This is a genomic window from Mycobacteriales bacterium (assembly GCA_035995165.1).
GTDB lineage: Bacteria > Actinomycetota > Actinomycetes > Mycobacteriales > CADCTP01 > CADCTP01.
This window is the reverse complement of the sequence record DASYKU010000005.1, coordinates 57,672-113,699: the sequence shown is the minus strand read 5'-3', so window position 1 is coordinate 113,699 and position 56,028 is coordinate 57,672. Positions and strand designations below refer to the sequence as shown.

The window sequence follows — 56,028 nt, the reverse complement described above, 5'->3', positions numbered from 1 at the left end:
TAGCGGCCGATCGGCCGCCCGTCGGGCAGCGCGATGTCGAAGTGGAACGGGATGAAGAACGGGATGTCCCCCACGTACGGCAGCGCGCTCCAGATCCGGCGCAGCACCGCGATGAACACGTTGGACTCCTGCGCGGTGGCGATCGGCTGACCGCCGGGGGCCAGGATCGTCCAGGACGAGCGCAGCAGGGACTTGCCGAAGTTCTTCTTGAACGTCCCGATGACCTGACCGCTCGGGATCAGCACGTCGGTCATGCCGCGGAACTCGAAGACCTTGCGCGCCTGCAGCCGCATCAGCGGCACCGACCGGGTCTCGTCGGTGAAGAAGTCGATCTGCTCCCGGATCTTCAGCCGCTTCTGCTGCACGTACGCCAGCGGGTGGCCGGCCGACTTCCCGTCCTGCCCGAGCGTCGAGATCTGGTACTTGTTCGCGATCGGGGCGAACTTCTGCTGGACGAACAGGTAGTCCAACCCGGCGATGACCGCGAGCGGGTCGGGCGGGCCGTGGCCGGGCTGCGGGGGTCCATCTCCAGGCTGCACGGCGACGACCCTAGCCCGCCCGTCGCACCGCCAGCCGGTAGGTCACCGCGGTGACCGCGTAGCCACCGGCGACGACGCCGAGCATGAAGTACGACTTGCCGCTGATCGGCAGCGCGAACGCCCCCGCCACCGCCGCGGCCACGAACGTGACGTTGAACAGCGTGTCGTAGAGGGAGAAGACCCGACCGCGGTAGTCGTCCTCGACCTGCTCCTGCACGAGCGTGTCCACGCTGATCTTGGACGCTTGGGCGACGATGCCGAGCAACAGCGCGGCCGGCAGCAGCGTCTGCATCGTGTACGGCACCCCGAGCGCGATCTCGGTGACCGCGGCCGCCGCGAACAGCCCGGTGACCCAGACGTGCTTGCCGAACCGGCGGACCGCGGCCGGGGTGACCGAGGCCGCGATCAGCGTGCCGGCCGCGGTCGCCGCGAACACCTGCCCGAGCCCGGCCAGCCCGGCCTGGAAGACGCCGTCGTCGGTGAAGTAGTTCCGGTAGAGCAGCAGCGTGGAGATCGTCGAGATGCCGTAGAAGAAGCGGTGCGCCCCGATCGCGGTCAGCGCGGAGACGACCTCGCGGCGCTGGGCCACGTGCCGGCCGCCGGCCACCAGCCCGCGGGCGACGTCCCGCAGCGTCTCCCGCCGGGACCGCTCCACGTCGTCCGGGCCGAGCTGGTCGGGCGCGAACTTCCGGGCCAGGAACGCGGACGTGCCGTAGCCGAGGACCGAGGCCAGCGCGATCACCGCGTACCCGCCGTCGCCGTCGCCGACCAGCTGCTGCAGCAGCAGCGCGATCCCGCCGCCCAGCACGGCGATCACCGAGCCGCTGGTGGTGGACAGCGCGTTGCCGGTCACCAGCCGCTCCGGCTCGACCACGTGCGGCTGGGCCGCCGACTGCGCGGCCAGGAAGAACCGGTTCACCGAGGTGACCAGCAGGGCGGTCGCGTAGAGCAGGACGCCGGTGGTCGCGGTCGCGATCTCCAGCGCGACCAGGCCGACCAGCACGCAGCGCACGACGTTGGACACCATGAGCACCCGCTGCCGCCGCCACCGGTCCAGCAGCACGCCCGCGAACGGCCCCACGAACGAGTACGGCAGCAGCAGCGCGGCGAACGCGCCCGCGATGTCGGCCGGGTCGGCCGCGCTCTCCGGGCTGAACAGCACGACGCCGGCCAGGCTGGCCTGGAACACCCCGTCGGCGCACTGGCTGGCCAGCCGGGTGCCGTAGAGCCGGCGGAAGTCCGGCCGGCGCAGCACCGCCCGCAACGCGTGGCCGCGCCCCTGCGCCGGGGCGTCCGCCGCCGCCGGGACCGTGGCACGCATCCCCACAACCTACGGCCCGTCTCTGTGTCCGGCGGCCCGAGCCGGTGGGACGCCGACGGCCTCCGTACGGCAGGATCGACCCCGATGTGCGCGCTGCGACCCGACGCCGGTGTGGAACCCGGTGTCCTGCTCGTGGCCTCGCCCGTGCTGGGTGACCCCCACTTCCGCCGTACGGTCGTGTACGTCCTGGATCACCGGCCGGACGGCAGCGTCGGCGTCGTGCTCAACCGGCCCAGCGACGTCACCCTGCTCGACGTGCTGCCGCAGTGGTTCGACCTGGCCTCGTCGCCGCGGACGCTGTTCGTCGGCGGACCCGTCGAGACCAACGCGGCGCTCTGCCTGGCCGAGGTGCGGGCCGGGGCGAGCCCGCGGGGCTGGACCGAGGTGTCCGCTCCGGTCGGGCTGACCGACCTGGACACCGACCCGGGCGCGGTCGAGCGGGACCTGCACCAGGTCCGGGTCTTCGCCGGGTACGCCGGCTGGGGCGCGGGCCAGCTCGCCGGCGAGATCGCCGACGGCGCCTGGCTGGTCGTGGCCGGGCACTCCTCGGACGTGTTCGCCGACCCCGGCGGCGATCTCTGGCGGGACGTGCTGCGGCGGCAGGGCGGGTCGGTCGCGCTGCTCGCGACCTATCCGGACGACCCGCGGCTCAACTGAGCGGTCCGGGGGACTCCGCGTCGAGCTCGGCCAGCAGCGGCCGGGCCCGGGCCAGCAGCTCCAGCCCGGTCTCGGTGATGCGGACGGAACGGGTGCTGCGCTCGACCAGCTGACACCCGAGCCGGCGCTCCATCCGGCTGATCCGGGCCGACAGCGCGGGCTGGGCGACCCCGAGCCGCTGGGCGGCCCGCGTGTAGTTGAGCTCCTCGGCCAGCGTCGCGAGCGCGCGCAACTGGTTCACCTCGAGGTGCATTCGATAGTTCGTAGCAGGTTCACCGGCCAGGCTGAAGGCCTGACGACCCAATTCCCCGTAGATAGGGCTCAGGCCACCGTGTACCAGGGCCGGATGTCGAGCGCGATCAGCCCGCCGCGGACGGCCGGGCCCTGGTCGGCCCCGATGACGGCGACGTGATCATGTACGGGCGAGACGTCGGCCACGCGCGGAGCCCCGATTCGTACGGAGGGATTTACGATCCGCACATGTCGGCGCCGACGGATCCGCTCCCGCTCGCTGCCCAGTTCCCGGCGACGACCCGCGAGCAGTGGGTCGAGCTGGTGGCCGGGGTGCTGCGCAGGTCGGGCCTGCCCGAAGGCGCCGACCCGGTCGAGGCGCTGACCGGCACCACGTACGACGACATCCCGGTCCGGCCGCTCTACACCGCTGCGGACCGGCCGGTCGCGGACCCGGGCCGGCCGGGCGCCGCGCCGTACGTGCGGGGGTCGACCGCGGACGGCCCGACCCTGACCGGCTGGGACGTCCGGCCGCGGCACGCGAACCCGGATCCGGCCGCCCTGCGGGCCGCGCTGCTCAACGACCTGGAGACCGGGGCGACCTCGAGCTGGCTCGTGCTCGGCGACGCCGGCCTGCCGGTGGCCGATCTCGCCGCCGCGCTGGAGGGCGTCTACGTCGAGCTCGCCCCGGTCGCGCTGGACGCCGGCGCGCAGACCCGGGCCGCGGCCGACGCCTTCCTCGCGCTGGTCGCCGACCGCGGGCTGGACCCGGCCGAGGTCCGGGGCAGCCTCGGCGCCGACCCGATCGGGCTGCGGGCCCGGACCGGCGCGGACGCCGACCTCGGCCTGCTCGGCGAGCTGGCCGGGCGGGGTGGCGCCGGGCTGCGGGTCGCGACCGTGGACGGGACCGTCGCCCACGACGCCGGCGCGAGCGACGCGACCGAGCTGGCCGTCGCGACCGCGACCGGGGTGGCGTACCTGCGGGCGCTGACCGACGCCGGCCTGGCGGTGGAGCCGGCGCTGGACGCGATCGAGTTCCGGTTCGCGGTCAGCGCCGACCAGTTCGCCTCGATCGCCAAGCTGCGGGCGGCCCGGCGGATCTGGGGCCGGGTCGCGGAGCTCAGCGGGGCGGCGCCGGACCGGCGCGGCCAGCGGCAGCACGCGGTCACCTCGGCCGCGATGATGACCCGCCACGACCCCTGGGTGAACATGCTCCGGACCACGATCGCCTGCTTCGCGGCCGCGGTCGGCGGGGCCGACGCGATCACGGTGCTGCCGTTCGACGCGGCGCTCGGGCTGCCGGACGACCTGGCCCGGCGGGTCGCCCGCAACACCCAGGCGATCCTGCACGACGAGTCCAGCCTCGGCCGCGTCCTCGACGCCGCCGGCGGCTCCTGGTACGTCGAGGCGTTCACCGACGAGCTGGCCGACAAGGCCTGGGACACGTTCACCGCGATCGAGCGGGCCGGCGGGGCGCTCGCCGCGCTGGACGACGGCACGATCGGGGACCTCGTCGCCGCGACCCGGGCCCGGCGGGCGGACGACGTCGCGCACCGGCGGGCCCCGCTCACCGGCGTGACCGAGTACGCGTTGCCCGACGAGCCGGCCGTCCCCCGCCGCCCCGCGCCCCCGCCGCTGACCGGCGGACCGCTGGCGCCGGGGCACTGGGCCGCCGAGTACGAGGACCTGCGGGACGCGGTCGAGGCGGTCGAGCCCCGGCCGGCCGTCTACCTGGCCACGCTCGGCCCGATGACCTCGAACGCGGCCCGGCTCGGCTTCGCCCGCGGGCTCTTCCAGGCCGGCGGCCTGCACGTCGTCGCCGGCCCGCCGGAGGAGTTCCTCCGGGCCGGGACCGCCGTCGTCTGCCTGTGCGGGACCGACGCCGCGTACGCGGCCGAGGCTGCGGCGGTGATCGAGACGCTGCGGGAGGACGGTGCCCGGCACGTCTGGCTGGCCGGCCGGGGCGAGCTCGGGGCGGATGGGTACCTCTACACCGGGTGCGACGCGCTCGCCGCGCTCCGGACGACCGCCGACCTGCTGGGGGTGGCACGGTGATTCCCGACTTCTCGGCGGCGACGCTGCGCGGCGAGACCCCGGCGGGGCCCGCGGCCAAGCCCGAGGCGGCGACCTGGGAGACGCCCGAGGGCATCCCGGTCCCGCCGCTCTACACCGCCGCCGACCTCGACGGCCTCGACTTCCTGGGCACGTACCCGGGGATCGCGCCCTACCTGCGCGGTCCGTACCCGACCATGTACGTGAACCAGCCCTGGACGATCCGGCAGTACGCGGGGTTCTCCACCGCGGCCGAGTCCAACGCGTTCTACCGGCGGAACCTGGCGATGGGGCAGAAGGGGCTGTCCATCGCGTTCGACCTGCCGACGCACCGCGGCTACGACAGCGACAACCCCCGGGTGGTCGGCGACGTCGGGATGGCCGGCGTCGCGATCGACTCCATCTACGACATGCGCCAGCTCTTCGACGGCATCCCGCTGGACCGGATGTCGGTCTCGATGACCATGAACGGCGCCGTGCTGCCGATCCTCGCGCTCTACGTCGTCGCGGCCGAGGAGCAGGGGGTGAAGCCGGAGCAGCTCACCGGGACCATCCAGAACGACATCCTCAAGGAGTTCATGGTCCGCAACACCTACATCTACCCGCCGCAGCCGTCGATGCGGATCATCAGCGACATCTTCGAGTTCACCTCGCAGCGGATGCCGAAGTTCAACTCGATCTCCATCTCCGGCTACCACATCCAGGAGGCCGGGGCGACGGCCGACCTGGAGCTGGCGTACACGCTCGCGGACGGGGTCGAGTACCTGCGGGCCGGCATCGCGGCCGGGCTCGACGTGGACCGGTTCGCACCCCGGCTGTCGTTCTTCTGGGCGATCGGCATGAACTTCTTCATGGAGGTCGCCAAGCTGCGGGCGGCCCGGCTGCTCTGGGCCCGGCTGGTCGCGGACTTCGAGCCCAAGAACCCGAAGTCGCTCTCGCTCCGTACGCACTCGCAGACCTCGGGCTGGTCGCTGACCGCGCAGGACGTCTTCAACAACGTCGTACGGACCTGTGTCGAGGCGATGGCGGCGACCCAGGGCCACACCCAGTCGCTGCACACGAACGCGCTGGACGAGGCCCTCGCGCTGCCGTCCGACGTCTCCGCCCGGATCGCCCGCAACACCCAGCTGGTGCTGCTGCAGGAGTCCGGCACGACCCGGGTGATCGACCCCTGGGGCGGCTCGTACTACGTGGAGAAGCTGACCGCGGACCTCGCCGCCCGGGCCTGGGAGCACATCACCGAGGTCGAGAAGGCCGGCGGGATGGCCAAGGCCAACGACCTCGGGTTACCGAAGCTGCGGATCGAGGAGGCCGCGGCCCGGACGCAGGCCCGGATCGACTCCGGCCGGCAGCCGGTGATCGGGGTCAACAAGTACCGGCTGGCCCAGGAGGACCTGCTCGACGTCCTGAAGATCGACAACTCCGCGGTCCGGGCCGAGCAGGCGGAGAAGCTGCGGCGGCTGCGGGAGTCGCGGGACGCCGACGCGGTCCGGCGGGCACTCGCCGCGCTCACCGATGCGGCCGCCGGGACGGGCAACCTGCTGGAGCTGTCCATCGACGCGGCCCGGGCGCAGGCGACCGTCGGGGAGATCTCCGACGCGCTCGAGGCGGTCTACGGTCGGCACAGCGCGACGATCCGGACGATCTCCGGCGTCTACCGGGAGGAGGCCGGAGCCGTGGACCTGATCGAGCAGGCCCGGGCGGCGACCGCAGCCTTCGAGGAGGAGCAGGGCCGGCGGCCCCGCATCCTGATGGCCAAGATGGGCCAGGACGGGCACGACCGCGGGCAGAAGGTGCTGGCCACCGCGTTCGCCGACCTCGGCTTCGACGTCGACGTCGGCCCGCTGTTCCAGACCCCGGCCGAGGTCGCGCGGCAGGCGGTCGAGGCCGACGTGCACATCGTCGGGGTGAACTCGCTGGCCGCCGGGCACCTCACGCTGGTTCCCTCGCTCCGGGACGAGCTCGCCTCGCAAGGGCGCGAGGACATCATGATCGTGGTCGGCGGCGTGATCCCGCCGCAGGACTTCGACGCGCTGCGGGCGGCCGGGGCGGCGGCGATCTTCCCGCCCGGGACGGTCATCGCCGAGGCCGCGCTGGACCTGCTCCGTACGCTCTGCGACCAGCTCTCCCGTGCCGGCAGCTGACCTCGCGACGGGAGTCCGTGAGGGGCACCGGGCCGCGATCGCCCGGGCCATCACGCTGGTCGAGTCGCGCCGGGCGGACCACCGGGCCCGGGCCCAGGAGCTGCTGGTCGCGCTGCTGCCGGACACCGGCGGGGCCCAGCGGGTCGGCGTCACCGGCGTGCCCGGGGTCGGCAAGTCCACGTTCATCGACCAGCTCGGCGTCAACCTGGTCGAGGCCGGGCATCGGGTCGCGGTGCTCGCCGTCGACCCGTCCTCGGGCCGTACGGGTGGGTCGATCCTCGGGGACAAGACCCGGATGACCCGGCTGGCGGCGTCCGAGGACGCGTTCGTCCGGCCGTCGCCGGCGGCCGGCACGCTCGGCGGGGTCGCCCGGGCCACCCGGGAGACGATGCTGGTGATGGAGGCGGCCGGCTACGACGTCGTGCTGGTCGAGACCGTCGGCGTCGGCCAGAGCGAGTACGTCGTGGCCGAGATGGTCGACACCTTTCTCTTCCTCACCCTGGCCCGCACCGGCGACCAGCTGCAGGGCATGAAGCGCGGCATCCTCGAGCTGGCCGACGTGATCGCGGTCAACAAGGCCGACGGCGAGCACGCGCTGGACTCGCGCAAGGCGGCCCGGGAGCTGTCCGGGGCGTTGCGGATGCTGCGCGGATCCGAGGGCGACTGGCAGGCGCCGGTGGTGACCTGCTCGGCGCTGCAGAACGAGGGCCTGGACAACGTCTGGCGGCACGTCCAGCGGCACCGCGAGCAGCTGGTGTCGCGCGGGGAGCTGGCGGCCAAGCGCCGTCGCCAGCTCGTCGACTGGACCCGCGCGATGGTCCGGGACCGGCTGCTCTCCCGCCTCGACACGATCAAGCCCGTCGTCACCGCCGCCGAGTCCGCCGTCCTCGCCGGCACCCTCACCCCCGACCAGGCCGCGACCAAGATCCTCGACGCGCTGGAACGATGATCGGGCTCTCTACCGATCTCTACGATGATCGCTAGACGGGCGTAGACGACCCGATCGATCAGGGATGCTGGGTCCGCAGGAACTGGCCGAAGTGCGGGACCGTGAACGCGACCAGCCCGCGCTCGGCCGAGTAGACCAGGCCCTTCTTCAGCAGCGAGTCCCGCGCCGGGGACAGGCTGGAGGCCTTGCGTTCCAGGGAGTCGGCGACCGCGGAGGTGGCGACGGGGCCGTCACCGAGGGCGGCCATCGCGCGCATGTAGTCCCGCTCCGCGGGCGTAGCCCGCTCGTACCGGCTGCCGAAGAAGCCGACCGCCAGTTCGGCGTCCGCGTCCGGGGCGGCGACCTTGACGTCCTCGGCCGTGATCGGCGAGGTCGGGGCCGCGTCCCACGTCACCTTCCCGTACGCCTGGACGAAGTACGGATACCCGCCGGAGACCGCATAGAGCGCGTCCAGCGCCTGCGGGGTGAACTCGACGTCCTCCCGTTCGGCCGGCGCGAGCAGGGCCAGGTCGGCCGCCACCCGCTCCAGCCGGTCGATGCGCAGGTAGTGGAACAGCCGCTCCGAGTACGACTTCGAGGCCGACAGCACCGAGGGCAGGTGCGGCAGGCCGGCGCCGACGACGATGAGCGGCGCCCCGGTCTGGGACAGCTCGTGGCAGGCCGCGCAGAGTGCCGACACGTCTGCGGCCGGGATGTCCTGCATCTCGTCGATGAACAGCGCGATGCCCACGCCCAGGTCGGTGGCGATCGAGGCGGCGTCGGCGAACAGCTCGACCAGGTCGATCTCCAGGTCGCCGGTGTCGGCCCGCCCCATCGCGGCCGGTACGTCGATGCCGGGCTGCCAGCGCGGTCCGGTCTTCGCCGTCCGGGCCCGCGCGGGCGCGTCCGGCTCCCGCAACGAGAACGCCTTGAGCACGCCGAGCACCTGATCCACCCGCTCGGGATCCCGGTGCCGGCCGGCGATCTCCCGCAGCGCCATGTGCAGCGCGGCCGCGACCGGCCGCCGGATCGACTGGTCCGGCCGGGCCTCGATCTTGCCGGTTCCCCACATCCGCCCGATCGCCTGCGAGCGCAGCGCGTTGAGCAGCACGGTCTTGCCGACGCCGCGCAGGCCGGTGAGCACCAGGCTGCGCTCCGGGCGGCCCCGCGCGACCCGCTCCAGCACCACGTCGAACCGGCCCAGCTCCCGGTCCCGGCCGGCCAGCTCGGGCGGTCGCTGCCCGGCTCCGGGCGCGTACGGGTTCCGGACGGGATCCATGCGATCGGACTGTATGCGCCCCTCTAGCAAAGATCGTAGAACCCCGTAGAAACCCCGATCGGCGTGTCGTCCGGGCCCACCGTGAGCTCCTGCTGACCACGGCGATCAACGTCGAGGAGATCGTCCGCGGCCTGCGGCCGGACGAGCAGGACGCGGCCGACCTGCTGCTCACCGGCCTGCGCATCCTGCCGATCCGCCGGCAGGAGGCCGAGCGGGCCGGCCGCTGGCGCCGGGAGTTCGCGTCCCGTGGCCGCGCCCTCCACCAGGCCGACTGCCTCATCGCGGCCGCGGCGTCCGGCGCCGGCGGGCGGCTCGCGACGGCGAACGTCAAGGACTTCCCCATGTCCGAGCTCAGCGTCGAGGAGTGGCCGGTCGGGGGGTGAGGCCGGCAGAAGTTGCCGGGGGCCGGGGTCCGGCGGGGTGGTTAGGGTCGAGGGGAGGCGAGGAGGGCTGATGGTGGCGTGCCGATCGGTGGTGGTGCTGGGGTCGACCGGGTCGATCGGGACGCAGGCGCTGGACGTGATCCGGCGTAACCCGGACCGGTTCCGCGTGGTCGGCCTGGCCGCGGGCGGCCGGGACCCGCAGGCGCTGGCCGCGCAGGTGGCCGAGTTCCGGCCCGAGGTCGTCGCGGTCGGCCGGCCCGAGGCCGTCGCCGCGGTGCGGGAGTTGGTGGGTGACGTCCTGACCGGTCCGGAGGGCCTGGAGGAGATCGCCGCCCACCCGTGCGACGTCGTCCTCAACGGCCTGGACGGCGCCCTCGGCCTGCCCGCGACGCTGGCCGCGCTCACCTCCGGGCGCATGCTCGCGCTGGCCAACAAGGAGTCGCTCATCGTCGGCGGCCCGCTGGTGAAGCGGGCGGCCAAGCCCGGCCAGATCGTGCCGGTCGACTCCGAGCACTCGGCCCTGGCCCAGGCGCTGCGCGGCGGCACCCGCGAGGAGGTCCGCCGGCTGGTGATCACCGCGACCGGCGGCCCGTTCCGCGGCCGCGACCGGGCCTCGCTCGCCGACGTCACCCCCGAGCAGGCGCTGGCCCACCCGCGCTGGTCGATGGGCCCGGTCGTGTCCACGAACTCGGCCACGCTGGTGAACAAGGGCCTGGAGGTGATCGAGGCGCACCTGCTCTTCGACGTGCCGTTCGACGCGATCGAGGTCATGGTGCACCCGCAGGCGATCATCCACTCGATGGTCGAGTTCACCGATGGCTCGACGATCGCCCAGACCGGGCTGCCGGACATGCGGCTGCCGATCGCGCTCGGGATGGCCTGGCCGGACCGGGTGCCCGACGCCGTACCGGGGCTGGACTGGACCCAGGCCCACACCTGGGAGCTGTTCCCGCTGGACGAGCAGGCGTTCCCGGCCGTCGGCCTGGCCGCGCACGTCGGCCGGACCGGCGGCAGCGCGCCGGCCGTGTTCAACGCCGCGAACGAGGTCTGCGTGCACGCGTTCCTGGCCGGCCGGCTGCCGTTCCTGGCGATCGTGGACACCGTGCAGCGGGTCGTCGATGAGCAGGTCGACACCGCCGCCGCGTCGGTCGAGGAGATCCTCGCCGCCGACGCGTGGGCCCGCACCCGGGCCCGGGAGCTCAACGGCCTGGCGATTGACATTCGATAGAGAGCACGCGATCGTCGATGCATGTCGAGCGTTCGCCGGGTCGTAGTTCCGCTCCGCGTCTTCCTCGTCGTGCTGTTCGGGGTGCTGATCGTGCTGGAGACCCTTCCGCTGCCGGGGCAGTTCGCGGACCTGGCGCGGGAGTGGCCCGACGACGCGTACCTGCGCTGGCCGCTGACGGCCGTCTTGGTGCTCGGGCTGCTGATGGTGGTGTTGCGGGCGCTGCTGCGGCAGGCCACCACGCTGCGGACCGACCTGGAAGCGGTGAGCTGATGCCGATCGTCGTCCGGATCGACGTCGAGCTGGCCAAGCGCAAGATGAGCGTCGGGGAGTTCGCCGAGAAGATCGGTCTCACGCCGGCCAACGTGGCCGTGCTGAAGAACGGCCGGGCCAAGGCGGTGCGGTTCAGCACCCTGGAGGCCATGTGCCGGGTGCTCGGCTGCCAGCCCGGCGACCTGCTGGAGTGGGTCGAGGGCTAGGGCTCTCTACCGGCGTCTAGCGAAGATCGAAGACATGGATAGAGATCCCGATGGGGAGGATCGAAGCCATGAGCATTCCGATTGTTCCGCTCGGCAGCCAGGGTCTCCAGGTCTCGAAGGAGGGCCTGGGATGCATGGGCATGAGCGCGTTCTACGGCTCGGACGACGAGCAGGAGTCGGTCGCCACCCTCGAGCGCGCGCTCGAGCTCGGGGTCACCTTCTGGGACACCGCCCAGATGTACGGCTGGGGCGCCAACGAGGAGCTGATCGGCCGGGTCATCAAGGGCCGGCGCGATGAGGTGACGATCGCGACGAAGTTCGGCGTGATCCCCGACCCGGACCACCCGGACGACCGCAGCAAGCGGGTCAACGACGGCAGCCCGGACAACGTCCGGCGCTCGGTCGACGGCGCCCTGCAGCGGCTCGGCACCGACCACATCGACCTCTTCTACCAGCACCGCCCGGACGCGGACACGCCGATCGAGGACACCGTCGGCGCGCTGGGCGAGCAGATCCAGGCCGGCAAGATCCGCTACTACGGCCTGTCCGAGGTGACCCCGGACCTGGTCCGCCGGGCCCACGCGACGCACCCGCTCACCGCGGTCCAGAGTGAGTACTCGTTGTGGACGCGGGAGAACGTCGAGGAGCTGCTGCCGGTGCAGCGCGAGCTCGGCGTCGGCGCGGTGGCGTACTCGCCCTTGGGCCGGGGGTTCCTGACCGGGCGGTTCAGCTCGCCCGCGGACTTCCAGCAGGGCGACTTCCGCAGCGTGAACCCGCGCTTCGCGCAGGACGCGTTCGACTCCAACATGACGATCGTCGACGTGGTCAAGGAGATCGCGGCGGGCCAGGGCGTCACGCCGGCGCAGGTCGCGCTGGCCTGGGTCTACAGCCGCGGTGACGACGTGGTGGCGATCCCGGGCACCCGCCGGGCGTCCCGGCTGGAGGAGAACGCCGGCGCGCTCGACGTCACCCTCACCCAGGACGAGCTCGACCGGCTGGAGCCGCTGAGCCAGCTGGTCGTCGGCGCCCGCTACTGAGCCATCCCGTCGGGGCGCCGACCCGGTCGGCGCCCCGGCGGGCACCAGGATCGGGCAGCGGCACAGAGCGGGACCGATCAGGGCCAGAATGCGCCCGTGGCCTCGGACTCGCGCGTGCTCGGTCAGGAGCTCACCCGGGAGCTGCTGGACGTGACGCTGGAGGAGTTCCGGCTCACCGAGTCCCGCTTCGAGTCCGACTCCCGGCTCGGCCGGGAGCTGCTCTACCTGCTGTCCAACACCGGCTGGATCCGCCGGACCACCGAGATCGTGGACGTGTCCCGGGTGGCCGCGGTGGAGAGCAGGGTCGTCGTCGACGTCGACCCGAGCTACATCGCGCACGAGGCGCTGCGGACCCTCGACGGCCCGATCTGGCTGCCGCTGCTGGCCCTGCCGCGCCCGGTCGACGCGGATCCGGACCGCTCCGACCGGCCGGTGAGCATCGACGTCACCGACCGGGCCGGCGACCGGGTGGCCGAGGTCCCGCAGGCCGAGGTCGGCCGCCAGCTCGCCGCCGCGCTGGCCGAGACGCTGGTGACCCGGCTGCAGCGGCGCGGGCCGGCCGAGTCGGGCCAGGCGACCCGGGACCTGCAGGTGCTGCTGGCGGCGGTGCTGGCCCGGCTGCTGCCGCGGCCGGCCCGGGACGAGCCGGCCGCCACCGGCGTCCCGTCCGGCGCGGCCGCCCGCGGCAACCGGCTGCAGCTGGCCCAGCGCCGGCTGCGGGAGCGGCTGGAGGCCGAGCTGGCCGCCGCCGAGGCCGAGGAGGCCCGCCAGGTCCTGCCGGACGCCGACCTGGCCGCGGTCGACGAGGACGCCCGTTCGACGCTGAACTCCCGCGAGGCCGAGATCGTCCGGGCCCTGCGCGGCTGCCGGCTGGTGGTGGCGCCGGTCGAGCCGGACGGCGCGCCGACCTCGTTCACCGTCGCGATGCCGGCCCGCACCCTCACCCGCACCCCACCCGGCCGGTACGCCTCGGTGGCCCGGATCCAGGTCGCCCTGCTGGTCCCGAGCACGCACGCCGACCGCGTGATCGAGGTCGTCGTCCCGGACGGCGTCCGGAGCCTGGACGACCCGGAGGCGCGCATCGAGGTGCTCGCGCCGCAGCAGTTCGACCAGCTGACGCTGCTGCTCGACCGGATGCTGCGGGCGCAGAACCCGCCGCACGGCTGGGTCCGCAAGCAACTGGCCGAGCTGGCCGTGGTCAAGCTGCACGCGGCCATCCACTGCCTGCGCCACCACTACTGGACCGGCGACAACGCCGGCACCGAACGGCTGCTGGCGGCGCTGCGGAGCCTGCGCGAGCCGCTGGACCACGAGGCCCACGGCCGCCCGGCCGAGCTGGCCGGACCCTGGACCGCCGCCCGCGCGCTGCTGCCGGAGCGGCTGCTGCGCCGGCTCGACCGCAGCACCACCGACCCGGGCTCGGTCCGGTTCCGGGCCACCGCGATCGAGGAGTTCACGCTCCGCTCCGAGCCGACCGGGGCGTACGTGGAACTGGTGGTCGGCTCGGGTGACTCGCCCACGCTCGGCACCGCCCGGGCCGTGAACGGGATCAACATCCTGGTGCTCGCCGGCGTCGCCGTCCTGCTGGCGATCGCGCACTCGGCCACCGATTCCCGCGCGGACGTCCTGGCCACGCTGCTGACGATCTTCCCGACGCTGCAGGCGAGCCGGCTGGAGCAGCCCGACTCGACCCGGCTGGCCGGGCTGCTGACCATGCGGCACTTCCGGGTCGGCCTGCTCACCGCCGTACCGGGGCTGGCGCTGGCCGGGGTGCTGGCGTTCGCGCCGGAGGGCCGCCGGCTGCTCGGCGCCGCGATCGCCGCGGTCGTGCTGCAGCTGGCCTGCCACGTCTGGATCCGCTGGCTCGGTGACGAGGCGGTGCTGACGGGGTCGCCGGACGGGCTGCCGGACCGGCTGCCGGCCCGGCTGCTCGGCCGGGTGCTGTCGCGGCGGCGCCGGCCCCGGGTCACGCTGGCCACCGACCCGGCCGCCGACCACCGCGCCTTCGACGTGCTGCGGGCGGCCTGGTGCCGCTCGCTCACCGGCGAGGTGCTGCTGCTCGGCCGCAGCGCCTACCCGTACGTGGCGGTGGACCGGGACGAGCCCGGCGCCCTGGTCGACCTGCTCACCGGCGCGCAGGGCGAGCTGCTGGCGGACCCGCCGACCCGGCTGCGGAAGGTGCTGCGGGATCTGCGGCCGCCGGCGCCCCGGGAGCCGGCCGAGCACGAGCGCAGCGCGGTCAACCTGCTCGGCGTGCTGCGTGGCACCGCGGTCGGCCGGTCGGTGACGTTCCTGGTCTTCCGGGACCCGCCGAAGCCGGACTGGCTGGCCGCGGCCGGCGCCCGGGACGCCGCCGGGCACCTGCTGCGGGAGATCCGGCCGATGCCGGCCGACCGGTCCCGGCTGGCCCCGATGGAGCCGCCGGACTGGGTGCTGGACGTGATGATCGGCATCGCCGAGGAGTCCGAGGTCACCGAGCATCCGCTCTACCGGATCGCCCGGGCCGCCCAGAGCGCCAACTTCACGCTGCTCAACGTGCAGCTGCCGGCCCCGCCGCCGCTGCAGGACGCGCAGGAGCGGCGCTGGCTGCGGCTGCGGGTCGGGGTGCCGTACCGGCGCGGGGACTCGCTGCGCAAGCTGGTCCGGTTCCTGGCCGCGCTGGACTCCCTGAAGCAGGCCGGGGTGCTGGTGCACCTGCGCGAGGTGCCGCAGATGGAGTCGCTGGACGCGACCCAGACCGCGCCCGAGGACTCCTTCGACGAGCTGCCCGGCGCGCGGGTGCCGACCACCGGCAAGACCAGCACCGGCCGGCTCGTCACCGACCTCGACGTCCGGGTGCCGGCCGGACCGGCGGACTCCTGGCGGCTGGTCGCGGTCTGCGCCCAGCCCCGCTCCGGGCTGCTGGCCGAGGTGCTGTCCGCGCTGCACGAGCACGCCGGCGTGCGGGGACTGGCCGGGGCGATCTCCGGGGTCTTCGACGGGACGATGGTGGTCTTCCTGCTCTGCCGGGCGGCGGAGGCGGCACCGGACCCGGACGCGGTCGCGGTGGTGGAGCAGGCGACCCGGGCGTACCGGACCGTGGTCCGGCTGCTGGACGGGGTCCGGCCCGCGGTGGTCCCGGCCGAGGCGCCGCGGCCCCTGCTGCGGGTGCAGATCCGGGCCCCGGACCGGCCCGGCGTCATGCAGGACCTGCTCCGCGAGCTCGGCTCCCGGCTGTCCACAGTGGACGGACACGTCGACGTCCTGTACGCGCTGACCCCGGTCGTCGACGGCCAGGCCCTCTCCGGCCGGCTGCTGCTGCGGTTGCCGCACGACCGCCGCGGCGAGGACCGCTGGACCGCGGTGGACTGGCAGGACATGGGCCGGCTGGTCGCACAGGCGGTGGCGCGGGCCTCCGGCGGGCCGAGCGCGGCCGACGCCGAGCGCACGAGCCGGCTCTCCGACGACACCGTCGTCACCCTCGACCTCGTCCGCCGCCCCGCCGCCGCGCCCCGCCTCGTCCCCACCCGCTGACCGAGTACGCAGCGGGGCCGGCTCCCCCGCAGGAGAGCCGGCCCCGACGGAGCTCAGCGGGTCAGCGCTCGACCTCGCCCTTGATGAACGCCTCGACCGAGGCGCGGGCGATGTCGTCGGGACGCTGCTCCGGCGGCGACTTCATGAAGTACGACGCCGCGGACAGGATCGGCCCGCCGATGCCGCGGTCCATGGCGATCTTCGCCGCCCGGACCGCGTCGATGATGACGCCGGCCGAGTTGGGCGAGTCCCAGACCTCGAGCTTGTACTCCAGGTTCAGCGGCACGTCGCCGAACGCGCGCCCCTCCAGCCGCACGTACGCCCACTTGCGGTCGTCCAGCCAGGCCACGTAGTCCGACGGTCCGATGTGGACGTTGTTCTTGCCCATGTCGTGGTCGACGTTGGAGGTCACGGCCTGGGTCTTGGAGATCTTCTTCGACTCCAGCCGCTCGCGCTCCAGCATGTTCATGAAGTCCATGTTGCCGCCGACGTTCAGCTGCATCGTGCGGTCCAGGACGACGCCACGGTCCTCGAACAGCTTGGCCAGCACGCGGTGCGTGATGGTCGCGCCGACCTGCGACTTGATGTCGTCGCCGATGATCGGCACACCCGCGTCGGTGAACTTCTGCGCCCACTCCGGGGTGCCGGCGATGAAGACCGGCAGCGCGTTGACGAACCCGACCTTCGCGTCGATCGCGGCCTGCGCGTAGAACCTCGCGGCGTCCTCGGACCCGACCGGCAGGTAGCAGACCAGCACGTCGGCCCGGGACTCGCGCAGCGTGGCGACGACGTCGACCGGCTCCTCGTCGGACTCCTCGACGATCTGCCGGTAGTACTTGCCCAGCCCGTCCAAGGTGTGCCCGCGCCTGACGGTGACGTCCAGCGGCGGCACGTCGGCGATCTTGATGGTGTTGTTCTCACTGGCGAAGATCGCCTCGGACAGGTCGCGTCCGACCTTCTTGGCGTCCACGTCGAACGCGGCCACGAACTCGATGTCGCGGACGTGGTAGTCGCCGAACTTCACGTGCATCAGCCCGGGCACCGGCTCGGACGGATCGGCGTCCCGGTAGTACTGCACGCCCTGTACCAGCGAGGCGGCGCAGTTGCCCACGCCGACGATGGCCACACGGACCGACATCATGGAGTCTCCTTCTCATTCTTCTTCTGCGGGGGTGCGGCCGCTTGTTCCTGCCGCTCGGTGTCGATCAGCTCGTTGAGCCAGCGGACCTCGCGCTCCACCGCGTCGAGTCCGTGCTCCTGGAGCTGGAGGGTGTATCGGTCGAGCTTTTCCCGGGTGCGGGCCAGACCCGCCCGCAGACCGTCCCGGTGTTCCTCCACCCGGCGGCGGCGGCCCTCGAGGATCCGCAGCCGGACCTCGGCGTCGGTCTGGGCGAAGAAGGCGAAGTGCACCCCGAAGCCCTCGTCGTCGTACGCCGCCGGCCCCGCCTCGGCGAGCAGCTGTGCCAGCCGCTCCTTGCCGTCCGCGGTCAGCCGGTAGACCACCTTGCCGCGCCGGCCGGTCAGGGCCGGTGCGGTCTTGGCCGGATCGGGCTCACCTTCGGTGATCCAGCCCCGCTCGCGCATCCGGCGCAGAGACGGGTACAGCGAGCCGTAGGAGAACGCGCGGAACGCGCCCAGCACGGCCTTGAGCCGAGTTCTCAGCTCGTAGCCGTGCATGGGGGCCTCGTTCAGCAGGCCCAGCACGGCGAACTCCAGCATCTCTCGGTCGCCCCCCGTTCCGCTGCAGTCCTCTCACCGCGATGTATCGCGCCGATACATCAGCACGATAGGCCGCGGCGTCCCCGGCCGCAACGTGGACCGGCTGTGGTGGTCCGCCGCGCCCGACCTCCGCAGGCCTGGAGATCACTCGCATGGACGCTGCGCCCCGGCGCCCTCCGCGTAGGCTGTCCCGGTGCGAACGAGGCGACAGGTGGTGGACTACGCGCTCCAGCGGCGCGCAGTCCTCGCCGACCTCTACTCCGGTCGCAGTACGACCCTGGACGTCTGTGACGCCCATCCGTACCTGCTTCGGGCCGCTCGTTACCACGGGGATCCGACCGAACAGTCCTGTCCCGTGTGCCGCAAGGAACCGCTGACCAACGTCCACTACGTGTACGGCGACGAGCTGCGCGCGGCCAGCGGACAGGCCAAGTCGGTCACCGAGCTGCACCGGATGGGTATGGACCACCGCGAGTTCAAGGTCTACGTGGTCGAGGTGTGCCGATCCTGCGGATGGAATCATCTCGCCATGTCCTTCGTCCTCGGGCGCGACGGCCTCCCTGGTCAGGACGGTTCGGAGCGCCGTGAGGCCGCCCGGGAGTGAACCCACGCCTCGGATATCTGCGGGCCGCGTCGAACGAGATCGCGCGCCCGTGCGTCTGTTCGTGGGGGCTCACGACCGTGACCCTGCCGTCGAGCATCGGAGAGCTGCACAGGTGACGCACGACGACCGCCGTCCCGAGGACGACCGCTACCGCGACCCGTACGGGCGCGACGTGCCGGCGCCACGTCGGGCGCGGTACGACGAGCCGTCCCCCGGCCACGCCCGCCGGTACGACGAGCCGGACGCCCGGCCCGGCTCCGGCTACCTGGCCGGACCGAGCCGGCAGGGTTCCGGCGACCCCGGCCGCTACGGCGCCGACCGCGGTGGGCCTCCCCCGCAGCACGGCGCCGGTCCCGCCGGCCGCGGCGCCCCCCGGCACGGAGCCGACCGCGCCGCCCCGCGGCACGGGGCCGACCGCGGCGGCCCGCCGAGCCAGTACGGCGCGGGTCCCTCCGACCGCGACCGGCAGTACGGCAACCCGGCCGGTCCCCGGCCCGGTGCCGGCCCGGCCGGTCCTGATCCTCGTTACGCCCCGCCCGGTCGCGGCTACCCGGGTGGTCCCGAGCGCGGCCCTGGCGACGACGACTACGACGGCGACCGCGCCAGCGGTCTCTACGGCGGCGGCTACGGCGGCCGGCCCGGCTCGGCCGCGGCGGCCCGGCGCGCCCTGCAGGACAGCGACCCGCTGCTGGCCGGCCCGGGCGGGCCCGGCGGTCCCGGCGGCCCGGGCGGTCCCGGCGGCCGCGGCCCCGGTGGCCCGGGCGGCTCCGGCGACGGCCCGCGCAAGCGGCGCAGACCGCGGCTCCGCAAGGTCATGAAGATCGGCGGCCTCGCCGTCGCCGTCCTCATCCTGCTCGGCATCGCCACGGTCGGCCTGATCTACGTGCGCACCGACGTACCGGATCCGAACGCGCTGCCGACGAACCAGATCGCCACGATCTACTACGGCGACGGCAAGACCGTGCTGGCCAAGGTCGGCTCGCAGAACCGCAGCGACGTCAAGCTCAGCCAGGTCCCCGAGTCGGTGCGCTACTCGGTGCTGGCCGCGGAGAACCGCAGCTTCTACACCGACCCCGGCATCTCGCCGACCGGCATCACCCGCGCCGCGCTGAACAACGTCAAGGGCGGCGACCTGCAGGGCGGTTCCACGATCACCCAGCAGTACGTGAAGAACGCCTTCACCAACGGCGACCGGACCTTCTCCCGGAAGTTCAAGGAGCTGTTCGTCACCGTCAAGCTCGACAAGCAGTACTCGAAGGACCAGATCCTCGAGTGGTACCTGAACACGATCTACTTCGGCCGCGGCGCGTACGGGATCCAGGCCGCCGCGCAGACGTACTTCGGCAAGTCGGTGACCCGGCTCAGCGTGGCCGAGGGCGCCGTGCTCGCGTCCAGCATCCGCTCGCCCGCGCTCTACGACCCGCAGGTGCATCCGGACGCGGCCAAGGCCCGCTGGAAGTTCGTGCTCGACGGCATGGTCACGATGGGCAAGCTGACCGCCGCCGACGAGGCCAGGGCCAAGTACCCGGCGATCCGCAAGAAGACCACCAGCACCTCCGACGACGTGAAGAAGACCTGGGCCGGCCACATCGAGGACCAGGTCATGGACGAGCTCGACAACGCCGGCTTCAGTCAGGCCCGGCTCAACCAGGAGGGTCTGCGGGTCATCACCACGATCGACCCGAAGGCCCAGGCCGCCGCCGTCGGCGCGGTCAACGACAACTTCGCCGACCAGAAGTCGCCCGACCCGGCCAAGCAGCTGCGGTCGGCGCTGGTCGCGGTCGAGCCCTCGACGGGCAAGGTGCTGGCCTACTACGGCGGCTCGAACGGTCTCGGCCAGGACTACGCGCAGTCCTGGCGGCAGGCCGGCTCGGCCTTCAAGCCGTACGTGCTGGCGACGGCGCTGCAGCAGACGCTGGACCCGGAGACCCCGGACGACAAGAAGATCAGCGTCTTCAAGAGCTACGACGGGTCCTCGCCGCAGAAGTTCGCCGGCACCACGGTGGCCAACTCCGAAGGCGCCCAGTGCAGCCCGTGCTCGGTGATGGACGCGATGCGCCGCTCGATCAACACCGTGTTCTACAAGATGGGCATCGACGCCGGCCCGTCCAACGTCGCCGAGACCGCCCACAAGATGGGGATCCCGGTCAAGCGCACCGACAACGGCCAGCCGACCCTGCAGGAGAAGAACGGCAACACCGTGGCCGGCATCTCGATCGGCCAGTACGAGGTGCGCACGATCGACCAGGCCCAGGGCTTCGGCGTCTTCGCCACCGGCGGCACGCTGCACCCGGCCCACTTCGTCTCCAAGGTGGTCAACTCCGCCGGCCGGACCGTCTACTCGCACGACGACGAGGCCAAGCAGGTGATCGACTCCAAGGTCGCCAACGACGTGACGTACGCGATGAAGCCGGTCGCGGCGGCCTCGCTCGACCCGCTGGACAACCGGGACTCGGCCTCGAAGACCGGCACCCAGCAGTACCTGGACTCCGGCGGCAACTCCGACGCCTGGATGGTCGGCTTCACCCCGAAGGTGAGCACCGCGGTCTGGGTCGGCACCGACAAGCCGCAGGCGATGACCACGGTCCAGGGCAACCAGGTGTACGGGCGGACGCTGCCGGGCGCGACCTGGCAGGAGTTCATGAACCACTACCTCTCGGGCAGTCCCGGCGACGAGCTGACCGACCAGGTCGAGGTCAACCCGCAGCTGCACCCGTCCTCGACCTCGGCCGCGCCGCCGGCGACGAGCTCGCCGACCCCGAGGCCGACGAAGGCGAAGCGGAGCCCGAAGCCGACCCCGTCACCGACCCCCACCCCGACGCCGAGCTCGACCGAGCCGACGCCGACCCCGAGCGGCTCGGGTGAGCCGCAGCCGCCGGGCGCCCCGACCCCGACCCGCACCCGGCCCGGTCGGCCGTTCCCACCCGGCATCACCCCGTGAGCGTTCGCCCGTGACGTTGGAGCCGCCGCCGGCGCGGCCCGCGCCGGTGGTGCGCGGGCCGCTGGACCCGGCGGCGGACGGGCGGCGGCCGTTCCTGCCGTCCCGGGACGACCCGGTGGTCCGGGTGGCCAGCGGCGCGATCGGCGGTCCCTGGGGGCGGCACGGCGCGCTCGGGCTGCACCGGTTCTGGACCCCGCTGCGGGTGCTGCTCGCGCTGACGCTGCTCACGCTCGCGTTCGCCTGGCTGCAGAAGTCCCCCTGCCAGGACGGGGCCTGGACCGAGGGCAAGCAGTACACGCACCTCTGCTACTCCGACGTGATCCCGCTCTACTTCACCGAGCACCTCAACGACGGCGCCGTCCCGTACGTGGACCAGGCGGTCGAGTACCCGGTGCTGACCGGCGCGTTCATGGGTGTCTCGGCGGCGCTGGCGAGGACGCTGCCGTTCGACGTGCCGGCGGTGGAGGCGTACTTCAACGCCACCGCGCTGCTGCTGTCGCTGTGCATGCTGGTGGTCACCTGGAGCACGTTCCGGCTGGCCGGGCGGCGGCGCTGGGACGCGGCCATCGTGGCGTTGTCGCCGCTGGTGATCGTGCACGCGTTCACCAACTGGGACCTGTTCGCGGTCGCGCTGGCCGGCGCCGGGCTGGTGGCCTGGCAGGGCCGGCGGGCCGGGCTGGCCGGCGTGCTGCTCGGGCTCGGCACCGCGGCCAAGCTCTACCCGGCGCTGTTCTTCATCCCGCTGCTCGCGCTGTGCTGGCGGTCCCGGCAGCTGCCCGCGTTCGGCAAGGCCGTGCTCGGCGCGGTGATCGCCTGGTCGGTGGTGAACCTGCCGATCGCGGGGCTCTATCCGGACTCGTGGTTGCGGTTCCTGAAGCTCAACCGGGAGCGCCCGGCCGACTTCGACTCGCTCTGGTACGGCTTCACCCAGGTCGTCGGCAACAAGAACCCGGCCCCGCAGGTCAACGGCATCGCCGGGGTGACGGTCGTGCTCGCGATGGCGGCGGTCATCGTGTTCGCGCTGAAGGCGCCGCGCCGGCCCCGGCTGCCGCAGCTGCTGTTCCTCGTGGTGGCCGCGTTCCTGCTGACGAACAAGGTCTGGAGCCCGCAGTACTCGCTCTGGCTGCTGCCGCTGGCCGTGCTGGCCCGGCCGTCCTGGCGGGCGCTGCTGGCCTGGCAGGTGACCGAGTGCCTGGTCTGGATCCCGCGGCTGCTCTGGTTCCTCGGCACCGGGTCCAAGGGCGTCGACTACGCCTGGTTCTTCGGCGCGGTGCTGCTGCGGGACGCGGCCGTGCTGGCGCTGGCCGGGCTGGTGATCCGGGACGTGCTGCGGCCGGCGGAGGACATCGTGCGGCGGCCGGAGCGGCCCGGCGGCGCGGTCGACGACGACCCGGCCGGCGGCGTGCTGGACTGGGCCGAGGACCGGGGCCCGCTGGTCTCGGCCGCGGCCCGCCGGCGGGACGCGCTGGAGGGTCCCGACCTGATCGACGGCGACGACAGCAGGAACACCACGTAGAGCAGGGCCAGCAGCACGGCCTTGCCCCAGACCCCGAGCACCGCGGCCTGCTTGGCCAGCCCGTAGTCGCCGCCCCGGGTGATGTCGTAGTACCAGCGGAACAGCCCGACGTAGAGCAGCACGTCGAGGACCAGGTAGCTCGCCCACCAGCCCCAGCGCACCCGCAGCAGCACGAAGAACGGCAGCAGCCAGAGCACGTACTGCGGCGAGTAGACCTTGTTGAACAGCAGGAACGAGCACAGCATCGCCGCGCTGACCTGCAGCCAGGGGTAGCCGCCGGTGCGCCGGCCCAGCACCCAGCCGGCGACGACCGCGACCAGCCAGGACACCGCGATCAGCCCGGTGCTCCAGCGGTCCACTGTGGACGGTGACAGGTCCGGCAGGCCCCAGAACCAGATCGAGTTCGTGGTGAGGTCGGCGACCCGCCTGGCCTGGAACGCGTACGTCGCCCACCAGCCGTCCGGGTTGGCCAGCAGGAACGGCAGGTTGATCAGCAGCCACACCCCGGCGGTGGCGCCGGCCACCTTGGCCGCGCCGCGGGTGTCGCGGACGTAGACCCGCTCCAGCAGCAGCGGCACCGCGAAGAAGCCGGGGTAGATCTTGGTCGCCGCGCCCAGCCCGAGCAGCGCGGCGGCCAGCCCGGGCCGGCCCCGGGACCAGGCCAGCACCGCGCCGACCACGCAGGCGGTGGCGAGGAAGTCCCAGTTGTGCACGCTGTACAGGACCAGCGCCGGGGCCGCGGCCCAGATGAACGCCCGCCGGCCGGACAGCCGGGCCAGCATCCCCGCCGTCAGCAGCCCGAACGGTGCCAGCAGGATCGCGGTCGCCCGCAGGTAGTCCGCGTCGTTGGAGGCGAACAGCCCGGCGAACCACATGAACACGCCGGTGACGATCGGATACTCGACCGCGCCGCCGACCAGGTTGCCCTGCGGCTGGTTCGGATCCGGCACCAGCTTCCCCTGCAGGTACGGGAAGGTGTGCTCGCGCACGCCCCGGCCGACCCAGAGCTGCTGGACGTCGGAGTAGCAGAGCCTGTCGTACTTGTGCAGGCCGAGGTTCTGCGAGATGCCGAACTGGTCGAAGACCGGCCCGGTGCAGGGCGTCTTGCCGAGGTAGCCCAGCAGGATGCCGAGGCCGGTCGTGCCCAGGACCAGGAGCAGCACCAGATCCGGCCGCCGCCGGACCGGCTGGGTCCACTCGTCGAACAGGCCGCCGGGCACAAGCGCCGGGCGGCCGGTTCTCCTTGCTCCCCGCTCGCGCTGCGAGCCCGCGCGCCCGCTCACGGGCTCACCCCTTCAGCCGCTCCCGCAGGAACGCGATGTCCGCGCCCTGCCCCTCGGCCAGGCCGGGCGTCTCCACCAGCACCGGAGCACCGGCGGCGGCGCAGACCGCGACCACCGCATCCGGGTCGATGTGCCCGTCGGTGAGGTTCGCGTGCCGATCGGCGCCGGAGTCGAACGTGTCCCGGGAGCCGTTCGCGTGCACCAGGTCGATCCGGCCGGTGATCGCCTTGACCTTGTCCACCAGGTCGACGAGCTCCTCGCCGCCCGCGTGCGCGTGGCAGGTGTCGAGGCAGAAGCCGGGCTCGAACTCGCCGACCGCGTCCCAGAGCCGGGCGATCCGCTCCAGCCGGCGGGCCATCGCGTTGTCCCCGCCGGCGGTGTTCTCGATGAGGATCGGCAGGTCGAACTTCGCCCGCTCGAACACCTTGCGCCAGTTGTCGAAGCCGACCTGCGGGTCGTCGCCGTCGTTCAGGTGGCCGCCGTGCACGATCAGGCCCTTGGCGCCGAGCGCGGCCGCGGCCTCCGCGTGCTGGTCGAGGATCTTCCGGCTCGGGATGCGGATCTTGTTGTTCCTGGTCGCCACGTTCACCAGGTACGGCGCGTGCACGTAGAGCCCGATGCCGGCGTCCTTGAGCGGGTCGGTGTCGGTGCTGCGGTCCGGCGGCTTCTTCCAGCCCTGCGGGTCGCCCAGGAAGATCTGGACGATCTGTGCATCGCGGGCGCGGGCCTCCGCGAGCGGCTCGCCTTCGTGCAGATGGGCACCGATCACGACCATGCGCGGAAGCCTACGGCGGGGATCCGACAGTTCGCCGGTCGCGTCATGCACCGCGGGCCGCGCCGTCCCCTCTGAAGCTCCGTCCCGGCCCGCGCGGTCTGCCGGACCCCGACCCGGCTTCTCCCCCGTCGCGGGCCGGGACGGAGCCCCCTCACCCGGACCACGACCCGCCCCACGGGGGAGGGTCGGGTCAGGTCCCCGCCGGGACGGAGCCCACTGCCGATGGTGCGGGCGTCGCTCTCTGCCGGAGCTTTCGGCGTCCGGGTCCCGGATGGCGTACCCTCGTGCGGTCCGGCACCCCGGGTGCCGGCATCCCTCCTGCCGCGGAAAGTCCGCGGCCGCTGAGTCCACAGGAGGCTTCTGACTCGTGCGTCACTACGAGCTCATGATCATCCTCAATCCTGATCTCGAGGAGCGGACCGTCTCGCCGCTGCTGGAGAACTACCTCAACGTCGTGCGCACCGCCGGCGGCTCCGTCGAGAAGGTCGACGTCTGGGGCCGCCGCCGCCTGTCGTACGAGATCCTGAAGAAGGTCGAGGGCATCTACGCCGTCGTCGACCTGACGTCCGAGCCGGCCGCCATTCAGGAGCTGGACCGCCAGCTCAACCTGAACGACGAGGTGCTGCGCACCAAGGTGCTGCGGCCCGAGCTCCGATAGCCGACCCGTGACCGTCTTCCCCAGACCCTGACGACGGAGGACAGATGGCAGGCGACACGATCCTGACCGTGGTCGGCAACCTCACCGCCGACCCGGAGCTGCGCTTCACCCCGAGCGGGGCCGCGGTGGCGAACTTCACCGTGGCCAGCACCCCGCGCGTGATGGACCGGCAGACCAACGAGTGGAAAGACGGCGAAGCGCTGTTCATGCGCTGCAACGTCTGGCGCCAGGCGGCCGAGAACGTCGCCGAGACGCTCACCCGCGGAGCCCGGGTCATCGTGACCGGCCGGCTCAAGCAGCGGTCGTACGAGACCAAGGAAGGCGAGAAGCGCACCGTGGTGGAGCTGGAGGTCGACGAGATCGGCCCCTCCCTGCGGTACGCGACGGCCAAGGTCAACAAGGTCTCCCGCGGCAGCGGTGGCGGGGACTTCGGCGGCGGTGGCGGCAACTTCGGCGGCGGTGGCGGCAACTTCGGCGGCGGCGGCGGTGGCGGCGGTGGCGGTGGTAACCGCGGGGGCGGCGGCAACGACGACCCCTGGGGCTCCGCGGCACCGGCCGGTGCCGGCACCGGCGGCGGCGGCGGTTCGTCGTACGACGAGCCCCCCTTCTAGAACTTCTTCCTCGAACCACCTATGACGGAGCACTGAGACATGGCGAAGGCGCCACTGCGCAAGCCCAAGAAGAAGGTCTGCGCGTTCTGCAAGGACAAGACCACGTACATCGACTACAAGGACACCGCGCTGCTGCGGAAGTTCATCTCCGACCGGGGCAAGATCCGCGCCCGTCGGGTGACCGGCAACTGCAGCCAGCACCAGCGGGACGTCGCGGTCGCGGTCAAGAACAGCCGCGAGATGGCGCTGCTGCCGTACACGAGCACGGCGCGCTAGGGGGCCGGGATGAAGCTCATCATCACCCAGGAGGTCGCCGGGCTCGGCTCGCCCGGTGACATCGTCGAGGTCAAGGACGGCTACGGCCGCAACTTCCTGGTCCCGCGCGGGTACGCGATCGCGTGGACCAAGGGCGGCGAGAAGCAGGTCGCGACGATCAAGCGGGCCCGCGACTCGCGCACGGTCCGCGACCTCGGGCACGCGCAGGAGATCAAGCGCGAGCTGGAGAAGCTGTCCGTGCGGCTGCCGGCCCGGGCCGGTTCCGGCGGCCGGCTGTTCGGCTCGGTCACCGCGGCCGACGTGGTCAGCGCGGTGACGAAGGCGGGCGGTCCGCAGCTGGACCGCCGCCGGCTGCAGCTGGCCGGGGGCATCAAGGCGCTCGGCAAGCACCAGGTGCCGGTCGTGCTGCACCCGGAGGTCACCGCGACGATCCCGCTCGAGGTCGTCGAGGGCTGACGTACGCATCGTGAAGGCCCGGTCCCTGACGGGACCGGGCCTTCACGCTGTCCGGGCCGGGTCGTCGCGCCGGCCTCCAGCCGGGCGCGCCCCTGGCCGGGCGGCCCTTCCGGCCGGGCCCTTCGGCCGGGCGGGGCCTTCCGGCTCGCGCGGGGCTTCCGGCTCGCGCGGGGCCCTTCGGCCGGGCGCGCCTCCCGGCCGGGCGGGCCCTCCGGCTCGCGCGGGCCCTCCGGCTCGCGCGACCGCGGTCCGGGCGCGGGTCAGTGGTAGGGCTTGTGGGGGATGGCGGCATCGTTGAGCTGCTGGTCCATGTCCACCCAGATCGCGCCGTCCTCGATCTTGCAGGCGTACACCGGGATCGGCGCGACCGCCGGCACCCCGCGCGGCTCGCCCGTACGCAGGTCGAAGCAGGAGTTGTGGGCCGGGCAGATGAGGGTGTCGTCCTCCTGCAGGTAGCCCTCGTTGAGCGGCTGCTGCTGGTGCGTGCAGGTGTTGTGGACGGCGACCGCCTCGTCCTCGTACAGGCGGACGACGCAGACCGGTTCCGTCAGCTGGACGAGCATCATGTCGCCCTCCTCCAGCTGGTCCAGGTCAGCTACTGCTTCCCACGCCATCTGCCCCTCCTCTGGTCTTGGCCGTCCTGGGTCGAGGCTGGGAGCCCCGGACCTCGACCCATCCGTTGCGCACCCGCGCCGGCAGTACGGGCTGGGGGTGGTGGGCCGGCCCGCGCACGATGTGCCCGTCCCGCAGGTCGAACACGGACTCGTGCAGCGCGCAGGTGACCAGGCAGCCGGCGACGGAACCGCGGCTGAGCAGGGCGCCGGCGTGGCTGCAGAGGTCGTCCAGGGCGTACACGTCCGGGCCGGTGCGGTGCAGCAGGATCTTGCGGCCCTCGACCTCGACCCCGGTGGTGGCGCCGTCGGGGAGCTCCGCGTCGGCGATGGCGCGGACCCAGCGGTTCGGCCCCGCAGTGGCCGCGACCCGGTTGACCATGATCGCGCGGCCCTGGACGAGATGCCCACCCACGAAGCCGGCCGCCGCGGTCGCGCCCATGCTGGTCAGCCCGAGCACCTGGGCCGGCCGCCGCCGCCCGGCCAGCCGCGCGGCCAGCGAGGCCGCCTGCAGCGCGACCCCGGCCACGTTGAGCAGCCCGTGGAAGAGCCCGACCCGGCGGTCCTCGCCGTCGCTGACCGACCAGTCCGTGACCCCGGTGGCGACCGTGCCGACCGCGGCGGCGAGCCCGGCGGCGCTCAGCGTCGCGGCCGGGTCCAGCCGGGCGCCCGGGGCCCGGACGTCCTGGCCGAGCAGGTCGAGCACGACCGCGCCGGACCAGAAGCCGATCGGCAGGTCGCTGAGCGCGGTGTGCACGGAGTGCCCGGCCCAGCGGCCGCCGTGCATCAGCTCGACGGCGACGTTCCCGCGGTGCCGGTCGTAGAGCGGGAGGACCGCGCCGGCGACGCGCTCATCGAGCGTGCGCAGCCAGGGCCAGCGGCCGACCGCCGTGAACAGCTCCTGATGCCAGGTCGTGAGCCGCGACGGGCGCTCCGTACCCGACATCGAAGCCTCGCTCCCTGCCGCCGCATCGCAACCAACGCACGTTCTCACGACGACCGGAGATCAACCGTCTCATCGTGCGACGCCTCCCGCTCAGCGGATGGTGGCGAGGTGGTCGGCGAAGCTGCGGGTGCCGGAGCGGAACTCGCCGGCCGGGATCAGCGCGCGGACGCCATCGTCCGGCCGCTCTCGCCGAACGGCCCGGAACGGAAGCACGAACCGGCGCCGGCTCTGGCGCCGCAGCACCTGCCGGGCCATGTCGAGGACCTGCAGGTCCTCCGGGCCGGCGAGCTCGGTCGCGTACCCCGGCCGGGCCGGCCTCGAGGCGTGCTCCTACCGGCGCGGGGCGGGATACCTCAGCGGACGACCATCTCAGCGGACGACCATCTCAGCGGACGACCACCTCAGGGGACGACCACCTCAGGGGACGACCACCTCAGGGGACGACGCGGAAGTGGGTGGTGAGGTGGCCGTCCTGCAGGACGTGCAGGGCGACGGCGGGCGGGAGCTCGTAGTCGAGGTCGCCGGCGCGTTCGGCCGGGAGCCGGAGGGTCGACACGACACCGGGCGCGACCAGGCAGGGACGGCCGGCGAAGGTGGTCGCGGCGGCGGTGTGGGCGTGCCCGGTGAGGACCGCGATCACCTGCGGGTGCCGGTCCAGCACGGCGGCCAGCCCGGCCGGCTCGGTGAGCAGGATCTCGTCGATCATCGGCTGCCGCATCGGGGCCGGCGGGTGGTGGAAGCAGACCAGCGCCGGGCCGCCGCCGGCCAGGGTCGCGTCCAGCCACGCCAGCGTCGGTTCGTCCAGGCGCCCGTCGGGCCGCCCGGGCCGGGACGAGTCGCACATCGCGACGAGCACGCCGCCCACGTCGTGGGCCTCGTTCACCGCACCCCCGCGCGGCGGCCGCCCCAGCAGCACCGACTCGTACGGCTCCCGCACGTCGTGGTTGCCCGGGCAGGTGAGCACCCGGTGCGGTGAGGCGAGCAGCTCGGCCGCCTCCTCGTACTCGGCCGGGCGGCCGTGGTCGGCGAGGTCGCCGCTGACCAGGACCGCGGCCACCCCGGTCAGCCGGTTCACGTACGCCATCACCCGAGCGGCCCGCTGTCGCCGCCGCGGGCTGCCGTCCAGGTGCAGGTCACTGACCTGGACCAGCAGCATCAGCCGGCCATGTCCACGAACCGGGAGTAGTGCCCCTGGAAGGCGACGGTCACCGTGCTGGTCGGGCCGTTGCGGTGCTTGGCCAGGATCAGGTCGGCCTCGCCCGCGCGCGGTGACTCCCGCTCGTACGCGTCCTCGCGGTGCAGCAGGACGACCATGTCCGCGTCCTGCTCCAGGGAGCCCGACTCACGCAGATCCGAGAGCATCGGCTTCTTGTCGGTCCGCTGCTCCGGGCCACGGTTGAGCTGGCTGAGCGCGACCACCGGCACGTCCAGCTCCTTGGCCAGCAGCTTCAGCGACCGGGAGAACTCCGAGACCTCGACCTGACGGGACTCGACGCGCTTGCCGCTGGTCATCAGCTGCAGGTAGTCGATGATGATCAGCCGCAGGCCGTGCCGCTGCTTCAGCCGGCGGGCCTTGGCCCGGATCTCCATCATGGTCAGGTTGGGCGAGTCGTCGATGTAGAGCGGGGCGTCGGCGACCTCGCCCATCCGGCGGGCCAGCCGGGCCCAGTCGTCGTCGCTCATGTTGCCCGAGCGCATGTGCCCGAGCGCGACCTTGGCCTCGGCCGACAGCAACCGCATGGTGATCTCGGACTTGCTCATCTCCAGCGAGAAGATCGCCGACGTCAACCCGTTCTTGATCGAACACGACCGCGCAAAATCCAACGCCAGCGTCGACTTACCGATCGCCGGGCGCGCGGCGATGATGATCATCTGACCGGGGTGCAGGCCGTTGGTGATCTGGTCGAGCTCGGAGAAGCCGGTCGGGACGCCGATGCCCGCGCCGCCCCGCGAGGAGATCGCGTCGATCTCGTCCATCGTGCCCTGCAGCAGCTGCTCCAGCCGGACGTAGTCCTCGCTGGTCCGCCGGTCGGTCACGTCGTAGATCTCGGCCTGGGCCCGGTCGACGACCTCGTCGACGTCGCCGCCCTGGCCGCCGGCCGCGCCGTACCCGAGCTGGACGATGCGGGTGCCGGCCTCGACCAGCCGGCGCAGGGTGGACCGCTCGGCCACGATCTCCGCGTAGAACCCGGCGTTGGCGGCGGTCGGCACCGAGGAGATCAGCGTGTGCAGATACGGACTCCCGCCGACGCGCATGAGCTGGCCGGAGCGGGTCAGCTCGGCCGACACGGTCACCGGGTCGGCGGGCTCGCCGCGGCCGTAGAGGTCGAGGATCGTGTCGTAGACGATCTGGTGGGCCGGGCGGTAGAAGTCGTTGCCGCGCACGACCTCGACCACGTCGGCGATGGCGTCCTTGGACAGCAGCATGCCGCCGAGCACGGACTGCTCCGCCTGCAGGTCCTGCGGCGGCTGCCGGTCGAAGTCGGGCTGCTGTTGCTGCTGCGGTGGCCGGCTCACCCCGATGTCGTCCGTGACCGCCACCTGCGCCCGCCCTTCCCCGCACTCGAACTTGTGTTCGAATCATAGCGCCTGGGTCCACAGACTAGGGCTGCTCGTCCGGACCGTTCGACCGTGCTTGTGGATCACCCTGTGGGCAACCGGTGGACAACCCCGCTCACCCTCGGGACGGTCCTGGGGACAGCCTGTGGGTATCCACCACCCGACCCACAACCACGCCCCTGACCTGCACCGCCCTACCCACACCCTGTGGACGAAAGAAAGTCGGTGCCGGTGAGCGGTAAGAAGGTGGGGTGGAGGGGATCGAGATCGTGCGGTGGCAGTTCGGGTTGGCGTGGTCGCTGGCGGAGGTACGGCTGGCCGGGTTGAGCGACGCGGAGTGCGCGTGGGAGCCGGCGCCGGGGGCGTGGACCGTGCGGGCCGGGGCCGACGGGGTCTGGCGGCCGGACTGGGTCGAGCCCGAGCCGGAGCCGCCGCCGGCCACCACGATCGGCTGGCTGAGCTGGCACCTGACCTGGTGGTGGACGACGCTGCTGGCGCACACGGGCGGGGAGCCGGCGCCGGCTCGCGAGGACGTGGCCTGGCCCGGCGACGCCGAACGGACCGTGGCCGGGCTGACCGACCTGCGCGAGCGCTGGACCGCGGTGCTCGGCACGGCCGACCCGGACCGGCCGATCGGCTGGCCCTGGCCGCGACCGCGCCCGTTCGCGATCGCGGCGGCCTGGGCCAACCAGGAGCTGATGAAGAACGTCGCCGAGATCGGGCAGCTGCGCGACCTCTACGGCGCGCTCAACCCCGCACCCGGTCGGTGAGCGAGGTCAGCAGCGCCGCCGCCTCCTGGGCCCCGTCCACGGTCACCACGAACCGGCGCCCGTCGCCGCGGGTCACCTGCAGCGCGTCGCCGCTGTGGAAGACGACCCCGGGCCGGCCGCGGCGGCCGATCCGCCAGCCCCAGCCGCCGTAGTCGCCCAGCGCCGACACCTGGATCACGTCGACCGCGGCGATCTCGTCCAGCGGGATCGTCACCGCCGGGAACCCCAACGGGGCCCGTACGGTCAGGCCGCGCCGGTCCACCCAGACCCGGGCGGCCAGCGACGAGCCCACGACGAGCCCGGCCAGCGCGACCACCACCAGGAAGGCCGGCGCGATCCCGAGCGCCGCCATGACCACCAGCGGCACCAGCGCCAGCATCGGGATCGCGACCACCACCGGCGGCGCGCCCGACCAGGCCGACCAGACCACCCGCTCGTCCGGGGCCAGCGGGAGCCGCGGACCGTCGACCCGGGCCGCGACCGGAGCCACTGCCGGCGCGCCCGGCACGGCCAGCGCCGCGGCCGCCCCGAGCAGCACGCCGACCAGCAGCGCGAACACCAGCACCAGCCCGATCCCGGGCGCGTCGGCCGCGTCGGCGAGCCCGCGCTGCCGCCAGAGCGAGCCGAGCATGGCCGCGGTCACGAACACCGACGTGCCGGTCGACAGCCCGGCCGCGCCCCGCAGGGCGATCGGCTCGCGGCGGCCGTACCACCCGCCGAGCGTGCCCAGGAGCAGGCCGGCCACCGGTCCGATCAGCACCGGCACCACCGCCCGGGACCGGGCCGTGAACCCGTCCGGGCTCGAGGTCGACCAGTGCGTCGCCACCGGGTCCGGCAGGTCCCCGCGGATCGCCAGGAACAGCAGCACGCCCAGCACCCCGACCAGCACGGGCGCCCCGACAATGATCAAGGCCGTACGCCTCATGACATCTCCTCCCGCACCATCGCCGCCGCCTCGGCCGCCGACAGGCCGGCCCGGCGCGCCTCGACGATGAACGCCCGCAGCGCCGCGGCCGGCCCGGCGATCCGCGGCGCGGCGTCGGTGACCACCGCACCGCGTCCGCGGCGCAGCTCCACCACGCCCTCGTCGCGCAACTCCTGATAGCCGCGCAGCACCGTGTGCAGGTTGACCCCGAGCGCCGCGGCCAGCTCGCGGGCACCGGGGAGCCGCTCGCCCGGCCGGACCCGGCCGGCCGCGACCTCGCGCCGCACCGCACCGGCGATCTGGGCGTAGATCGGATCCGGCGACGCCGGGTCCACTCGTACCAGCACGTCTTCACCATATTGTTCTAGAGCTTCTATGACAAGTCGCAGGCTCCGTCACGGCTCGCGCTAGCATTCGTCCCAGCGGAAGCGCGTGCTTCCCGGTCCGACCCGCGGGAGACGGGACGGCGCGCGGCCGGACGAGGGAGAGGGCGACCTGAGCAGGAGAACGTGCTGGCAGGTGGCGTGGTGAGCCTCCTGCCCGTGATGGGCACGGCCGCGCCGACCGAGAGCCTGCGCGTGCTGCTGGTCGAGGACGATGACGGCGACGCCTTCCTGGTGCAGGAGCTCCTGGCCGAGGCCGTCAGCCCGGTTGAGCTGCTGCGGGCCCGGACGCTGGCCGAGGCGGAGGCCGCGGTCGGCCGGGTCGACTGCGTGCTGCTCGATCTCGGCCTGCCGGATGCCTCCGGCCTGGAAGGCCTGCGCCGGCTGACCGCGCACGCCGACGGCGTCGCCCTGCTGGTGCTCACCGGCCTCGCCGACGAGCAGCGCGGAGCCGAGGCGGTCGCCGCCGGCGCCCAGGACTACCTGGTCAAGGGGCAGGTCGACGGCCAGCTGCTGACCCGCGCGATCCGGTACGCGATCGGCCGGTCCCGGATCGAGGCCACCGAACGCGCGCTGCACGAGCAGCAGCTGCACGCCGAGGAGAACACCCGGCTGGAGCGCGGCCTGCTGCCGAGCCCGCTCATCGCCGGCGCCGGGGTCATGTTCGCGGCCCGCTACCAGGCCGGCGGCCGCCGGCTGCTGCTCGGCGGCGACTTCTACGACGCGGTCCGCGACCCCGACGGCACCCTGCACGTGATGATCGGTGACGTCAGCGGGCACGGGCCGGACGAGGCCGCGCTGGGAGTCCGGCTCCGGATCGCCTGGCGCGCGCTGGTGCTCGCGGCCCGGCCGGCGGACGAGATCCTGGCGACCCTGCAGCAGGTGCTCGTGCACGAGCGGCACCGCGAGCACATCTTCGCGACCGTCTGCGCGCTCACCATCTCCGCGGACCGCCGTACGGCCCGGATCCATCTGGTCGGTCACCCGGCCCCGCTGCTGATCGGCCGGACCGTGCGGCTGCTGGCCGAGGTCGGGGTGATCCCGCCGCTCGGGGTGGTGACCCGGACGTCCTGGCCGTCGACCGAGGTCGAGCTGCCGCCGGACTGGGCCCTGCTGCTGCACACCGACGGGCTCATCGACGGCCGGGTCGGGCTCGGCCCGGAACGGCTGGACGGCGAGGGCCTGGTCGAGCTGGTGCAGCGCCAGGTCCAGGACCGGCCGGACTGGCGGGCGACGCCGGAGCCGTTCCTCGACACCGTGATCCAGCAGGCCGAGCGGCTCAACGGCGGCGACCTGGTCGACGACGTGGCCGTCGTGCTGGTCGGCGCGCTGCCGGTGCCGGAGCCCGCCGATGACTGACCTGGCCGAGCGCACCGAGCAGCCCGCCGCCGTCGACCGGCTGCGCCTGAAGCCGGTCCGCGGCCCGCAGCAGGGCTGGTCGCTGCGCCGCTCGCTGACCGTGCTGGCCGCGGTGGCGACCGTGGTGGCGCTGGTGATGGTCGGGGCCGGCGCGGTCGCGCTGGCCACCCTGTCCGACGCCCGGCACCGGGTGGTGGACGTCATCGACCCGGCCTTCCGGGAGGCCGAGCAGCTGCAGCTCGCGCTGGTCGACCAGGAGACCGGCATCCGCGGCTACGCGCTGGCCAAGGACGACGCCTACCTCCGGCCCTGGACCGACGGCGGCAACAACGAGATCGCCGCCGTCCGGGCGCTGGCGGCGGTCGCCGACGACCCCGACCTGGCGTTCCGATCCGACCTGAACGCGGTCGAGGCCGCCTCCGCCGCCTGGAAGCAGCAGTACGCGAACCCGATCATCACCGCGGTCAGGACCGGCGCGTCCACCGACAACCTGACCCCGCAGCTCGGCAAGCGGCTCTTCGACGCGATCCGGGGCAGCGTGTTCGCGTTGCAGCGCGATCTGGATCGGGCGTCGGCGGACGCCAAGAGCGACCTCGACGACGCCGCGAGCCGGCTGCAGATCGTGGGTGTCCTGCTCGCGATCGGGCTGGTCGCGCTGTTGCTCGTGCTCGCGGTCGGGTTGCGCCGGGTGGTCGAGGGGCCGCTGTCGGCGCTGGCCGGGGACGTCCGCCGGGTCGCCGACGGCGACTTCGACGCCGAGGTCCGGGGCACCGGCCCGCGCGAGATGGTCGAGCTGGGCGCGGACGTGGACGCGATGCGCCAGCAGATCGTGTCGGAGCTGGCCGCCGTCCGGGAGGCGACTGACAAGCTCAACCGCCAGACCCAGGACCTGGAGCGGTCCAACACCGAGCTGGAGCAGTTCGCGTACGTCGCCTCGCACGACCTGCAGGAGCCGCTGCGCAAGGTGGCCAGCTTCACCCAGCTGCTGGAGCGCCGCTACAAGGGGCAGCTGGACGAGCGGGCCGACCAGTACATCGCGTTCGCGGTCGACGGGGCCAAGCGGATGCAGGTCCTCATCAACGACCTGCTCTCGTTCTCCCGGGTCGGCCGGCTCGCTCGCGAGCACGTCGAGGTCGGCGCCGACGAGCTGGTCGCGCAGGCGCTGGCCAACCTGTCGGTGGCGATCGAGGAGAGCGGCGCGACCGTCACCGCCCCGCCGGACCTGGCTCGGGCCCGGGTGCTCGTCGACCAGTCGCTGGTCGTCGGCGTCTTCCAGAACCTCATCGGCAACGCGATCAAGTTCCGCGGCGACGCGCCGCCGGAGGTCGCGATCGGGCTCGGCGACGACGGCGAGCTCTGGGAGTTCTCGATCGCGGACAACGGCATCGGCATCGAGGCCGAGTACGCCGAGCGGATCTTCGTGATCTTCCAGCGGCTGCACCCGAAGGACGCCTATCCCGGCACCGGCATCGGCCTGGCCATGTGCCGCAAGATCGTCGAGTACTCCGGCGGCCGGATCTGGCTGGACACCTCGGTACCGGCCGGGACGACCTTCCACTTCACCCTGCCGAAACTGACACCCACACCTGCGGAGCAGACGTGATGACCGAGATCTCCAGGGACCCCACGGCAGCCCTGCCGGAGGTCATCGACGTGCTGCTGGTCGAGGACGACCCGGGCGACGTGCTCATGACGCGGGAGGCGTTCGAGGAGCACAAGCTGCGCAACACGCTGCACGTCGTGACCGACGGGGTCCAGGCGGTGGCGTTCCTGCGCCGCCAGGGCGAGTTCGCCGACGCGCCCCGGCCCGGGCTGATCCTGCTCGACCTCAACCTGCCCAAGAAGGACGGGCGGGAGGTGCTGCGCGAGATCAAGGCGGACGAGGAGCTGCGCTCGATCCCGGTCGTCGTGCTCACGACCTCGGAGGCCGAGGAGGACGTGCTGCGCTCGTACGACCTGCACGCCAACGCGTACGTGACCAAGCCGGTCGATTTCGAGCGGTTCATCCGCGTGGTCCAGCAGATCGACGACTTCTTCGTCACGGTCGTCAAGCTCCCGCGCTAGACACCACCGCCCCGGGCCGTGGCGGCGCCGGGGGGTCGGGGGTTGAGAGACCTAGGGGGTCTCGGAGGTCAGGGGGGAGTTGCCCGGGGCCTGGGTCGGGGCCGGCTGGGTCGCCGACGGGACCGGCGTGGTCGCGGCCGGGACCGGCGCGGTCGAGGTCGCCGACGGCGCCGACGTCGGGCTGCTGGTCGGGCTCTGCGTCGCCGAGGAGCCCGGGTCCCCGGTGGGCGTCGCGGACGGCGTCGGCGACGGCGTGGTCCCGGACGAACCGGAGTCGCCGCCGGTGGCCCGGCCGAGCGTCGTCCCCCCGCCGGTCTCCTTGCCGACCAGCCCGGCCAGCGGCTTGCCGGCCGCCGACTCGATCCCGGTGATGAGCACCAGTGCGACCGCGAACGCGATCGCCGCCCCGGCCCCGAGCACGACCCAGCGCGGGCGCACCGGCCGGCGCGGTGTGCCGCCGGTGCTGTCCGGTGTCGCCGCGGCCGCCTCCGCCGGGGTCGCCCCCGACAGCACGGCCGCATCGGGCGCCCCGAACAGCTGCGTCCCGTACGGATCGATGTCGGATTCGCTCTCGACGGGCCGGGTGTCGGTGGGCCGTGGCATCCGCTGGATCTGGGTGTCACGCAGCCGCGCGGTCGTCTGGCGGAGCCGGTCCGCACTGCGGCCCGCGGAGGATCGCAGCACGGACGTGCTCACCGTCCCGACCACGCTGGCCAGCGCGGCGCCGGTCAGCGTGCCCGCCGTCCCGAGGTAGGACGAGGCGAACGCGGTGATCACCGCAGCGCCCGCACCGACCCCGACCTCGAGCGGTCTGAGCTCTTTCTTCTTCGTCGTGGTGTCGTTACTCATCGCCTCTGGTGCACGCATGGGAGCGCACCGGTGTTCCCGACGGTCGCTGTGAGTACTCGCACAGACCCGTCGAGCGGCGTGTTACCTGGACTTCCGCTTCGCGATCCGGCGTGCGGTGTGACGAAGCTGTACGACCCGAGCGATCCCGATCAGCGCCACCAGCAGCGCCCCGAGCACCGCGGCCAGCAGCAGCGCGACGCCGAGCGGCAGGCTCGGGTTGGCCCCGAAGATGTTGATCTTGACTCTGCTGCCGTTCTGCAGAATGAAGATCAACAGCAGCAGCAGCACGACGACGGCCGCGATCGAGGCGACCCAGATCCCGCTGACCCGGGTCCGCTGCGGCACCTTCTCCGGCGCGACGGTCGCGGGCTCCTCCCGGTACGGCTCCCCGGCCGGCGCGCCGTCGTAGCCGTCCGGCCCGGCGTAAGGATCGGCGGGCGGGGTCGTCCCGGGACGGTCGTCCTCCGGGCGGGCGTACGAGGGGCCGGTCATGGTGTGTCACTACCCGCGCCCGGGCGGGCTGATGCGACCTGCTCAGAGGTACTGGCGGGCGGCGTCCAGGGCGGCGGCGAGGTAGCTGGCGCCGAACAGGACGGCGTGCACCAGCAGCGGATGGACCTGGTGCAGCCGGCGCCGGTCCTGCCAGCCGGCCGCCGGCGGGTCGGCCTCGGCGTACGCGGCCAGCAGGCGGGGCACCCAGGACTCGCCGAACAGCGTCAGCATGGCCAGGTCGGTCTCCCGGTGGCCGCCGTGCGCGGCCGGGTCGACCAGCCAGCCCCGGCCGCCGGACCAGACCACGTTGCCGCTCCAGAGGTCGCCGTGGATGCGGGCCGGCGGCTCGGCCGGACCCGGCCAGCTCGGGCAGCCGAGCGGCCAGCCGCTCGAAGACCGCGACCTCGGCCGGGGTCAGCCGGCCCTCGTCCCGCAGCTGCCGGACGTAGGGCAGCACCCGGTGACGGGCGTAGAACTCGGACCAGGTCGCCTCCGGCCGGTTGTCGAGCTCGGCCGCGCCGATCCAGCCGTCGCGCTCCGCACCGAAAGTGGGCGCTCCGGCAGCGTGCATCGTGGCCAGTTCGCGCCCGAGCTGGTCGACGGCGTCGCCGTGGGCGGTCCCGTCCGGCAGCCACGGCAGCACGAGCAGCCAGGCCCCGCGGGCCAGCACCGGCGGCACCGGCGGACCCGCGGGCACGGCGGCGAGCCACGCCAGCCCGGTCGCCTCCGCGGCGTAGAAACCGTCCGGAGCGTCGGTCCGGACCTTGGCGAACACCTCGCGCCTGTCGGCCAGCCGCAGGCGCCAGCGTTCCCCGGTAGTCGCTCGCCCGTACGGCGTAGCGTCGGTGACGGCGGTCCGGAGCAACGCTGCCACCCGTCCGGATGGATCCACGGACGGGATGGTGCCTGACGAATCCCGGCAGCGCCCGCTTATCGGCGGATTGGTCCCCCGTTTGCCAGCGCCGCCTCGATCTCGGTCAGCAACCCGGCGCAGGCCGCCTCGACCAGGTCGAGCACGTGCTCGAAGCCCTGCTCGCCGCCGTAGTACGGATCGGGCACGTCGAGCCCGGCCGGATCGGCCGCCGCGCCCGGGTCGTACGAGCGGAGCAGCCGGATCTTGGCCCGGTCCTCGTCCGAGTCCGCCAGCGCGCGCAGCCCCTGCTCGTGCCCGGCGTCCAGCGCGACGACCAGGTCCCGCTGGGCGAAGTCGGCCCGCCGGAACTGCTTGGCCTCGTGCACCCAGGCCGGGTAGCCGCGGGCCCGCAGCGCGGCCGCCGACCGGCGGTCGGCCCGCTCGCCCACGTGCCAGTCGCCCAGCCCGGCGCTGTCGACCTCGACCTCCTTCTCCAGCCCGGCGTCGGCGAGCCGGCGGCGCAGCACCGCCTCCGCGGTCGGGGACCGGCAGATGTTGCCCGAGCAGACGAAGCAGACGCGGTACGGCACCCCGCGACAATAGGCAGCCCGGCGCACCGGCACCGGTCACCAGCGGGCGGCAGCCCCGGCAGCGGATTCGCGGGGACGTTCCGGACAACCGGGAGCCGGTCCGCCGGTCCGTACGGCGGAGCGGGCGCCGGAGGACGGACCTCCGGCTCGGACCGGCCCGGACCGGCTCGCGTGGCCGGATGCCCCGGGTCGGCCGAGAGCGGAGGGAGCGCACACAGGATGCGGGTGCTCGCCGTCGACTTCGGCACCTCGAACACGGTCGCCGCCTTCGCCGTCGACGGCGGGGCGCCGCGGCTGCTGGCGATCGACGGTTCCCCGCTGGTCCCGTCCTCGGTGTTCCGCACCGACGACGGCACGCGCGCGGTCGGCCGCGACGCCGACGGGCAGGCCCGGCGGGGGCGGCGGCACGCCGACGCCGGTGAGAAGCTGTCCGCCCTCGACTCCTGGCGGAGCAGCCGCTGGGGCAGCTCCTAGGTCCGGTCCCGCAGCCGGGCGTACGCGAGCACGGCCTCCCGGGTCGTCGCCACGCCGAGCGCGTCCCGCGCCTCGGCCACCGGTTGGCCGTACGGAGGGACAGGAAGCGCAGCCGAGCTCGGCCGCGGCCCGGTCCAGGTCGGCGTCGGCCGCCAGCACCAGGTACGGCGGCTCCATCAGGCGCCGGCCGGGGCCAGGGCGGCTGCCCGGACCGCGGCCTCCGTCCGGGTCCGGGCGCCGAGCTTGCCCATCCCCGACTTCACGTGCGTCTCCGCGGTGTGCCGGGTGATCCCGAGCAGCTCGGCGATCCGCCGGGTCGACAGGCCCTCGCCGACCAGCGCGAGCACCTCCCGTTCCCGCGGCGACAGCTCGCCGGCCCGTTCGGTCGGCCGCCGGGTGATCCCGTGCGCGCGCAGGCCCCGGCGGACCCGGCCCAGCAGGGTGGCCAGCCCGGCCGTCTCGGCCAGCTGCTCGGCCGCGAGCAGCGGTTCCAGCGTCCCGGCCAGCGCGCCGGCGCCGAGCAGGCAGCGGACCTGCTCGCGCACCATCAGCCCGGCCCAGGCGTCGGCCGCGGCGACCAGCGACGTGCCGCCCGCGTCCCAGGCCGCGACGGTGACCGCGACCGGCCCGACCCCGGTCCGGCCGAGCGCGCCCGAGCGCGGCATCGGCTCGTCGGCGTCCGGCCCGGAGGCCAGGTCGTGCCGGGCCCAGCGGGCGGTGAGCAGGGCGAGGCGGGCCGGCATGTCCCGGCCGGGCAGCGCGTCGGCCGCGTCCCGGGCCCCGGCCGCGTTCCCGTCCAGCCAGGCCGCCTCGGCCGTCACCCACCGGACCAGCCGGTCCTGCGCCGCCGGTCCGGATCGTGCCAGCAGCGCCCGCGCGGTCGGCAGCCCGCCCGCGTCGGCGTGCGCCAGCGCCACCGTGGCCAGCAGCAGCGCCCGGGCGTCCGGCGGCGCGGTCCGGTCGAGCAGCGCGCCGCCGGCACGGAGGACCTCGTCCAGCGCCCCGTCCACGTGCAGCGCCGCCCACAGCGCCTCGGCCCGGAACTGCAGCTCGGCGCTGTACGCCCCGTCCGCCGCCGCGGCCGCGGCCAGCTCGGAGGCCAGGTCGCCGGCCTCGGCCGGCCGGGCCACATCTCGCAGCCCGGCCACCAGGGCGGCCCCGGCGAGCCGCTCGGCGACCTTGTCGCCGGCCGCCGCGGCCGCCTCCATCGCGGTCCGGGCGGCCCCGTCCCAGCCTTCCCGCCCGGCCGCCCGCAGCGCGGCGGCGTACGCGGCCAGCAGTGCGGGCGGTACGTCCGGCCCGGCCGCGGCCAGCGCGAAGTCGGCCAGCGCGCAGGCCACCTCGGGGTCGGTCCCGATCGCGGCCCGGATCGAGGCGACCGCGTACCCGGCGGCCAGCGGCGCCGGCACCGCGGCCAGGTCGCCGCCGACCGTACGCAGCTCGGCGTCGGCCTCCTCGCACCGGTCGAGGTCGATCAGCGCCCCGGCCCGCAGCATCGCCACCGCCACCCGGGTCGCCGCCCCGTCGGTCCGGTACGACGCGAGCAGCCGCAGCACCTCCGCGGCCAGCCCGGCCGACGCGCAGGCGGCCGCGGCCGGCAGGGTCAGCCCGGGATCGACGCTCTCGGCCAGCAGCAGCGCGCTCGCCCGCTCCCCCGCGGTCCCGGCCTGCTCCGCCGCCCGCTCGGCCCGGGCCGCCGCGGCCGTCCAGGACCCGGCCGCGATCAGGTGCCGGGCCGCCTCGATCCCGTCCGGCAGCACCGCGCCGAGCCGGGCGTGCATCGCGGTCCGCTCGGCCGCGGGCAGGACGCCCGCCGCCACCTCGGCCACGTACGGCTCCCGCACCGCGATGCCGTCCGGCGACCCGACCGCCAGCCCACCTGCCAGCAGCGCGCCGACGCCCGGTCCGAGCAGCGCCGCCGGCGCCGGCCGGCCGAGCAGCCCGAGCGCGGCCAGCGCGGTCCGCGCGTCCACCGGCAGCTCCGCCACCAGCGTCGCGGCCGCGTACGCCAGCGGCGAGCCCGTCGCGCCCAGGTCCGGCGTGCTCGCCAGCAGGGTCAGGGCCAGCGGGTTCCCGCCGCTGCGGGCGATCACCGCCGGGTCGGCGCAGAGCGCGGCCGCGGCCTCGGCCGGCAGCGGCGGCAGGTCGATCCAGCTCGTCGCCAGCGCCCGCAGCCGGTCCGACACCGGCGCCGGCATCCGCAGCGTCACGACCACCCGGGCCACCGGCGCGACCGCCGCCAGCACTGCCAGCGTGTACGCGTCGGCCCACTGCACGTCGTCGACCAGGAGCACGCGGTCCCGCAGCCGGGCCCGGACGGCTTCGGCCGCCAGCGGGACGTCGCCGATCGGCACCGGCGCCCGCAGCGCCCTGGTCAGCGGCAGGCCGGGCAGGTGCCGCAGCGTCGCCAGCGCGCCCGTGGCCAGCAGCGGCAGCCCGGTCGCGTGCACCAGCGCGGTCTTCCCGATCCCCGGGGGGCCCGCGACGACCGCCAACCCCGCAGCGGTCAGGGCGGCCCGCAGTGCCGCAGTCTCCGTCTCCCGTCCGACCAACACGCAGCGAAGGATAGGCAACTCAAGATCGTGGGGTTGACACGATCTGGGGAGGAGGGCGCGACCGGGCTCCCCTAGGGTCGCCCGGAACGAGGAGGTGTGGGGGTGGGCGGTCCGCTCGGCGACGCGGTCGGTGCGGTGTGCGCCGAGCTGCGTCCCGCGCTGTCCCCGGCCGCCGCGGGCCTCCTCGACCAGGTCGTCAGCCGCCTGGACGGACCGCTCCAGCTGGCCGTCGCCGGCCGGATCACGTCCGGCAAGTCGACCGTGGTCAACGCGCTGATCGGCCGCCGGGTCGCCCCCACGGACGTCCGGGAGTGCACCCGCCTGGTCACCCGCTTCCGGTACGGCACGGTCGGCGCTGACCGGGGCACCGCCGCCCGCGCCCAGCAGCACCTCGGTCCGGCGCGAGCCGGCCCGGTCCAGCGAACCCGGCCCGGGGGTGTCGATCCCGGTCACCGCCCGCAGGATCGCGCTGGTCAGGTACGCGTCGACGTAGTCTCCGCGGGCGAGCGCGACCGGCTGCGCCAGGAACTGTCCGGGGTGGCCGACCGCGTCGTCGGCGTGGTCACCCAGATCGATGCGCTGCTGCCGGCGCTGCGAGGTGTGCGATGACCGAGTGGGACGGGCACGACCACGGTCCGGGCCACGACCACGACCCGTCCGGCTGGGAGGCGCCCGAGCCGACCGGCTTCGACGGCCACGCCGAGGAGCCGGGGACCGTCGACGACCCGTACGGGCACGAGGTCGGCTCGGCGGGCCCGTACGAGCCGGCCGCGGCCGACCCGGACGAGCCGGCCGGGCTGCCGCCCGAGGCCCCGGCGGACTGGTCCGCGACCCCGCTGCACGACGGGCTGCCCGCGGCCGACCCGGGCGACCGGATCGACGGCACCGACCCGGCCGGGTGGACCGACGCGACGGCCGAGTCAGACCCGTTCCCGCCGGCGCTGGACATGGACGTCGGCCCGGCCGACGGCGGGCCCTGGGTCGATCCCGACCTGCTCGGCGGGTCCGGGTCCCTCGGTGATCCGGCCGCCGGGCCGGCCGACCCGCCCGAGGCGCTGCTGTCGGACCTGGCCGCCGCCGACGGGAACCCGGACGCCGACTGGTCCGCCCTGGCCGACTCCGACGACCCCGCCGTCCGGGCCCTCACCCGCCACTGGACCTGACCGCCGCCCCGTCTCCCGTTCGACCCCGGTCCGGTCCACCGGGTGGCGCGCCCGATCCTGCCCTCCGCGCCGGCCGTCCCACTGACCGAGGACGACCTCGCGGACGCGGGAGTCCTGACGGGGCCGGGCGGTGCGGGGCCCGCCGGCTCAGCCGCCGTTGGAGCCTCCACCGCCGGTCATCTCGGCCGCCGATCCACCCGCACTGGGAACGGGCAGAACCAGCGAGTCCTGGATCACCCGCAAGGCGTACGCACAGGTAATTTCGTGGCATACGACCGCTAGGGTGGCCGGGTGCCTGAGGTGGATCCCGCATTTCTCGACCTGCCGATGCGACGTCTGGCCGACGCCGCCCTGGACCGCGCCCGTGAGCTGGGCGCCGCGCATGCCGACTTCCGGTTGGAGCGGATCCGCGGCCAGGACCTGACGCTGCGCGACGGCCGGGTCGACTCGACCCGGGAGGGCGAGGACGTCGGCTTCGCGGTCCGGGTCGTGCACGACGGGACCTGGGGGTTCGCGGCCGGCGTCGACCTGACGCCCGAGGCCGCGGTCACCGTGGCCGAGCAGGCCGTGGAGGTGGCCAAGGTCAGCCGCCCGGTCAACTCCGAGCCGATCGAGCTCGCCGACGAGCCGGTGTACGGCGACGTCACCTGGGTCTCGTCGTACGGGACCAATCCCTTCGAGGTCCCGGACGCGGACAAGATCGGCCTGCTGGCGGAGTGGTCCGAGCGGCTGCTCGCGGCCGACGGCGTGAACCACGTCCAGGCGACCGTCCTGCAGGTGCTGGAGAACAAGTTCTACGCGGACCTGGCCGGCACGGTGACCACCCAGCAGCGGGTCCGGCTGCACCCGGAGATCGAGGCGACCGCGGTCGACCGCTCCCGGGGCACGTTCGAGTCGATGCGGACCTGCGCGCCGCCGGTCGGCCGGGGCTGGGAATACCTCGTCGGCGACACCTGGGACTGGGCCGGCGAGCTCGCGCAGATCCCCGAGTGGCTGGCCGAGAAGGCCAAGGCCCCCTCCGTCGACCCGGGCCGGTACGACCTGGTCGTCGACCCGAGCAACCTCTGGCTCACCATCCACGAGTCGATCGGGCACGCGACCGAGCTGGACCGCGCCCTCGGGTACGAGGCGGCGTACGCGGGAACCAGCTTCGCCACCTACGACATGCTCGGCTCGCTGAAGTACGGCTCGCCGGTGATGACCGTGACCGGCGACCGCACCGTCGAGCACGGCCTGTCCACCATCGGGTACGACGACGACGGCGTGCAGACCCAGTCCTGGGACCTGATCAAGGACGGCACGCTGGTCGGCTACCAGCTCGACCGGCGGATGGCCCGGCTCAAGGGCCTGGGCCGGTCCAACGGCTGCGCGTTCGCCGACTCGCCCGGGCACATCCCGGTGCAGCGGATGGCGAACGTCTCGCTGCAGCCGGCGCCGGGCGGCCCGTCCCTGGACGATCTCATCGGCGGCGTCGAGCGCGGCATCTACGTGATCGGCGACAAGAGCTGGTCGATCGACATGCAGCGCTACAACTTCCAGTTCACCGGGCAGCGGTTCTTCCGGATCGAGAACGGGAAGCTGGCCGGGCAGCTGCGTGACGTGGCGTACCAGGCCACCACGACCGACTTCTGGGGCTCGATGGAGGCGGTCGGCGGCCCGGACACGTTCGTGCTGCACGGTGCCTTCAACTGCGGCAAGGCCCAGCCGGGCCAGGTCGCCGCGGTCAGCCACGGCGCGCCACCGGCGCTGTTCCGTGGCGTGAACATCCTCAACACGGTCCGGGAGGGCGGCCGATGACCCCGCAGGAAACGGTCGAGCGCGCGCTCGCGCTGTCCAAGGCGGACGGCTGCGTGGTGCTGACGACCGAGCGGTCCGAAGCCAACCTCCGCTGGGCCGGCAACACGCTGACGACCAACGGGACGATGCGCTCGCGCCAGGTCGCGGTGATCAGCACGATCGGCGGCGCGGCCGGCGTCGTGCAGCGCAGCGCGGTGTCGCCCGACGACCTGGAGGCGCTCGTCCGGGCCAGCGAGCAGGCGGCCCGGGACGCGGGCCCGTCCGAGGACGCGGCCGCGCTGGTCGAGCCGGGCGGCAACCCGGGCAGCTGGGACGAGCCGGCCGCGGAGACGTCGATCGGCACCCTGGGCGAGGTCGCCGCCGGGCTGGGCTCGACCTTCGAGCGGGCCGCGGCCGAGTCCCGGCTGCTGTTCGGCTTCGCCGAGCACGCGCTGGAGACCTGGTACGTCGGCACCTCCACCGGCGTGCGGCTGCGGCACGTGCAGCCCACCGGGAAGATCGACATCAACGGCAAGTCGCCGGACTACGCCCGCTCGGCCTGGGTCGGGCAGTCGACCCGGGACTTCGCCGACGTCGACGTCGCGGCATTGGACGCCGAGCTGACCCGGCGGCTGGGCTGGGCCGACCGCACCGTCGACCTGCCCGCCGGGCGGTACGAGACGCTGCTGCCACCCTCGGCCGTCGCCGACCTCGCCATCTACATGTACTGGGCGTCCTTCGCCGCCCGCGGCGCCGACGAGGGCCGGACCGTCTTCGCCAGGTCCGGCGGCGGCAACCGCGTCGGCGACCGGCTGGCGACGCTGCCGATCACGCTGCGCAGCGACCCGGCCGCGCCGGGGCTGGAGTGCGAGCCGTTCCTCACCGCGACCCGCTCCGAGGAGGGCACGCTGTCGGTCTTCGACAACGGGCTGCCGATCGGGCCGGTCGACTGGATCAAGGACGGGGTGCTGACCACGCTGGCCCGCACCCGGGCGTACGGGGCCAAGACCGGGACCCAGGCCGTGCCCATGGTCGACAACCTGATCATGGAGTCGCCGGACGGCGCCGGGTCGACCGACGACCTCATCGCCCGGACCGAGCGGGGGCTGCTGCTGACCTGCGTCTGGTACGTGCGGATGGTCGACCCGCAGACCCTGCTCATGACCGGCCTCACCCGCGACGGCGTCTACCTGGTCGAGGGCGGCGAGGTCACCGGCGCGGTGAACAACTTCCGCTTCAACGAGTCGCCGGTCGACCTGCTCGGGCGGATCAGCGAGGTCGGGGCGACCACGCGCGGGCTGGCCCGGGAGTTCGGCGACTACTTCACCCGGACCGCGATGCCGACGCTGCGGATCGCGGACTTCAACATGAGCACGGTCAGCCAGGCGTCCTGACGGCTGCGGCCGGGCCCCCTGGTGGGGACCCCGGCCGCAGTGGGTGCCGGTGCTCACTCAGCCGACGCGGACGACCGTGTAGGTGGTGTCCGGGGTCGGGGGCGTCGTGAGCCGCGCGTTCACGACGTAGATGAACGGCCCGAAGAACGCCATCGTCGTCGGCGCGTCGAAGTCCGGGTCGGTGATCGTCGCGGTCACCCGGCCGGCGGTGAAGCCGCGGTTCAGGGCGATCCGCACGAGCTGGTTGTTCACGTTCCGCATGACGGACAGCGTGTTCCCGCGCAGCAGGAGGCCGTCGCCGTTGGTGACGGAGAACCCGCCGATGTCGATCTGCCGGGTCACGCCGGTCCGGGCCGAGACCGCGAACAGCAGCCCGGTGTTGGACTGCACGAGCACCAGGGTGCGGCCGTCGGAGCTGGCCACGATGCCGTTGGCGTTGAAGCCGGCCGCGTACATGATGTCGCCGGTCAGCGGCACCGTGCGGACCGGGCCGAGGCGGCCGCCGGGCCCGAACGGCAGCACGTACATGACCTGCGCGGTCGAGTCGGTGAAGTACGCCGCGGACGTCGTCACGACCACGTCGTTGACGAAGCTCGCGCCGGGTGCGCCGACCTGGTCGCGCAGCAGCAGCCGGTCGGTGCGCACGTCGTACACCTTGACCGTGCCGCTCGGGCCGCCGGCCGCGAACAGCCGGTCGCCGGAGACCTTGAGCCCGCGCACGGTGTCACCGGGCGTGCCGGGGATGAACACCGCGCCGCGCCCGGTGAGCAGGCTGCCGCGGTAGATCGCACCGTCGACCTGGGAGCCGGCATAGAAGTTCACGCCCCGGCCGGTGGCCAGGCCCTCGGGGCGGAAGCCGTTCGGCAGCGAGATCACCGTGGGGAACGCGCTGGAGTGGGCCGGTGCATTGCCGGGGCCGGGCGCCGCGTTCGCGGCGGTGCCGCCGAGCAGGGCCAGCGCCGCTGCGGCGATCGCCGTCAGTGCCAGTCGTTGTCGCACCTCGTCGTGCCTCTCCTGGGTGGGGTACCGGTGTCCTACCCGGCCGTGGGACCGGGTCCGGATACAGCGCGGCCGGCCCGGGATTCACCCGGACCGGCCGCGAGGGACTACGGGATGCGCGAGACGTGGTACGGCGTGGTCGGCGTCGGCGGGGTGGTGAACCGCGCGTTGGCCGCGTACAGGAACGGGCCGAACGGCGCGATCGTCGCCGGCACGTCGAGCGTCGGGTCGGTGATCACGCCGGTCACGTGGCCGGTCGTGCCGCCGCGGTTCAGCGCGACCTTCACGATCTCGTTGTTCACGTTGCGCACCACGAACAGCGTGCTGCCGCGCAGCAGCAGCCCGTCGCCGTTGGTGAGGTCGGCGCCGCCGACGTTCACCGCGGTCGCGGCGCCGGTCTTCGGCGACACGCGCCACAGGATCCCGGTGTTGGACTGGATCACCAGCAGCGACCTGCCGTCCGGCGTGGTCTCGATGCCGTTGGCGTTGAAGCCGGTGCCGAGCTGGATCGCCGGCGTGGGCAGGACCTTGACCTTGCCGAAGTTCGGGCCGGAGCCGTGGCCGCTGCTGCCGAAGGGCAGCACGTACAGCTGGGCCTTGTTCGAGTCGGTGAAGAACGCCTGGTCCTTGATCACCGAGACGTCGTTGATGAAGCTCTCCCCGGCGGGCGCGACCTGACGCTCGGCCAGCTTGCGCCCGGTACGCAGGTCGTACACCTTGAGCGCGCCGCTGCCGGCCCCGGCCGCGAACAGCAGGTTGCCGGAGACCTCCAGGCCAGCGGTCGAGCCGCCGGCGACGCCCGGGACGAACGGCGACACCCTCCCGGTCAGCACGTTGCCGCGCATGATCCGGCCGTCGGCCAGCGAGCCGACGTAGAAGCTGGCACCGCTGGTGGCGATGCCCTCCGGCTGGTAGCCGTCCGGCAGCGCGATCGTCTTCGGCAGCGGCGCCGCGCTCGCCGGCCCGGCGGTCGCGGCGTTCACCACGGTCCCGCTGGCGAACGCCAGCACCGCGGCGCCGATCGCTGTCAGAGCAAGCCTTCTGCGCACCTCGTGCCCTCCTCGTGGTCGCGTCCGGGGTCCGGAGCTCCGGACCCGGGTCGGGGCACAGGGGCCCAGAACGTCACACGGCGTTCGCTGAGGGACGGTTCAGCCGCAGAGTGGGTGGTTCAGCCGCGTGGGTCCTCGACCACTCGGCCGAACAGATCGAGGACGGCCGTGCGCGAGTCGTTGGGCGCGGTCTTGTTCCGCCAGCTGTGGCCGCAGCGCTGGCAGCGCTGCACCACGACCGTCCGGCCGCCCTCGTAGAGCGCGCCGACGGGCTCCATCGCGCCGTCGCAGTCGGACGCGCGGTCACCTGGCCGGACGTCGACGTGCCGGGACCACAGGCACCGTGGGCAATGGTTGGTGTAACCGTTGCCATGCACCGTCGCACCGCAGTGCAGGCACTCGAAGTCCTCCTGCTGGCGGGTGAACTTGGGCGATTCCACGACGCTCCGCTACTTGATCGGTACGGCCCACAACCTTGTCGCCTTAAATGCCGAGGTTACGCACGAGTTGTGAGGCAGCCGACAATCCCAGCAGGTCGGAAGGCGTGTCCTCGGCGTTACGCTCCATTCAATCCCCATGCACGGCCGGCCGGCCGGAGTTCAGCATTTCCGGTCAACGGCGACCAGGAGGCGATGTGGCATGACGATCTCGGCGATTCCCGGTACGGACGCTGATACGGCCCCGACCCGGCACGCACGGTTGCTCGAGTGGGTCCGGGAGGTCGCCGAGCTGACGACGCCGGACCGGATCGAGTGGTGTGACGGTTCCCCGGAGGAGTGGACCCGGATCACCGACCTGCTGGTCGGGAACGGCACGTTCCGGCGGCTGGACCCGGCGAAGAAGCCGAACTCGTTCTGGTGCGCATCCGAGCCGAGCGACGTGGCCCGGGTGGAGGACCGCACGTTCATCTGCTCGGTCGACTCGCGTGACGCAGGCGCCACGAACAACTGGATGGCGCCGGCGGACATGAAGGCGATCATGACCGAGCTGTTCACCGGCTCGATGCGCGGCCGCACCATGTACGTGATCCCTTACTGCATGGGTCCGCTGGACGCGGAGTCCCCGATGTTCGGCGTCGAGCTGACCGACTCGCCGTACGTCGTGGCCTCGATGCACATCATGACCCGGATGGGGTCGAAGGCGCTGGAGCGCCTGGGCGAGGACGCCGACTTCGTGCCGGGGTTGCACTCGGTCGGCGCGCCGCTGCCGGACGGGCAGGACGACGTGGCCTGGCCCTGCAACGAGACCAAGTACATCTCGCACTTCCCGGAGGAGCGGCTGATCTGGTCGTTCGGCTCCGGCTACGGCGGCAACGCGCTGCTGGGCAAGAAGTGCTATTCGCTGCGGATCGCCTCGGTGAAGGCGCGCGACGAGGGCTGGCTGGCCGAGCACATGCTGATCCTCAAGCTCACCTCGCCGGCCGCGAGGGTCTACTACGTGGCGGCCGCCTTCCCTTCGGCCTGCGGCAAGACCAACCTGGCCATGCTGGAGCCGACGATCCCGGGCTGGAAGGTCGAGACGCTCGGCGACGACATCGCCTGGATGCGCTTCGGCGAGGACGGCCGGCTCTATGCGCTCAATCCCGAGTACGGCTTCTTCGGCGTCGCGCCCGGGACCGGCTGGAAGACCAACGCGAACGCGATGCGCACGGTCGAGCGGGGCAACTCGATCTTCACGAACGTGGCGCTGACCGACGACGGCGACGTCTGGTGGGAGGGGATGACCGAGGAGCCGCCGGCCCACCTGACCGACTGGAAGGGCCGCGACTGGACCCCGGAGTCCGAGGAGCTGTCCTCGCACCCGAACTCGCGTTTCTGCACGCCGGCCGGGCAGTGCCCGATCATCGCGCCGGAGTGGGAGGACCCGCGGGGCGTCCCGATCGACGCGATCTTCTTCGGCGGTCGTCGCAAGACCACCGTCCCGCTGGTGACGGAGTCCCGCGACTGGCAGCACGGCGTTTTCCTCGGCGCCACCTTGTCGTCCGAGACGACGGCGGCGGCGACCGGCGCTGTCGGTGTGGTCCGGCGTGACCCGATGGCGATGCTGCCGTTCATCGGCTACAACGCCGGGGATTACTTCGCGCACTGGATCGCGACAGGTAAGGGCGCGGACTCGTCCAAGCTGCCGCGGATCTTCTACGTGAACTGGTTCCGCCGGGACGCGGACGGCAAGTTCCTGTGGCCGGGCTTCGGCGAGAACATCCGCGTCCTGAAGTGGGCGGTCGAGCGCATCGAGGGTTCGGCGGCGGCGGTCGAGACCCCGGTCGGCTACGTGCCGGCGCCGGGCTCGCTCGACGTGTCCGGGCTGGACATGGCGTCCGAGGAGCTGTCCTCGGTGACCGCGGTGGACGCCGACGAGTGGCGGGACGAGCTGCCGCAGATCGAGGAGTGGTTCACCACGGTCGGCGAGCAGCTCCCGTCCGGGATGCGCGACGAACTGGACGCCCTCCGCCTCCGCCTCGGCTGATCCGCGGGCGCCTTCGCGCGCCGACCTGTACGGACAGGAAGGGCCCGGCCCTCCCCTCGGGGACGGCCGGGCCCTTCTGCCTACTTCCGTACCAGGACCGCGCGGGCGGTGATGGTGTTTCCGCTCTTCACGCCGACGATTGCACCCTTGGCGCCGACCTTGACGTCGGACATCGAGCTGACATCGGCACCCTTCACCTTGGTGTCCGAGTTGGCGGTGAACGTCTCGGTGAAGCCGTCCTCGGCCTTCACCGTCACGCTCGTCGGCCCGACCGCGGCGACCTGACCGCGGATCGTCTCGAGGGTGACGGGCTTGCCGTCCTTGCCCTTCACGACGAACTCGCCGTGCATTCCGCGGGCGATCGCGGCGCGGCGGACCTTCTTGCGCTTGTCCTTCTTGTCGCCGGTCGTGGCGCCCGGGCTCGCGGACGGGCTCGGTGCCGCCGACGCGGCCGGGGTGGGCGTGCCGGGGTCGGACGTCGCAGCGGCCACCCCGGCGGTGCCGAGCACCCCGGCGGCCACCACACCGGCCACACCCAGTGCGACCTTCTTGGTCAGGATCATCGTTCTCCCTCTCGCTCTGCTGCGTACGGGTGCCACTGTGCCGGGGCAGCGTTGACGGGTCCTGCGCTTTGTGTTCGGGGAGTGCAAGGCTGTACGGGTGAGACCGATCAGCAGGTTCGGGGTGCCGGCGCTGGACGAGCTGCCCGCGGACGTCCGCGGCCGGATCGAGCAGGTCGGCGAGAAGACCGGCTTCGTACCCAACGTCTTCCTGGCGCTGGCCCGGCGGCCGGCCGAGTTCCGCGCGTTCGTGGCCTACCACGACGCGCTGATGGACAAGGAGACGCCGGGGCTGTCCAAGGCGGACCGCGAGATGATCGTGGTGGCGACCAGCGCGGCCAACGACTGCACGTACTGCGTGGTCGCGCACGGCGCGATCCTCCGGATCCGGGCCCGGGACCCGCTGGTCGCCGACCAGGTCTCGACGAACTACCGGCACGCGGACATCACCCCGCGGCAGCGCGCGATGCTCGACTTCGCACTGCGGGTGGCGCTGTCGTCGGCCACGGTCGAGGACGAGCACCTGGCCGAGCTGGAGCGGCACGGCTTCGACACCGACGACGTGTGGGACATCGGCGCGATCGCGGCATTGTTCGCGCAGTCCAACCGGCTCGCGCACCTCATGGCGCTGCGCCCGAACCCCGAGTTCCACCTGCTCGGCCGGGTACCGCGGAGCTGATTCCACCCGTTCGGGTGTCCGGGCGCGAGTGCGGCCGGACCGGGATACTCGACCGGTGCGGAGCATCGACTGGGTGGACGGCGCGGTGGTGCTCATCGACCAGACGTTGCTGCCCGGCGAGGAACGCTGGCTGCGGATCACCGACCCGGACGTGCTGGTGGACGCGATCCGGCGGCTGGCGGTCCGGGGCGCACCGGCGCTCGGCGCGGCCGGCGCCCTGGGCGTGGCGCTCGCGGCCCGTTCCCGCGCCGACGTGCCCGCGGCCGCGGCCCGGATCCGGTCGGCCCGGCCGACGGCGGTGAACCTGGCCCGCGGCGTCGACCGCGCCCTGGCCGCGCTGCCCGCCGGTCCCGAGGCCGTGCTGTCCGAGGCCCGGGCGGTCGTCGAGGAGGAGGCCGCGGCCTGCCGTGCCATCGGCGAACGCGGCGCCGACCTGGTCGGCGCCTCCGGTCCCGTCCGGCTGCTCACGCATTGCAACACCGGCTGGCTGGCCACCGTGGAATGGGGGACGGCGCTCGGCATCGTCACCGTCCTGCACGAGCGCGGCCTGGTCGCCCACGTGTACGCGGACGAGACCCGCCCGCTGCTGCAGGGCGCCCGGCTGACCGCCTGGGAACTGGCGGCGCTGGGCATCGACCACCGGGTCGTGGTGGACGGCGCGGCCCCCGCGCTGATCGCCCGCGGCCTGGTCGACGCGGTCGTCGTCGGCGCCGACCGGATCGCGGTGAACGGCGACGTCGCCAACAAGGTCGGGACGTACTCGCTCGCGCTGGCCGCCGCCCGAGCCGGCATCCCGTTCGTCGTGGCCGCACCGGAGTCCACTGTGGACCCCGAGATGCTGTCGGGGGCGGGGATCGAGATCGAGGAGCGCGACCCGGCGGAGGTCTTCGACGGCCCGGCGTACAACCCGGCGTTCGACGTGACGCCGGCGGACCTGGTCACCGCCGTGGTGACGGAGCAGCGGACCGTCCGGCCGTCCGAAGGAGAAACCCTGTGAGCAAGGGGATCCGCCTGGTCGCCGACGCCGTGCTGCCCTGCGACGGCAGCGGCGCCGTGCACCGGCCGGGCGTGGTCGACATCGACCCGGACGGCCGGATCGCGCACGTCGGACCGGTCGTGGCGCCGGCAGAGTCCACTTCGGACGGTGGCGAGTGGGTCGTGCGACGGGTCGGCGGGCTGCTCATGCCGGGGCTGGTCAACACCCACTCGCACTCGCCGATGACGTTGCTGCGCGGTCAGGGCGAGGGCCTGCCGCTGGACCGCTGGCTGCGCGAGGTGATCTGGCCGCGGGAGGCCCGGATCGAGGCCGAGGACGTGTTCTGGGGCATGACCCTGGCCGCGGCCGAGCTGCTGCGCTTCGGGGTCACCACCAGCGTCGAGATGTACTTCCACGACGACCTGCTGGCGCAGGCGGTGGACGCGGCCGGCAGCCGGTGCCTGCTCATGCCGGGGATCGTGGTCGCGCCGGGCTGGGAACGCTTCGGCACCTGGGCCGACCGGATCGACTGGACGCTCCAGCTGCGGGAGGCGTACGCGGACCACGCCCGGATCGAGGTCGGCTTCGGTCCGCACTCCGCGTACGGGCTGCCGGACGAGGCGCTGGTCGCGATCGGCAAGGCGGCCAGCTCCTCCGGGGCGCCAGTGCACATACATCTGGCCGAGACCGAGCACGAGGGCGACGAGGTCTCGCAGCGGCACGGCGGCGCGTCGGTGCCACAGGTGCTGGCCGATCTCGGGCTGTTCGACGTCGACCGGGTGCTGGCCGCGCACGGTGTCTGGCTGAGCGAGAAGGACATGGCCCTGCTCGCCTCGAGCGGCGTCGGGGTGGCGCACTGCCCGAGCAGCAACGCCAAGCTCGCGTCCGGCAGCGCGGCGGTCCCGGCCCTGCTGCGTGCCGGCGTCCGGGTCGGCCTGGGCACGGACGGGCCGGCCAGCAACAACGACCTCGACCTCTGGGAGGAGATGCGGCTGGCGGCGCTGCTGGCCCGGCTGCGCGAGCAGGACCCGACCGTGCTGCCGGCGTCGGAGGTGCTGTCGTTGGCGACCTCCGGTGGGGCGGCCGCGCTCGGCCGGCCGGACCTCGGCGCGCTCGCGCCCGGACGCTGGGCCGACATCATCCGGCTCGACCTCGACGACCCCGGGTTCGTCCCGGTGCTCACCGACGGCGATCTGTCCGCGCACGCGGTCTGGTCGGCGTCGCGCGCCGCGGTGCGCGACGTCTGGGTCGGCGGCAAGCAGGTCGTCCGGGACGGCGACTGCCTGACGATCGACGTCGGGGAGGCCCGCCGCCGGGTCCAGGCCGCGGCGACCCGGCTGGCCGGGGGCTGAGCCGTGGCCGCGCCGCACGACCCGGAGTGGAGCGCCCTGGCCGAGGCGCTGGCCGATGTCGGCCGCTCGCTGGTGAGCGCCGGGCTGGTGCTCGCGTCCGGCGGCAACCTGTCGGCCCGGGAGCCCGGCGGCGACGTCTGTCTCGTCACCGCGCGCGGCACCTGGCTGGACCGGCTGGTCCCGGACGACTTCGCGCTGGTCCGGATCAGCGACGGCGCGGTCGTCGGCGGTGCGGCCGACCCGTCGACCGAGCTCGCGCTGCACCTCGGGTGCTACCGGGTCCGGCCCGACGCCGCCGCTGTCGTGCACGTGCACCCGCAGACGTCGGTGCTGCTGGCCGCGCTCGGCCACCCGATCCGGGCGATCACCACCGACCACGCCGCGTACGTCGGGCCGGTCCGGGTGGCGCCCTTCCGCGATCCCGGCACGCCCGAGCTGGCCACCGAGGCGGCCGCGCTGATCGCGGACGGCGAGTGCGACTGCGTGGTCCTGTCCCACCACGGCTGCTCGGTCGTCGGCGACTCGGTCGAGATGGCCTGCCGCCGGGCGCTCAACCTGGAGGAAGCGGCCCGGCTCACGTACGCCGCGCTGGCGCTGGGCGACACCGCAACGATCTGCCCACCGGGCTATCGCGACCGGTTGCGCGGCAGCGGCCGGCACTGATCCCGCGTCATCCCGGCCCGTCGCCGTCCGTCTCAGGCGAAGCGGATCCCAAGATTGAGCAAAAGAGTCGGGCGGGGTCACGAAGCGAGCGCGGTGGCCGCCATGAGGACCGGCCGAGAGCGACTCGGCCTGGAGAAGCCGCCGCTGAGCCGGGACGATCGGTCCCGGCGGACGGCGACCGGAAACCCGTTCGACCAGGTCCGGAGGGCGGATTAAGCTGGACAGCTCGTGCGCACTCGTTGCGTACCCCGTCGTAGCCGGGCCTCCCGACCCGCTCCGCGAGGAGCCGGGACGATGCCTTGGGCAGTGGGATCGTCCCGGTCGGCGGCCCGTTCCCGCCGGCCGGACCACGTGCCGATCCGGAGGAGCGCAGTGTCTCCGTCCCGTCCCGCCGACCCCGAGATCCCGTCCGTCGCCGACCCCGTCCTCACCTTCGAACGCGACCACCTGATCCGGTCCCGGGAGAGCCTCGCCCAGATGCGCGTGGTCGCCGGCACCGCGAGCGACGTCGGTGGCGACGCGTTCTCCAGCGAGTCCCTCGGTGCCGCCCGGGCCCGTCGGCTCAAGGCGCTCGCCGACGACCCGAGCGTGCCGCCGTTCTTCGGTCGCATCGACCGGTCCCCGGACGAGGAGCGCCCGGACGGCGAGATGTTCCACGTCGGTCGTCGGCACATCCGCGACGACGCGGGCGACCCGCTGGTCATCGACTGGCGGGCGCCGATGTCGCGCTCGTTCTACCGGGCCACGCCGGCCGAGCCGATGGGCGTCCAGCGCCGCCGCCGGTTCGGCTTCGCCGCCGGCACGCTCACCTCGTACGAGGACGAGCCGCTGACGGTCGGTGCGAGCGCGCAGGTCGGCGCGGCCGAGAGCCGGATCCTGCTGGAGGAGATCGAG

At 73.6% G+C, this 56,028-nt stretch carries 55 protein-coding genes and 2 pseudogenes (2 of these 57 running past the window's edge); 31 read left to right on the top strand and 26 right to left on the bottom strand.

The window, feature by feature from the left end:
- Both VGP36_01140 and VGP36_01135 read right to left on the bottom strand, forming a co-directional pair.
- Positions 1-539, bottom strand: the 5' portion of a protein-coding gene (locus VGP36_01140) for a hypothetical protein (GenBank protein ID HEV7653329.1). The gene continues 124 nt to the left of window position 1, outside the view; 539 of the gene's 663 nt are visible here — the first part of the coding sequence; the start codon lies at positions 537-539; the stop codon falls past the left edge of the window.
- 10 nt (positions 540-549) lie between these two features.
- On the bottom strand, positions 550-1,860 hold the full coding sequence (locus tag VGP36_01135) for an MFS transporter (GenBank protein HEV7653328.1): 1,311 nt from the start codon (positions 1,858-1,860) through the stop codon (positions 550-552).
- Between the two features lie 84 nt (positions 1,861-1,944).
- Between VGP36_01135 and VGP36_01130 the strand changes: the two genes are divergently transcribed.
- Complete coding sequence (locus VGP36_01130) at positions 1,945-2,517, top strand: YqgE/AlgH family protein (GenBank protein ID HEV7653327.1); 573 nt, start codon at positions 1,945-1,947, stop codon at positions 2,515-2,517.
- Here the strand turns inward: VGP36_01130 and VGP36_01125 are convergent.
- Positions 2,510-2,770 carry a LysR family transcriptional regulator gene (locus tag VGP36_01125; protein ID HEV7653326.1) on the bottom strand — a complete coding sequence of 87 codons (261 nt, stop codon included), beginning with the start codon at positions 2,768-2,770 and terminating at the stop codon, positions 2,510-2,512. The genes VGP36_01130 and VGP36_01125 overlap by 8 nt on opposite strands.
- Positions 2,771-2,997: 227 nt before the next feature.
- Between VGP36_01125 and VGP36_01120 the strand changes: the two genes are divergently transcribed.
- Genes VGP36_01120 through meaB form a run of 3 tightly spaced genes read left to right on the top strand, consistent with a single transcriptional unit; the run spans position 2,998 to position 7,893 of the window.
- A complete protein-coding gene (locus VGP36_01120) occupies positions 2,998-4,803 on the top strand; it encodes a methylmalonyl-CoA mutase family protein (GenBank protein ID HEV7653325.1) in 1,806 nt (601 codons plus the stop codon).
- A 23-nt stretch (positions 4,804-4,826) separates the two neighbouring features.
- Positions 4,827-6,944 (top strand): methylmalonyl-CoA mutase, encoded by a 2,118-nt coding sequence (gene scpA / locus VGP36_01115; GenBank protein HEV7653324.1) that lies wholly within the window; start codon positions 4,827-4,829, stop codon positions 6,942-6,944.
- Positions 6,931-7,893, top strand: a complete 963-nt coding sequence (gene meaB / locus VGP36_01110) for a methylmalonyl Co-A mutase-associated GTPase MeaB (GenBank protein ID HEV7653323.1) — start codon at positions 6,931-6,933, stop codon at positions 7,891-7,893. The genes scpA and meaB overlap by 14 nt, the downstream gene beginning before the upstream one ends.
- Before the next feature lie 58 nt (positions 7,894-7,951).
- Here the strand turns inward: meaB and VGP36_01105 are convergent, their stop codons facing one another.
- Positions 7,952-9,151, bottom strand: coding sequence for an AAA family ATPase (locus VGP36_01105; protein ID HEV7653322.1), 1,200 nt, complete (start codon positions 9,149-9,151; stop codon positions 7,952-7,954).
- Between the two features lie 23 nt (positions 9,152-9,174).
- Positions 9,175-9,414 carry a hypothetical protein gene (locus tag VGP36_01100; protein ID HEV7653321.1) on the bottom strand — a complete coding sequence of 80 codons (240 nt, stop codon included), beginning with the start codon at positions 9,412-9,414 and terminating at the stop codon, positions 9,175-9,177.
- A gap of 190 nt (positions 9,415-9,604) precedes the next feature.
- Here VGP36_01100 and dxr point away from each other — a divergent pair, with 190 nt between their 5' ends.
- From dxr to VGP36_01075, 5 genes are all read left to right on the top strand, one after another.
- A complete protein-coding gene (gene dxr / locus VGP36_01095) occupies positions 9,605-10,762 on the top strand; it encodes a 1-deoxy-D-xylulose-5-phosphate reductoisomerase (protein ID HEV7653320.1) in 1,158 nt (385 codons plus the stop codon).
- 21 nt (positions 10,763-10,783) lie between these two features.
- The gene (locus VGP36_01090) at positions 10,784-11,032 is read left to right on the top strand and encodes a hypothetical protein (GenBank protein ID HEV7653319.1); all 249 of its coding nucleotides are present in this window, start codon (positions 10,784-10,786) and stop codon (positions 11,030-11,032) included.
- On the top strand, positions 11,032-11,238 hold the full coding sequence (locus VGP36_01085; GenBank protein HEV7653318.1) for a helix-turn-helix transcriptional regulator: 207 nt from the start codon (positions 11,032-11,034) through the stop codon (positions 11,236-11,238). Before VGP36_01090 ends, VGP36_01085 begins: the two co-directional genes overlap by 1 nt.
- A gap of 68 nt (positions 11,239-11,306) precedes the next feature.
- Positions 11,307-12,275, top strand: coding sequence for an aldo/keto reductase (locus VGP36_01080; protein ID HEV7653317.1), 969 nt, complete (start codon positions 11,307-11,309; stop codon positions 12,273-12,275).
- Between the two features lie 96 nt (positions 12,276-12,371).
- Positions 12,372-15,788, top strand: a complete 3,417-nt coding sequence (locus tag VGP36_01075; protein HEV7653316.1) for a hypothetical protein — start codon at positions 12,372-12,374, stop codon at positions 15,786-15,788.
- Between the two features lie 61 nt (positions 15,789-15,849).
- Here VGP36_01075 and VGP36_01070 read toward each other — a convergent pair whose 3' ends face one another.
- Both VGP36_01070 and VGP36_01065 read right to left on the bottom strand, forming a co-directional pair.
- Positions 15,850-16,929: an inositol-3-phosphate synthase gene (locus tag VGP36_01070; protein HEV7653315.1), complete on the bottom strand. Its 1,080-nt coding sequence runs from the start codon at positions 16,927-16,929 to the stop codon at positions 15,850-15,852.
- Entirely contained in the window at positions 16,926-17,507 is a 582-nt protein-coding gene (locus VGP36_01065; protein ID HEV7653314.1) for a helix-turn-helix transcriptional regulator, read from the bottom strand. Before VGP36_01065 ends, VGP36_01070 begins: the two co-directional genes overlap by 4 nt.
- 193 nt (positions 17,508-17,700) lie before the next feature.
- Between VGP36_01065 and VGP36_01060 the strand changes: the two genes are divergently transcribed.
- The 3 genes and pseudogenes from VGP36_01060 to VGP36_01050 all read left to right on the top strand — a co-directional run bounded on the left by VGP36_01060 (position 17,701) and on the right by VGP36_01050 (position 22,124).
- Complete coding sequence (locus tag VGP36_01060) at positions 17,701-18,111, top strand: DUF5318 family protein (protein ID HEV7653313.1); 411 nt, start codon at positions 17,701-17,703, stop codon at positions 18,109-18,111.
- A 112-nt stretch (positions 18,112-18,223) separates the two neighbouring features.
- On the top strand, positions 18,224-21,052 hold the full coding sequence (locus VGP36_01055) for a transglycosylase domain-containing protein (GenBank protein ID HEV7653312.1): 2,829 nt from the start codon (positions 18,224-18,226) through the stop codon (positions 21,050-21,052).
- 409 nt (positions 21,053-21,461) lie between these two features.
- A pseudogene (locus tag VGP36_01050) lies at positions 21,462-22,124 on the top strand (glycosyltransferase 87 family protein).
- Positions 22,125-22,300: 176 nt separating this feature from the next.
- On the opposite strand, the gene VGP36_01045 reads toward VGP36_01050, so the two are convergent.
- Both VGP36_01045 and VGP36_01040 read right to left on the bottom strand, forming a co-directional pair.
- Positions 22,301-23,851 carry a glycosyltransferase 87 family protein gene (locus VGP36_01045; protein ID HEV7653311.1) on the bottom strand — a complete coding sequence of 517 codons (1,551 nt, stop codon included), beginning with the start codon at positions 23,849-23,851 and terminating at the stop codon, positions 22,301-22,303.
- A gap of 4 nt (positions 23,852-23,855) precedes the next feature.
- Positions 23,856-24,626, bottom strand: a complete 771-nt coding sequence (locus VGP36_01040) for a deoxyribonuclease IV (protein HEV7653310.1) — start codon at positions 24,624-24,626, stop codon at positions 23,856-23,858.
- A 367-nt stretch (positions 24,627-24,993) separates the two neighbouring features.
- Here VGP36_01040 and rpsF point away from each other — a divergent pair, with 367 nt between their 5' ends.
- The 4 genes from rpsF to rplI are packed head-to-tail and all read left to right on the top strand — an operon-like array spanning position 24,994 to position 26,627.
- Positions 24,994-25,284 carry a 30S ribosomal protein S6 gene (gene rpsF / locus VGP36_01035; protein ID HEV7653309.1) on the top strand — a complete coding sequence of 97 codons (291 nt, stop codon included), beginning with the start codon at positions 24,994-24,996 and terminating at the stop codon, positions 25,282-25,284.
- A 44-nt stretch (positions 25,285-25,328) separates the two neighbouring features.
- A complete protein-coding gene (locus VGP36_01030) occupies positions 25,329-25,895 on the top strand; it encodes a single-stranded DNA-binding protein (protein HEV7653308.1) in 567 nt (188 codons plus the stop codon).
- Positions 25,896-25,934: 39 nt separating this feature from the next.
- Entirely contained in the window at positions 25,935-26,171 is a 237-nt protein-coding gene (gene rpsR, locus VGP36_01025; GenBank protein ID HEV7653307.1) for a 30S ribosomal protein S18, read from the top strand.
- Between the two features lie 9 nt (positions 26,172-26,180).
- The gene (rplI, locus tag VGP36_01020) at positions 26,181-26,627 is read left to right on the top strand and encodes a 50S ribosomal protein L9 (GenBank protein HEV7653306.1); all 447 of its coding nucleotides are present in this window, start codon (positions 26,181-26,183) and stop codon (positions 26,625-26,627) included.
- Between the two features lie 260 nt (positions 26,628-26,887).
- Here rplI and VGP36_01015 read toward each other — a convergent pair whose 3' ends face one another.
- The 5 genes from VGP36_01015 to dnaB all read right to left on the bottom strand — a co-directional run bounded on the left by VGP36_01015 (position 26,888) and on the right by dnaB (position 30,725).
- A complete protein-coding gene (locus VGP36_01015; protein HEV7653305.1) occupies positions 26,888-27,241 on the bottom strand; it encodes a non-heme iron oxygenase ferredoxin subunit in 354 nt (117 codons plus the stop codon).
- A complete protein-coding gene (locus VGP36_01010) occupies positions 27,219-28,184 on the bottom strand; it encodes a non-heme iron oxygenase ferredoxin subunit (GenBank protein ID HEV7653304.1) in 966 nt (321 codons plus the stop codon). The genes VGP36_01015 and VGP36_01010 overlap by 23 nt, the downstream gene beginning before the upstream one ends.
- A gap of 90 nt (positions 28,185-28,274) precedes the next feature.
- A complete protein-coding gene (locus tag VGP36_01005) occupies positions 28,275-28,439 on the bottom strand; it encodes a hypothetical protein (GenBank protein ID HEV7653303.1) in 165 nt (54 codons plus the stop codon).
- A gap of 178 nt (positions 28,440-28,617) precedes the next feature.
- Entirely contained in the window at positions 28,618-29,340 is a 723-nt protein-coding gene (locus tag VGP36_01000) for a metallophosphoesterase (GenBank protein ID HEV7653302.1), read from the bottom strand.
- On the bottom strand, positions 29,340-30,725 hold the full coding sequence (gene dnaB, locus VGP36_00995) for a replicative DNA helicase (GenBank protein ID HEV7653301.1): 1,386 nt from the start codon (positions 30,723-30,725) through the stop codon (positions 29,340-29,342). Before dnaB ends, VGP36_01000 begins: the two co-directional genes overlap by 1 nt.
- Before the next feature lie 269 nt (positions 30,726-30,994).
- On the opposite strand from dnaB, the gene VGP36_00990 reads away from it, so the two are divergent.
- Complete coding sequence (locus tag VGP36_00990; protein HEV7653300.1) at positions 30,995-31,513, top strand: DinB family protein; 519 nt, start codon at positions 30,995-30,997, stop codon at positions 31,511-31,513.
- On the opposite strand, the gene VGP36_00985 is transcribed toward VGP36_00990, so the two are convergent.
- Together VGP36_00985 and VGP36_00980 are read right to left on the bottom strand one after the other, a co-directional pair.
- On the bottom strand, positions 31,491-32,438 hold the full coding sequence (locus VGP36_00985) for a hypothetical protein (GenBank protein ID HEV7653299.1): 948 nt from the start codon (positions 32,436-32,438) through the stop codon (positions 31,491-31,493). The genes VGP36_00990 and VGP36_00985 overlap by 23 nt on opposite strands.
- Positions 32,435-32,785 (bottom strand): GntR family transcriptional regulator, encoded by a 351-nt coding sequence (locus VGP36_00980; GenBank protein HEV7653298.1) that lies wholly within the window; start codon positions 32,783-32,785, stop codon positions 32,435-32,437. Before VGP36_00980 ends, VGP36_00985 begins: the two co-directional genes overlap by 4 nt.
- 180 nt (positions 32,786-32,965) lie before the next feature.
- On the opposite strand from VGP36_00980, the gene VGP36_00975 reads away from it, so the two are divergent.
- From VGP36_00975 to VGP36_00965, 3 genes are read left to right on the top strand one after another with little or no spacing between them, the layout of a single operon-like run.
- Positions 32,966-34,180 carry a fused response regulator/phosphatase gene (locus VGP36_00975; GenBank protein ID HEV7653297.1) on the top strand — a complete coding sequence of 405 codons (1,215 nt, stop codon included), beginning with the start codon at positions 32,966-32,968 and terminating at the stop codon, positions 34,178-34,180.
- On the top strand, positions 34,173-35,783 hold the full coding sequence (locus VGP36_00970; protein ID HEV7653296.1) for an ATP-binding protein: 1,611 nt from the start codon (positions 34,173-34,175) through the stop codon (positions 35,781-35,783). Before VGP36_00975 ends, VGP36_00970 begins: the two co-directional genes overlap by 8 nt.
- Entirely contained in the window at positions 35,783-36,244 is a 462-nt protein-coding gene (locus VGP36_00965) for a response regulator (GenBank protein HEV7653295.1), read from the top strand. The genes VGP36_00970 and VGP36_00965 overlap by 1 nt, the downstream gene beginning before the upstream one ends.
- Positions 36,245-36,295: 51 nt before the next feature.
- Here VGP36_00965 and VGP36_00960 read toward each other — a convergent pair whose 3' ends face one another.
- From VGP36_00960 to VGP36_00940, 5 genes and pseudogenes are all read right to left on the bottom strand, one after another.
- Positions 36,296-37,111: a hypothetical protein gene (locus VGP36_00960; protein HEV7653294.1), complete on the bottom strand. Its 816-nt coding sequence runs from the start codon at positions 37,109-37,111 to the stop codon at positions 36,296-36,298.
- A 63-nt stretch (positions 37,112-37,174) separates the two neighbouring features.
- A complete protein-coding gene (locus tag VGP36_00955; GenBank protein HEV7653293.1) occupies positions 37,175-37,585 on the bottom strand; it encodes a lipopolysaccharide assembly protein LapA domain-containing protein in 411 nt (136 codons plus the stop codon).
- Between the two features lie 42 nt (positions 37,586-37,627).
- Positions 37,628-37,891, bottom strand: coding sequence for a fructosamine kinase family protein (locus VGP36_00950; GenBank protein ID HEV7653292.1), 264 nt, complete (start codon positions 37,889-37,891; stop codon positions 37,628-37,630).
- Between the two features lie 130 nt (positions 37,892-38,021).
- A pseudogene (locus VGP36_00945) lies at positions 38,022-38,360 on the bottom strand (fructosamine kinase family protein).
- A 155-nt stretch (positions 38,361-38,515) separates the two neighbouring features.
- Positions 38,516-39,028, bottom strand: coding sequence for a low molecular weight protein-tyrosine-phosphatase (locus VGP36_00940; GenBank protein HEV7653291.1), 513 nt, complete (start codon positions 39,026-39,028; stop codon positions 38,516-38,518).
- A 219-nt stretch (positions 39,029-39,247) separates the two neighbouring features.
- Between VGP36_00940 and VGP36_00935 the strand changes: the two genes are divergently transcribed.
- Positions 39,248-39,502 (top strand): hypothetical protein, encoded by a 255-nt coding sequence (locus VGP36_00935; protein HEV7653290.1) that lies wholly within the window; start codon positions 39,248-39,250, stop codon positions 39,500-39,502.
- Between the two features lie 176 nt (positions 39,503-39,678).
- Here the strand turns inward: VGP36_00935 and VGP36_00930 are convergent, their stop codons facing one another.
- A complete protein-coding gene (locus VGP36_00930) occupies positions 39,679-42,057 on the bottom strand; it encodes a LuxR C-terminal-related transcriptional regulator (protein ID HEV7653289.1) in 2,379 nt (792 codons plus the stop codon).
- A gap of 102 nt (positions 42,058-42,159) precedes the next feature.
- Here VGP36_00930 and VGP36_00925 point away from each other — a divergent pair, with 102 nt between their 5' ends.
- The 4 genes from VGP36_00925 to VGP36_00910 all read left to right on the top strand — a co-directional run bounded on the left by VGP36_00925 (position 42,160) and on the right by VGP36_00910 (position 46,390).
- Entirely contained in the window at positions 42,160-42,666 is a 507-nt protein-coding gene (locus tag VGP36_00925) for a dynamin family protein (GenBank protein ID HEV7653288.1), read from the top strand.
- Complete coding sequence (locus tag VGP36_00920; protein HEV7653287.1) at positions 42,663-43,220, top strand: hypothetical protein; 558 nt, start codon at positions 42,663-42,665, stop codon at positions 43,218-43,220. Before VGP36_00925 ends, VGP36_00920 begins: the two co-directional genes overlap by 4 nt.
- A 327-nt stretch (positions 43,221-43,547) precedes the next feature.
- Positions 43,548-45,017, top strand: coding sequence for a TldD/PmbA family protein (locus tag VGP36_00915; GenBank protein HEV7653286.1), 1,470 nt, complete (start codon positions 43,548-43,550; stop codon positions 45,015-45,017).
- On the top strand, positions 45,014-46,390 hold the full coding sequence (locus tag VGP36_00910) for a TldD/PmbA family protein (GenBank protein HEV7653285.1): 1,377 nt from the start codon (positions 45,014-45,016) through the stop codon (positions 46,388-46,390). Before VGP36_00915 ends, VGP36_00910 begins: the two co-directional genes overlap by 4 nt.
- Positions 46,391-46,447: 57 nt before the next feature.
- On the opposite strand, the gene VGP36_00905 is transcribed toward VGP36_00910, so the two are convergent.
- From VGP36_00905 to VGP36_00895, 3 genes are all read right to left on the bottom strand, one after another.
- The gene (locus tag VGP36_00905; GenBank protein ID HEV7653284.1) at positions 46,448-47,389 is read right to left on the bottom strand and encodes a superoxide dismutase; all 942 of its coding nucleotides are present in this window, start codon (positions 47,387-47,389) and stop codon (positions 46,448-46,450) included.
- 107 nt (positions 47,390-47,496) lie between these two features.
- On the bottom strand, positions 47,497-48,438 hold the full coding sequence (locus VGP36_00900; GenBank protein ID HEV7653283.1) for a superoxide dismutase: 942 nt from the start codon (positions 48,436-48,438) through the stop codon (positions 47,497-47,499).
- Between the two features lie 119 nt (positions 48,439-48,557).
- The gene (locus VGP36_00895; protein HEV7653282.1) at positions 48,558-48,878 is read right to left on the bottom strand and encodes an RNHCP domain-containing protein; all 321 of its coding nucleotides are present in this window, start codon (positions 48,876-48,878) and stop codon (positions 48,558-48,560) included.
- A 199-nt stretch (positions 48,879-49,077) separates the two neighbouring features.
- On the opposite strand from VGP36_00895, the gene VGP36_00890 reads away from it, so the two are divergent.
- Positions 49,078-50,904, top strand: a complete 1,827-nt coding sequence (locus VGP36_00890; GenBank protein ID HEV7653281.1) for a phosphoenolpyruvate carboxykinase (GTP) — start codon at positions 49,078-49,080, stop codon at positions 50,902-50,904.
- Positions 50,905-50,984: 80 nt separating this feature from the next.
- Here the strand turns inward: VGP36_00890 and VGP36_00885 are convergent, their stop codons facing one another.
- On the bottom strand, positions 50,985-51,467 hold the full coding sequence (locus tag VGP36_00885) for a hypothetical protein (protein ID HEV7653280.1): 483 nt from the start codon (positions 51,465-51,467) through the stop codon (positions 50,985-50,987).
- A 97-nt stretch (positions 51,468-51,564) separates the two neighbouring features.
- On the opposite strand from VGP36_00885, the gene VGP36_00880 reads away from it, so the two are divergent.
- The 5 genes from VGP36_00880 to VGP36_00860 form a co-directional block, all read left to right on the top strand.
- Positions 51,565-52,143, top strand: coding sequence for a peroxidase-related enzyme (locus VGP36_00880; protein HEV7653279.1), 579 nt, complete (start codon positions 51,565-51,567; stop codon positions 52,141-52,143).
- Positions 52,144-52,198: 55 nt separating this feature from the next.
- Complete coding sequence (gene mtnA / locus VGP36_00875) at positions 52,199-53,140, top strand: S-methyl-5-thioribose-1-phosphate isomerase (GenBank protein ID HEV7653278.1); 942 nt, start codon at positions 52,199-52,201, stop codon at positions 53,138-53,140.
- Entirely contained in the window at positions 53,137-54,471 is a 1,335-nt protein-coding gene (locus tag VGP36_00870; protein HEV7653277.1) for an amidohydrolase, read from the top strand. The genes mtnA and VGP36_00870 overlap by 4 nt, the downstream gene beginning before the upstream one ends.
- Before the next feature lie 3 nt (positions 54,472-54,474).
- Positions 54,475-55,134, top strand: coding sequence for a class II aldolase/adducin family protein (locus tag VGP36_00865; GenBank protein HEV7653276.1), 660 nt, complete (start codon positions 54,475-54,477; stop codon positions 55,132-55,134).
- A 372-nt stretch (positions 55,135-55,506) separates the two neighbouring features.
- On the top strand, positions 55,507-56,028 hold the 5' portion of the coding sequence (locus VGP36_00860) for an AAA family ATPase (GenBank protein ID HEV7653275.1). Its footprint extends 1,569 nt past the window's final position; the window shows 522 of its 2,091 coding nt (coding positions 1-522); the start codon lies at positions 55,507-55,509; its stop codon lies off the right edge, out of view.

Excerpts from the sequence above, each read along its gene's own strand:
- VGP36_01135 (HEV7653328.1), bottom strand. The coding sequence starts at position 1,860 with ATGCGTGCCACGGTCCCGGCGGCGGCGGACGCCCCGGCGCAGGGGCGC.
- VGP36_01130 (HEV7653327.1), top strand. The coding sequence starts at position 1,945 with ATGTGCGCGCTGCGACCCGACGCCGGTGTGGAACCCGGTGTCCTGCTC.
- VGP36_01125 (HEV7653326.1), bottom strand. The coding sequence starts at position 2,770 with ATGCACCTCGAGGTGAACCAGTTGCGCGCGCTCGCGACGCTGGCCGAG.
- VGP36_01120 (HEV7653325.1), top strand. The coding sequence starts at position 2,998 with ATGTCGGCGCCGACGGATCCGCTCCCGCTCGCTGCCCAGTTCCCGGCG.
- VGP36_01105 (HEV7653322.1), bottom strand. The coding sequence starts at position 9,151 with ATGGATCCCGTCCGGAACCCGTACGCGCCCGGAGCCGGGCAGCGACCG.
- dxr (HEV7653320.1), top strand. The coding sequence starts at position 9,605 with ATGGTGGCGTGCCGATCGGTGGTGGTGCTGGGGTCGACCGGGTCGATC.
- VGP36_01090 (HEV7653319.1), top strand. The coding sequence starts at position 10,784 with ATGTCGAGCGTTCGCCGGGTCGTAGTTCCGCTCCGCGTCTTCCTCGTC.
- VGP36_01085 (HEV7653318.1), top strand. The coding sequence starts at position 11,032 with ATGCCGATCGTCGTCCGGATCGACGTCGAGCTGGCCAAGCGCAAGATG.
- VGP36_01080 (HEV7653317.1), top strand. The coding sequence starts at position 11,307 with ATGAGCATTCCGATTGTTCCGCTCGGCAGCCAGGGTCTCCAGGTCTCG.
- VGP36_01070 (HEV7653315.1), bottom strand. The coding sequence starts at position 16,929 with ATGATGTCGGTCCGTGTGGCCATCGTCGGCGTGGGCAACTGCGCCGCC.
- VGP36_01065 (HEV7653314.1), bottom strand. The coding sequence starts at position 17,507 with ATGCTGGAGTTCGCCGTGCTGGGCCTGCTGAACGAGGCCCCCATGCAC.
- VGP36_01040 (HEV7653310.1), bottom strand. The coding sequence starts at position 24,626 with ATGGTCGTGATCGGTGCCCATCTGCACGAAGGCGAGCCGCTCGCGGAG.
- VGP36_01030 (HEV7653308.1), top strand. The coding sequence starts at position 25,329 with ATGGCAGGCGACACGATCCTGACCGTGGTCGGCAACCTCACCGCCGAC.
- rpsR (HEV7653307.1), top strand. The coding sequence starts at position 25,935 with ATGGCGAAGGCGCCACTGCGCAAGCCCAAGAAGAAGGTCTGCGCGTTC.
- rplI (HEV7653306.1), top strand. The coding sequence starts at position 26,181 with ATGAAGCTCATCATCACCCAGGAGGTCGCCGGGCTCGGCTCGCCCGGT.
- VGP36_01015 (HEV7653305.1), bottom strand. The coding sequence starts at position 27,241 with ATGGCGTGGGAAGCAGTAGCTGACCTGGACCAGCTGGAGGAGGGCGAC.
- VGP36_01010 (HEV7653304.1), bottom strand. The coding sequence starts at position 28,184 with ATGTCGGGTACGGAGCGCCCGTCGCGGCTCACGACCTGGCATCAGGAG.
- VGP36_01005 (HEV7653303.1), bottom strand. The coding sequence starts at position 28,439 with ATGGCCCGGCAGGTGCTGCGGCGCCAGAGCCGGCGCCGGTTCGTGCTT.
- VGP36_01000 (HEV7653302.1), bottom strand. The coding sequence starts at position 29,340 with ATGCTGCTGGTCCAGGTCAGTGACCTGCACCTGGACGGCAGCCCGCGG.
- VGP36_00985 (HEV7653299.1), bottom strand. The coding sequence starts at position 32,438 with ATGAGGCGTACGGCCTTGATCATTGTCGGGGCGCCCGTGCTGGTCGGG.
- VGP36_00970 (HEV7653296.1), top strand. The coding sequence starts at position 34,173 with ATGACTGACCTGGCCGAGCGCACCGAGCAGCCCGCCGCCGTCGACCGG.
- VGP36_00965 (HEV7653295.1), top strand. The coding sequence starts at position 35,783 with ATGACCGAGATCTCCAGGGACCCCACGGCAGCCCTGCCGGAGGTCATC.
- VGP36_00960 (HEV7653294.1), bottom strand. The coding sequence starts at position 37,111 with ATGCGTGCACCAGAGGCGATGAGTAACGACACCACGACGAAGAAGAAA.
- VGP36_00955 (HEV7653293.1), bottom strand. The coding sequence starts at position 37,585 with ATGACCGGCCCCTCGTACGCCCGCCCGGAGGACGACCGTCCCGGGACG.
- VGP36_00935 (HEV7653290.1), top strand. The coding sequence starts at position 39,248 with ATGCGGGTGCTCGCCGTCGACTTCGGCACCTCGAACACGGTCGCCGCC.
- VGP36_00920 (HEV7653287.1), top strand. The coding sequence starts at position 42,663 with ATGACCGAGTGGGACGGGCACGACCACGGTCCGGGCCACGACCACGAC.
- VGP36_00915 (HEV7653286.1), top strand. The coding sequence starts at position 43,548 with ATGCGACGTCTGGCCGACGCCGCCCTGGACCGCGCCCGTGAGCTGGGC.
- VGP36_00910 (HEV7653285.1), top strand. The coding sequence starts at position 45,014 with ATGACCCCGCAGGAAACGGTCGAGCGCGCGCTCGCGCTGTCCAAGGCG.
- VGP36_00890 (HEV7653281.1), top strand. The coding sequence starts at position 49,078 with ATGACGATCTCGGCGATTCCCGGTACGGACGCTGATACGGCCCCGACC.
- VGP36_00885 (HEV7653280.1), bottom strand. The coding sequence starts at position 51,467 with ATGATCCTGACCAAGAAGGTCGCACTGGGTGTGGCCGGTGTGGTGGCC.